Source organism: Marinitoga sp. 1138, from assembly GCF_013363265.1.
Taxonomy (GTDB): domain Bacteria; phylum Thermotogota; class Thermotogae; order Petrotogales; family Petrotogaceae; genus Marinitoga; species Marinitoga piezophila.
The window spans coordinates 1-53,173 of the sequence record NZ_LBFA01000029.1 but is presented as its reverse complement, the minus strand read 5'-3'; the positions used below and the strand labels follow the sequence as shown (position 1 = coordinate 53,173).

At 30.3% G+C, this 53,173-nt stretch carries 50 protein-coding genes, 2 tRNA genes and 1 pseudogene; 15 read left to right on the top strand and 38 right to left on the bottom strand.

Going from position 1 to position 53,173, the window contains the following annotated elements; all coding sequences use genetic code 11:
* The 8 genes from XO11_RS09725 to XO11_RS09690 all read left to right on the top strand — a co-directional run.
* On the top strand, window positions 1-352 hold a 352-nt coding region (locus tag XO11_RS09725; protein ID WP_175418545.1), incomplete at its 5' end, for a PD-(D/E)XK nuclease domain-containing protein.
* A gap of 362 nt (window positions 353-714) precedes the next feature.
* Entirely contained in the window at window positions 715-1,839 is a 1,125-nt protein-coding gene (locus XO11_RS09720) for a citrate/2-methylcitrate synthase (RefSeq protein ID WP_075780761.1), read from the top strand.
* Window positions 1,832-3,079, top strand: a complete 1,248-nt coding sequence (locus tag XO11_RS09715; protein WP_175418544.1) for a 3-isopropylmalate dehydratase large subunit — start codon at window positions 1,832-1,834, stop codon at window positions 3,077-3,079. The genes XO11_RS09720 and XO11_RS09715 overlap by 8 nt, the downstream gene beginning before the upstream one ends.
* 2 nt (window positions 3,080-3,081) lie before the next feature.
* On the top strand, window positions 3,082-3,579 hold the full coding sequence (locus tag XO11_RS09710) for a 3-isopropylmalate dehydratase small subunit (protein ID WP_075780825.1): 498 nt from the start codon (window positions 3,082-3,084) through the stop codon (window positions 3,577-3,579).
* A 6-nt stretch (window positions 3,580-3,585) separates the two neighbouring features.
* Window positions 3,586-4,365, top strand: a complete 780-nt coding sequence (gene proC, locus XO11_RS09705; protein WP_175418543.1) for a pyrroline-5-carboxylate reductase — start codon at window positions 3,586-3,588, stop codon at window positions 4,363-4,365.
* Between the two features lie 14 nt (window positions 4,366-4,379).
* Complete coding sequence (locus XO11_RS09700; RefSeq protein ID WP_175418542.1) at window positions 4,380-5,624, top strand: glutamate-5-semialdehyde dehydrogenase; 1,245 nt, start codon at window positions 4,380-4,382, stop codon at window positions 5,622-5,624.
* A 3-nt stretch (window positions 5,625-5,627) separates the two neighbouring features.
* Complete coding sequence (gene proB, locus XO11_RS09695; protein WP_014297420.1) at window positions 5,628-6,677, top strand: glutamate 5-kinase; 1,050 nt, start codon at window positions 5,628-5,630, stop codon at window positions 6,675-6,677.
* 763 nt (window positions 6,678-7,440) lie between these two features.
* Window positions 7,441-8,553: an NADP-dependent isocitrate dehydrogenase gene (locus tag XO11_RS09690; protein WP_014297419.1), complete on the top strand. Its 1,113-nt coding sequence runs from the start codon at window positions 7,441-7,443 to the stop codon at window positions 8,551-8,553.
* Window positions 8,554-8,592: 39 nt separating this feature from the next.
* On the opposite strand, the gene XO11_RS09685 is transcribed toward XO11_RS09690, so the two are convergent.
* The 10 genes and pseudogenes from XO11_RS09685 to XO11_RS09645 all read right to left on the bottom strand — a co-directional run bounded on the left by XO11_RS09685 (window position 8,593) and on the right by XO11_RS09645 (window position 20,384).
* A complete protein-coding gene (locus XO11_RS09685) occupies window positions 8,593-9,777 on the bottom strand; it encodes an ABC transporter ATP-binding protein (RefSeq protein WP_014297418.1) in 1,185 nt (394 codons plus the stop codon).
* Window positions 9,777-10,784, bottom strand: a complete 1,008-nt coding sequence (locus XO11_RS09680) for an ABC transporter ATP-binding protein (RefSeq protein ID WP_014297417.1) — start codon at window positions 10,782-10,784, stop codon at window positions 9,777-9,779. Before XO11_RS09680 ends, XO11_RS09685 begins: the two co-directional genes overlap by 1 nt.
* A gap of 17 nt (window positions 10,785-10,801) precedes the next feature.
* Window positions 10,802-11,665: an ABC transporter permease gene (locus tag XO11_RS10690; protein WP_368494265.1), complete on the bottom strand. Its 864-nt coding sequence runs from the start codon at window positions 11,663-11,665 to the stop codon at window positions 10,802-10,804.
* A 396-nt stretch (window positions 11,666-12,061) separates the two neighbouring features.
* Window positions 12,062-12,172: pseudogene (locus tag XO11_RS10685) on the bottom strand (ABC transporter permease); the annotation flags it as partial.
* A 10-nt stretch (window positions 12,173-12,182) separates the two neighbouring features.
* A complete protein-coding gene (locus XO11_RS09670) occupies window positions 12,183-13,220 on the bottom strand; it encodes an ABC transporter permease (protein WP_014297415.1) in 1,038 nt (345 codons plus the stop codon).
* 141 nt (window positions 13,221-13,361) lie between these two features.
* Window positions 13,362-15,197 (bottom strand): ABC transporter substrate-binding protein, encoded by a 1,836-nt coding sequence (locus tag XO11_RS09665; protein WP_014297414.1) that lies wholly within the window; start codon window positions 15,195-15,197, stop codon window positions 13,362-13,364.
* 235 nt (window positions 15,198-15,432) lie between these two features.
* Window positions 15,433-17,289: an ABC transporter substrate-binding protein gene (locus XO11_RS09660; protein ID WP_014297413.1), complete on the bottom strand. Its 1,857-nt coding sequence runs from the start codon at window positions 17,287-17,289 to the stop codon at window positions 15,433-15,435.
* 28 nt (window positions 17,290-17,317) lie between these two features.
* On the bottom strand, window positions 17,318-18,121 hold the full coding sequence (locus XO11_RS09655; RefSeq protein WP_014297412.1) for a L,D-transpeptidase: 804 nt from the start codon (window positions 18,119-18,121) through the stop codon (window positions 17,318-17,320).
* Window positions 18,122-18,135: 14 nt separating this feature from the next.
* Window positions 18,136-19,296: a diaminopimelate decarboxylase gene (gene lysA / locus XO11_RS09650; RefSeq protein WP_175418541.1), complete on the bottom strand. Its 1,161-nt coding sequence runs from the start codon at window positions 19,294-19,296 to the stop codon at window positions 18,136-18,138.
* 17 nt (window positions 19,297-19,313) lie between these two features.
* The gene (locus XO11_RS09645) at window positions 19,314-20,384 is read right to left on the bottom strand and encodes a D-alanyl-D-alanine carboxypeptidase/D-alanyl-D-alanine-endopeptidase (RefSeq protein ID WP_175418540.1); all 1,071 of its coding nucleotides are present in this window, start codon (window positions 20,382-20,384) and stop codon (window positions 19,314-19,316) included.
* A 269-nt stretch (window positions 20,385-20,653) separates the two neighbouring features.
* Here XO11_RS09645 and XO11_RS09640 point away from each other — a divergent pair, with 269 nt between their 5' ends.
* Window positions 20,654-21,298 carry a class II glutamine amidotransferase gene (locus tag XO11_RS09640; RefSeq protein WP_232223937.1) on the top strand — a complete coding sequence of 215 codons (645 nt, stop codon included), beginning with the start codon at window positions 20,654-20,656 and terminating at the stop codon, window positions 21,296-21,298.
* A 41-nt stretch (window positions 21,299-21,339) separates the two neighbouring features.
* On the opposite strand, the gene XO11_RS09635 is transcribed toward XO11_RS09640, so the two are convergent.
* Genes XO11_RS09635 through metG form a run of 20 tightly spaced genes read right to left on the bottom strand, consistent with a single transcriptional unit; the run spans window position 21,340 to window position 39,926 of the window.
* Window positions 21,340-23,607, bottom strand: coding sequence for an outer membrane protein assembly factor (locus tag XO11_RS09635; protein ID WP_014297408.1), 2,268 nt, complete (start codon window positions 23,605-23,607; stop codon window positions 21,340-21,342).
* Window positions 23,608-24,156 (bottom strand): ATP-binding protein, encoded by a 549-nt coding sequence (locus tag XO11_RS09630; protein WP_014297407.1) that lies wholly within the window; start codon window positions 24,154-24,156, stop codon window positions 23,608-23,610.
* Window positions 24,144-24,869 (bottom strand): PHP domain-containing protein, encoded by a 726-nt coding sequence (locus XO11_RS09625; RefSeq protein WP_014297406.1) that lies wholly within the window; start codon window positions 24,867-24,869, stop codon window positions 24,144-24,146. The genes XO11_RS09630 and XO11_RS09625 overlap by 13 nt, the downstream gene beginning before the upstream one ends.
* A gap of 4 nt (window positions 24,870-24,873) precedes the next feature.
* Complete coding sequence (locus tag XO11_RS09620; RefSeq protein WP_014297405.1) at window positions 24,874-25,206, bottom strand: hypothetical protein; 333 nt, start codon at window positions 25,204-25,206, stop codon at window positions 24,874-24,876.
* A gap of 10 nt (window positions 25,207-25,216) precedes the next feature.
* Window positions 25,217-26,152, bottom strand: a complete 936-nt coding sequence (locus XO11_RS09615) for a CBS domain-containing protein (RefSeq protein WP_014297404.1) — start codon at window positions 26,150-26,152, stop codon at window positions 25,217-25,219.
* Window positions 26,152-26,520, bottom strand: a complete 369-nt coding sequence (locus XO11_RS09610) for a DRTGG domain-containing protein (RefSeq protein ID WP_014297403.1) — start codon at window positions 26,518-26,520, stop codon at window positions 26,152-26,154. The genes XO11_RS09615 and XO11_RS09610 overlap by 1 nt, the downstream gene beginning before the upstream one ends.
* A complete protein-coding gene (gene thyX / locus XO11_RS09605; RefSeq protein ID WP_014297402.1) occupies window positions 26,517-27,200 on the bottom strand; it encodes an FAD-dependent thymidylate synthase in 684 nt (227 codons plus the stop codon). The genes XO11_RS09610 and thyX overlap by 4 nt, the downstream gene beginning before the upstream one ends.
* A complete protein-coding gene (locus tag XO11_RS09600) occupies window positions 27,187-28,389 on the bottom strand; it encodes a lipopolysaccharide assembly protein LapB (RefSeq protein ID WP_014297401.1) in 1,203 nt (400 codons plus the stop codon). Before XO11_RS09600 ends, thyX begins: the two co-directional genes overlap by 14 nt.
* A gap of 10 nt (window positions 28,390-28,399) precedes the next feature.
* A complete protein-coding gene (locus XO11_RS09595) occupies window positions 28,400-29,779 on the bottom strand; it encodes a DUF342 domain-containing protein (protein WP_014297400.1) in 1,380 nt (459 codons plus the stop codon).
* 3 nt (window positions 29,780-29,782) lie between these two features.
* Window positions 29,783-30,193, bottom strand: coding sequence for an ATP-binding protein (locus tag XO11_RS09590; RefSeq protein ID WP_014297399.1), 411 nt, complete (start codon window positions 30,191-30,193; stop codon window positions 29,783-29,785).
* 11 nt (window positions 30,194-30,204) lie between these two features.
* A complete protein-coding gene (locus tag XO11_RS09585) occupies window positions 30,205-31,005 on the bottom strand; it encodes an epoxyqueuosine reductase QueH (RefSeq protein ID WP_014297398.1) in 801 nt (266 codons plus the stop codon).
* Window positions 30,998-31,522, bottom strand: a complete 525-nt coding sequence (locus tag XO11_RS09580) for a ComEA family DNA-binding protein (RefSeq protein WP_014297397.1) — start codon at window positions 31,520-31,522, stop codon at window positions 30,998-31,000. The genes XO11_RS09585 and XO11_RS09580 overlap by 8 nt, the downstream gene beginning before the upstream one ends.
* A complete protein-coding gene (locus XO11_RS09575) occupies window positions 31,506-32,288 on the bottom strand; it encodes a hypothetical protein (RefSeq protein ID WP_014297396.1) in 783 nt (260 codons plus the stop codon). Before XO11_RS09575 ends, XO11_RS09580 begins: the two co-directional genes overlap by 17 nt.
* Entirely contained in the window at window positions 32,285-33,283 is a 999-nt protein-coding gene (locus XO11_RS09570; protein WP_014297395.1) for a 3-dehydroquinate synthase, read from the bottom strand. The genes XO11_RS09575 and XO11_RS09570 overlap by 4 nt, the downstream gene beginning before the upstream one ends.
* 7 nt (window positions 33,284-33,290) lie before the next feature.
* Window positions 33,291-34,259 carry a histone deacetylase family protein gene (locus XO11_RS09565; RefSeq protein ID WP_014297394.1) on the bottom strand — a complete coding sequence of 323 codons (969 nt, stop codon included), beginning with the start codon at window positions 34,257-34,259 and terminating at the stop codon, window positions 33,291-33,293.
* A complete protein-coding gene (gene rpiB / locus XO11_RS09560) occupies window positions 34,256-34,699 on the bottom strand; it encodes a ribose 5-phosphate isomerase B (protein WP_014297393.1) in 444 nt (147 codons plus the stop codon). The genes XO11_RS09565 and rpiB overlap by 4 nt, the downstream gene beginning before the upstream one ends.
* Window positions 34,677-35,141, bottom strand: coding sequence for a helix-turn-helix domain-containing protein (locus XO11_RS09555; RefSeq protein WP_075780755.1), 465 nt, complete (start codon window positions 35,139-35,141; stop codon window positions 34,677-34,679). Before XO11_RS09555 ends, rpiB begins: the two co-directional genes overlap by 23 nt.
* A 2-nt stretch (window positions 35,142-35,143) precedes the next feature.
* Window positions 35,144-35,518: an archease gene (locus tag XO11_RS09550; RefSeq protein WP_014297391.1), complete on the bottom strand. Its 375-nt coding sequence runs from the start codon at window positions 35,516-35,518 to the stop codon at window positions 35,144-35,146.
* The gene (gene gyrA / locus XO11_RS09545; RefSeq protein WP_014297390.1) at window positions 35,511-37,940 is read right to left on the bottom strand and encodes a DNA gyrase subunit A; all 2,430 of its coding nucleotides are present in this window, start codon (window positions 37,938-37,940) and stop codon (window positions 35,511-35,513) included. Before gyrA ends, XO11_RS09550 begins: the two co-directional genes overlap by 8 nt.
* A gap of 21 nt (window positions 37,941-37,961) precedes the next feature.
* Window positions 37,962-39,926 (bottom strand): methionine--tRNA ligase, encoded by a 1,965-nt coding sequence (gene metG / locus XO11_RS09540; protein WP_075780754.1) that lies wholly within the window; start codon window positions 39,924-39,926, stop codon window positions 37,962-37,964.
* 187 nt (window positions 39,927-40,113) lie between these two features.
* On the opposite strand from metG, the gene XO11_RS09535 reads away from it, so the two are divergent.
* The 3 genes from XO11_RS09535 to XO11_RS09525 all read left to right on the top strand — a co-directional run bounded on the left by XO11_RS09535 (window position 40,114) and on the right by XO11_RS09525 (window position 42,094).
* The gene (locus XO11_RS09535; RefSeq protein WP_175418546.1) at window positions 40,114-41,865 is read left to right on the top strand and encodes a proline--tRNA ligase; all 1,752 of its coding nucleotides are present in this window, start codon (window positions 40,114-40,116) and stop codon (window positions 41,863-41,865) included.
* 29 nt (window positions 41,866-41,894) lie between these two features.
* A tRNA-Ser gene (locus tag XO11_RS09530) sits at window positions 41,895-41,984 on the top strand.
* Window positions 41,985-42,017: 33 nt separating this feature from the next.
* A tRNA-Arg gene (locus tag XO11_RS09525) sits at window positions 42,018-42,094 on the top strand.
* A 410-nt stretch (window positions 42,095-42,504) separates the two neighbouring features.
* On the opposite strand, the gene XO11_RS09520 is transcribed toward XO11_RS09525, so the two are convergent.
* Genes XO11_RS09520 through XO11_RS09485 form a run of 8 tightly spaced genes read right to left on the bottom strand, consistent with a single transcriptional unit; the run spans window position 42,505 to window position 50,248 of the window.
* The gene (locus tag XO11_RS09520) at window positions 42,505-43,926 is read right to left on the bottom strand and encodes an HD domain-containing phosphohydrolase (protein WP_014297387.1); all 1,422 of its coding nucleotides are present in this window, start codon (window positions 43,924-43,926) and stop codon (window positions 42,505-42,507) included.
* 11 nt (window positions 43,927-43,937) lie between these two features.
* On the bottom strand, window positions 43,938-45,257 hold the full coding sequence (locus XO11_RS09515) for a sensor histidine kinase (RefSeq protein ID WP_175418539.1): 1,320 nt from the start codon (window positions 45,255-45,257) through the stop codon (window positions 43,938-43,940).
* Window positions 45,258-45,267: 10 nt separating this feature from the next.
* The gene (locus XO11_RS09510) at window positions 45,268-46,695 is read right to left on the bottom strand and encodes an ABC transporter substrate-binding protein (RefSeq protein ID WP_175418538.1); all 1,428 of its coding nucleotides are present in this window, start codon (window positions 46,693-46,695) and stop codon (window positions 45,268-45,270) included.
* A 45-nt stretch (window positions 46,696-46,740) separates the two neighbouring features.
* Complete coding sequence (prmC, locus tag XO11_RS09505) at window positions 46,741-47,565, bottom strand: peptide chain release factor N(5)-glutamine methyltransferase (RefSeq protein ID WP_014297384.1); 825 nt, start codon at window positions 47,563-47,565, stop codon at window positions 46,741-46,743.
* Window positions 47,562-47,867, bottom strand: a complete 306-nt coding sequence (locus tag XO11_RS09500) for a metal-sulfur cluster assembly factor (RefSeq protein ID WP_014297383.1) — start codon at window positions 47,865-47,867, stop codon at window positions 47,562-47,564. Before XO11_RS09500 ends, prmC begins: the two co-directional genes overlap by 4 nt.
* Entirely contained in the window at window positions 47,851-48,891 is a 1,041-nt protein-coding gene (locus tag XO11_RS09495) for a peptidyl-prolyl cis-trans isomerase (protein WP_014297382.1), read from the bottom strand. The genes XO11_RS09500 and XO11_RS09495 overlap by 17 nt, the downstream gene beginning before the upstream one ends.
* Window positions 48,888-49,586: a MazG family protein gene (locus tag XO11_RS09490; RefSeq protein ID WP_014297381.1), complete on the bottom strand. Its 699-nt coding sequence runs from the start codon at window positions 49,584-49,586 to the stop codon at window positions 48,888-48,890. The genes XO11_RS09495 and XO11_RS09490 overlap by 4 nt, the downstream gene beginning before the upstream one ends.
* Window positions 49,586-50,248 carry a ribonuclease HII gene (locus tag XO11_RS09485; RefSeq protein WP_014297380.1) on the bottom strand — a complete coding sequence of 221 codons (663 nt, stop codon included), beginning with the start codon at window positions 50,246-50,248 and terminating at the stop codon, window positions 49,586-49,588. Before XO11_RS09485 ends, XO11_RS09490 begins: the two co-directional genes overlap by 1 nt.
* A 154-nt stretch (window positions 50,249-50,402) precedes the next feature.
* Here XO11_RS09485 and XO11_RS09480 point away from each other — a divergent pair, with 154 nt between their 5' ends.
* The 3 genes from XO11_RS09480 to XO11_RS09470 form a co-directional block, all read left to right on the top strand.
* The gene (locus tag XO11_RS09480; RefSeq protein ID WP_175418537.1) at window positions 50,403-51,590 is read left to right on the top strand and encodes a pyridoxal phosphate-dependent aminotransferase; all 1,188 of its coding nucleotides are present in this window, start codon (window positions 50,403-50,405) and stop codon (window positions 51,588-51,590) included.
* An 11-nt stretch (window positions 51,591-51,601) separates the two neighbouring features.
* Window positions 51,602-52,234, top strand: a complete 633-nt coding sequence (locus XO11_RS09475) for a class II aldolase/adducin family protein (RefSeq protein WP_014297378.1) — start codon at window positions 51,602-51,604, stop codon at window positions 52,232-52,234.
* 111 nt (window positions 52,235-52,345) lie between these two features.
* On the top strand, window positions 52,346-53,173 hold an 828-nt coding region (locus XO11_RS09470; RefSeq protein ID WP_175418536.1), incomplete at its 3' end, for a cache domain-containing protein.

Sequence of the window (53,173 nt, the reverse complement as noted above, 5' to 3'; positions counted from 1 at the left end):
TAGAATGTTCATGGGATTTGATGAAAAATATATAAAAATACTGATGTATAGCTACTTAATATTAACACCATTTGCAATGGTAAAGATGGAGTATCCAGTAGAAGGCGGATATGTGGATATAGCAATGTTCAAAAGATATGAAGAAGTGCCATATGAAGCGATAATAGAAGTAAAATACATAAAACAAAATGAATATACCGAAAGTAAATTCAAAGAAAAAATCGCTCAGGCAAGGGAACAGATAGAAAGATACAAAAAATCATATGAATTAAATTCAAAAAATGAGAGAATGAAAAAATTCATAATAATCTTTGTTGGAAAAGAAGCTAAGTTTGTTGAGGAAGTGAAATAAAATCCTCCTCTTCCTGGATAATAGAAACAACTCAGGAAGAGGAGTTTTTTATAATACTTCTTTACAACATTATTGATTTTTATATACAGAAATATTATTGTAAAAAATCACTTGACAATTCATAATTTATATGTTAGAATTTATTCAAATAATAGTATGGAGGAGTTTAGTATGTTTTTAAGATTGCTATTAAATACAATAAATAACAATAAAACATTAAATAATCAGCCCGAACCCAAAGGTGTGGTCTTTACACAACACCTTAAGTTCGGTGTATAATGCTATTTGTATAACTTAAGGGATTAATGTAAAGGCCACACTATAAAAAGTGTGGCCTTTTTTCTATATCAGGAGGTGATTTGATGAAAAAAGAAGATTTAAAGCACGGTCTTGAGGGTGTTGCTGTTGCAATAAGTTCCATATCTTATATAGACGGTGAAAAAGGTAAGCTCGTGTATAGAGGATTTGAAATAGAAGATCTCGTTGAAAACTCATATTTTGAAGAGGTAGCATATTTAATCTGGTTTGGCTCTTTGCCAAATGAAAATGAAGAGGATTTTATAAAATCAATGTTATCAAAAAAGAGAAATCTTCCAGAAAACATTGTGGAAATGATGAGGTTATTCCCGGAAAACGCTCATCCCATGGCTGTTTTACGAAGTGTTGTTTCAATGCTTGGAATGTATTCAAAAGAAGATAATTCAACGCTTGAAAATGCTATTAATTTAACGGCAAAGATTCCAACAATTATTGCATATTGGTATAGGATAAAAAATAATTTACCTATTATTTATCCTGAGGAACATCTCAATCATTCTGAGAATTTCCTGTATATGATGTTTGGTGAATTACCTGAATATTCAAAATGTTTTGATAAGGCTTTAATACTGCATATGGAACAGGGAATGAACGCATCAACCTTTGCTTCAACGGTGACCTCATCAACATTGTCTGATATCTATTCTGTTATTACAACTGCAATAGGCACATTAAAAGGACCATTACACGGCGGAGCAAATGAAAAGGTGCTTGAAATGCTGGAAGAAATAGGGGATATAGAGAATGTTCCTGAATATATTGATAATCTTATTAGAAACAAGAAAAAGATAATGGGATTTGGACATAGAATTTATAAAACATATGATCCAAGGGCAAGAATTCTAAAAAAATGGGTTCAGGAAATTTCTGCTCATGAGAAGGTTGATTTTTTTGATATTGCCGTAAAGGTTGAAGATGTTGTGGTAAAAAGGTTTAAGGATAAGAATATTTATCCAAATGTGGATTTTTATTCTGGTATTCTCTATAACCACTTTGGCATTCCAAAGGAATTTTTCACAACGATTTTTGCCATGGCAAGAATTGTAGGTTGGACTGCACATGCAATGGAATACAGAAAGAATAACAGAATTTTCAGACCGCGCTCTATTTATAATGGACCAAAAGATTTGAAATATAAGGATATGAAGGGAGTTGAAATAAATGGGTAAAACACTTGCAGAGAAAATACTCAGCATGCATGCAGGCAAAGATGTAATACCCGGCGAAATTATAATTGCCAATGTTGATCTTGCTTTTGTTCAGGATGGAACCGGGCCTTTAACTGTTGATCAATTTGAAAATATGAATTTTAAAAATGTAAGCACTAAATCTCTCGTTTTTATAGATCATGCTTCACCAAGTCCAAGAAAAGAACTTTCAAATACGCAGAAAAAATTAAGAAATTTTTGTAAAAAAACAGATGCGGAAATATATGATATTGGCGAAGGAATATCACATCAAATTGTAGCTGAGGAATATGCAAAACCAGGAGATTTAATTGTCGGTGCCGATTCACATTCATGTACCGCTGGGGCATTTGCTGCTTTTGCAACAGGAATGGGTTCAACAGATATTTCTCTTGCATATGGTCTTGGAAAGGTATGGCTAAAGGTTCCTGAAACATATAAGATTGTATTAAAGAATAAATTAAACAAAGGTGTATATGCCAAGGATATAATCCTTTATCTTATAGGCATGATAGGTGCTGACGGCGCCACTTATAAGGCTTTGGAGTTCTCAGGCGATGGTATAAAAACATTATCAATGGAATCAAGACTAACCATTTCAAATATGGCAGTTGAAGCGGGTGCAAAGGTTGGATTGTTCCCTGCTGATGAAATTACAAAGGAATATATGAAAGAACAAGGAAGAGAAGATGAATTTAAGGAATTATTCCCCGATGAAGATGCAAGTTATGAAAAGGTTATTGAAATTGATCTGTCTGAAATAGAACCTCAGGTTTCATTCCCTCATACTGTAGATAATACAAGAAATATAAACGACGCAAAAGGTGTTAAAATTGATCAAATATATATTGGAACGTGTACAAATGGAAGGATGGAGGATTTGAGAATTGTTGCTTCAATATTAAAAGGAAAGAAAAAAGATAAGGATATTAGATTAATAATAGCCCCTGCCTCAAAAAAGATTTATTTACAGGCATTACAAGAAGGCTTAATTTCCACATTTATTGAAGCAGGAGCTACTATATTGCCTCCAGGTTGTGGCCCATGTGTTGGCGTTCATGCTGGCGTCCCGGCTGACGGTGAGAAAGTACTATCAACACAAAATAGAAATTTCCACGGAAGAGCAGGAAATCCTGATTCTGAAATATATCTCTGTTCTCCTGCAACAGCTGCTGCCAGCGCATTAACAGGGTATATTACAGATCCAAGGGAGGTAATATAATGATTTTTAAAGGAAGAGTATGGAAATTCGGCGATAATATTTCAACTGATCATATAGCACCGGGAAGATATTTCCATTTAAGATCAAATCTTCCGGAATTGGCAAAACATGTTTTAGAGGATGCAAGAGAAGACTTTGCAAAAAGTGTTGAAAAAGGAGACATTATTATTGGTGGAAATAATTTCGGGCTTGGTTCTTCAAGGGAACATGCACCAAGGATTATAAAGGTTGCAGGTGTTTCATGCGTTATTGCAAAATCATTTGCAAGGATTTTTTACAGAAATTCAATTAATATTGGACTGCCTGTTATTGAATTAAAGGAAGTCGATGAATTTAACGAAGGGGATATTATCAAGGTTGATACAAAGCTTGGAGTTATTGAAAATATTACTCAGGATAAAAAGTATCATTTTATTCCTTTTCCTGAATTTGTTAATAAAATACTCGAAATTGGTGGAATTGATGAATATATAAAAAAATATGGAGATTATGGAGTGTGATATGATATGAAGATTGGAATTATAGGCATTGGTAATATTGGAAGTATGCTTGTAAAAAGATTTTCAATTAATAAAGAATATGAATTGTATATCTATGATGTAAACAAAGAAAGAATTAAAAAATATGAAGGTGAAAATATACATATAGAAGATGAAATTTCAAAGGTATACGAAAAGGCGATATTTACTTTTGTTTCTGTAAAACCTGTTCATTTAAAAAATGTGTTTGATAAAATCAAGGATTTATCAGAAGAGAACAGATATATTATCAGCACCGCTGCTGGAAAGACTCTGGATGATTTATATGAATTATCAGGCAAAAAGAATATTTTCAGAATAATGCCAACTGTTATTTCAAATTCAGGATTGGGCACTACTGCAATTGCATATAATCCTGCAATACCGGAAAATATAGTTAGCGATGTAAAATCAATACTTTCAAACCTCGGAGAAGTGCTTGAAATTGAGGAAAAGAAGTTTGATGCATTTACTGTTTTAAATAGCAGCGGTCCTGCTTTTGTTGCATATATAATAGAAAGTTTTCTTGAAAGCGGTATAAATATTGGATTGTCCCACGATGATTCATTAAAGATTGTAGCAAATACTTTTATGGGAACATTGGAATATTTAAAAAATGAAGAGTTAAAACTCTCGGAGTTGAAATATATGGTTTCTTCACCAGGTGGGGTAACCATAAAAGGATTATATGAAATGGATAAAGCGACAGTAAAAGGTTCAATAATGAAGGCAATTGAAGAGGCATATTTAAAAAACAAAAAATTGTAAGCGAGGTGATTATAATGAATGAATTAATAGAAAAAGCAAAGAATTTAAAATCTGCTTCTGATTTTTTAAAGAAAACAAAGGCCAAAGAAAAAAATGAAGCTATTCAACAAATTGCTATAGCTCTTGAAAAAAATATGGATTATATATTGTCTGAAAATAAAAAAGATGTTGACATTGCAAGAAAAAATGGCGTTAAAGAAGCATTGGTTGACAGGCTTGCCTTAAATGAAAAAAGGATAAAGGGCATGATTGACTCATGTAATACGGTTATTAATCTTAAGGATCCTGTTGGTGAAATATTTGATTCATTTTTAAGAGAAGATGGAATTAGAATAAGCAAAATGAGAGTTCCACTTGGAGTAATTGGAATAATATACGAGTCAAGACCTAATGTTACTGTAGATGCCACAATTCTTGCTTTAAAATCAGGAAATACAGTTTTGTTGCGTGGGGGTTCCGATGCAATTAATTCAAACAAGGCACTTGTTAAGGTTATTAAAGAAGGGTTGAAAAATTCCGGCATTCCTGAAAATTCTGTTGAATTAATAGAAAATACAGACAGAGCATTGGTAAATGAAATGCTTAAATTAAATGAGTATCTTGACCTTGTTATTCCAAGAGGCGGAAAGGGGCTTATTAACTTTGTTGTAAAAAATTCTACAGTTCCTGTTCTGGAAACCGGCGTTGGAATATGCCATATTTTTGTTGATGAAAGCGCTGATGTTATGAAATCCATTGATATTATAGACAACGCAAAGACACAAAGACCTGGAACATGCAATACAGTTGAAACTGTGCTAATTCATAAAGATATTGCTTCAAAGATATTGCCTGATTTGAAGAAAAGGCTTGAAGAGAAGAATGTTGAAATAAGAGGATGTGAAGAGGTATTAAAACATATTGATGTAAAATCTGCAACAGAAGAAGATTGGGCTACGGAATATCTCGATTTGATTCTGTCAATTAAGGTTGTAAATGATTTAGATGAAGCTATATCGCATATCAAAACCTATTCAACTGGACATTCTGAGTCAATTCTTACAGAAGATTATTTAAATGCTATGAAATTTGTGGAAGAAATAGATTCTGCAGCTGTTTATATAAATGCTTCAACGAGATTTACAGATGGCGGTGAGTTCGGAATGGGTGCAGAAATGGGAATTAGCACTCAAAAAATGCATGCAAGAGGTCCTGTTGGATTAAAGGAACTTACAACATATAAGTTTGTTATACAGGGCAATTATGATGTGAGGGGTTAATATATGGAAAAGATTGTAATAAAGGTTGGAAGTAATTTATTAATAAAGAACAATGATATAAACAAAAAGTATATAATAAAACTCAGTTATATTATCTCAGAACTAATAGAAGAAGGCAAAAAGGTTGTGCTTGTTTCTTCAGGAGCCAATGCGGCGGGATTGCAGTATTTAAAGTTGCATCCTTTAAAAAGTCTTGCGCAAAAACAGGCTTTATGTGCTGTGGGGCAGGTACAATTAATGAAGATATATGAAAATGCTTTTGATTTTCATAATAAGAAAATCGCCCAAATTTTATTGACTGCAGATGATTTTTATAATAGAAAAAGATTTATAAACCTGAAAAATACACTCATTGGATTAAATCAATTTGGAATTATTCCTATAATAAATGAAAATGATACTATTTCAACTGATGAGATTAAATTTGGCGATAATGACAGGCTCTCTTCACAATTTGCAATTGGCTGGGGCGCAGATGGATTAATGCTTTTAACCTCTGTTGATGGTGTTTTGGACGAAAATGGAGATGTAATTAAGGTTTATGATAAAAATATTCAGATAAAAGAGTTTAAAAAAACATCTTTGGGAACAGGAGGAATTTCAACAAAAATCGATGCTGGATTATCTGCAGCAGCTTCTGGAATAAAGACATGTATTTGCAATGGAAATAAGCTGGAGAATATAAAGGAGTTTGTTTCAGGTAAAAATGTTGGTACTGTTTTTATGCCTGATAAAAAATTGAAAGGGAAAAAAGCATGGATTGCTTTTTTGTCAAAAAGCAGAGGAAAGGTGTTTATCAATAAGGGCGCAAGGGATGCGTTGATGAATAAGAAGAGTTTGTTGCCTGTTGGAATTGAAAAGATAGAAGGAAATTTTGAAAAGGGTGAGCCGGTGAATATTTATTTTAATAATAAGCTTATTGGGAAAGGGATTCCTAATTATTCTGCTGAGGATGCTGTTGTGATTTGTGGAAAAAAAAGCGGGGATATTGCTAAAATTGGAAATTTTGATTATGATGAGTTTATTCATGTTGATAATATGGTGATTTTTTGAAATTGTCCATGTTCGTTCTTTTGTGTTTTATTTAGAAAAATAAAAGCTTGTTCAGGCTACTTGAGTGCTAATCTTCGAAAATTCTCTTTGAAAGTAGAAAAATAATATTCACTCAGACGGCAAGAATTTCTGATCCTTGCTCCATTTGAAAATTCGGGCACGCTCAGACACTTCGTCCATGAAGTGCTTCGCTTTCCAAAACCTCCTGTTTTTCCAACCCGAATTTTCTGCATTCCGCTTCGGGAAATTCTTAGTCTTCGTTCATATTATTTTTCTACTTTCTTTTATACAATCAGGCACTCTGCGATCCTTCACTCGCTTTTATTTTTTCCAACTATCCTATAATCCCCGTTGCGAGAAGTTTCAAGTCTTCATTCACCTTTTTACTCGTGTTTTCTTTTATATTTTACTTATATAATAATTAATTAAGAAATAAGAAAATAGAAATAATAATATGAGCGAAAACTTGAAAATTCCCGAAAAAATTCGAAGTGGAGCCGGACAAAATCACACGGATGTGATTTTGAGTGAAGACGAACATGGATGTGAGTCTGCAACGGCCGGCGAGAACGAGAATTTTTGAGGATTAGAATTTTCTACCGTTTGAGCGATTATTATTATTTCTATTTTCGAAAAAAGTTTTTGAGGATTAGTATCGAACCACATGAGTGAATCTTTTTATGAAGTTTTCTATAATAAATATTTTCAAAGAGCATCACAACTTTTTTTGGAAAAAATTTCCAATTTTAGGGAGGGAGAAAGCATGGAGATAATTGATATTGTTTATATAGAAGGAGACGGTATTGGGCCGTTTGTTATGGAAGCGGCTATGAAGGTATGGAATGCTGCTGTTGGGTATGTTTATAATGGTTCTAAAAAGATTAACTGGATAGAGGCTTATGCCGGGAAAAAGTCTTTAGAAAAAAATGGTTCTTTGTTGCCAGATGAAACGCTTAAAAAATTAAAAGAGGTTAAGGTTGGAATAAAAGGACCGCTTGAAACACCTGTTGGAAGCGGTTATAGAAGTTTAAATGTGGCTTTAAGGCAAAAACTCGATTTATATGCATGTATTAGACCTGTGAAATATATTCCCGGTATAAAAGCTCCTGTTAAATCTCCAGAAAATGTGGATATTGTAATTTTCAGGGAGAACACAGAGGACGTTTATGCTGGAATAGAATGGGAAGAAAACAGCAAGGAGGCAATTGAGGTTATAGAATTTCTTAATGAAAAATTTAAGATTAATCTGCATAATGCCTCAATTGGAATAAAGCCAATAAGTGAGTTTAGAACAAAAAGACTTATGAAAATGGCAATTGATTATGCAGTAAAAAATAACAGAAAAAAAATAACTATTGTTCATAAAGGAAATATAATGAAATATACAGAAGGTAATTTCAGAAAATGGTGTTATGAGATTGCTGAAGAACATAAGGATTTAATAGATAAAAATTCAATTGAGATAAATGATGTAATTGCCGACAATATGTTCCAGCAATTATTGTTAAAACCCGAAAAATACGATATTTTAGTTACTCCAAACTTAAATGGTGATTATCTTTCTGATGCGGCAGCTGCTCAGGTAGGTGGAATTGGTATTGTTCCGGGAGGAAATATTGGCGATGAAATTGCCCTTTTTGAACCAACCCACGGCACTGCACCGGCAATTAAAGATCCAAAAATGGCTAATCCAACTTCATTAATATTATCAGGAGTTATGATGTTTGAATATCTTGAAATGAAAGAAGTTTCGAGTTTAATTGAAAATTCGTTGAAAAAATGTATAAAATCAGGTATTGCAACAAAGGATATTATGCCTGATAATCCTGTGTCTGCAGTTAAATTTGCTGCGAAGATTATAGAAAATTTTAATTAAAAAAATAACTCCCGATTTTTTCGGGAGTTATTTCTATTATTATCCTTTAAATTGTCCTGCGAAGTGACATGCAACCTGATGTCCATTTTCAAGTGTAACAAGTGGTGGTTCTTTTTTAGCACAGATGTCTTTTGCAATTGGACATCTTGGATGGAATCTACAACCACTTGGTGGATTAATAGGACTTGGAACGTCCCCTTTAAGTATAATTCTCTTTTTCTTGTATTCAGGATCTGGAATTGGAATTGCTGACATAAGTGAAACTGTATATGGATGCATTGGATTGTCAAATAATTCCTTTTTATCAGCAAGTTCAACGATTTTACCGAGATACATAACTGCAATTCTGTCACTGATGTGTTTAACAACTGCTAAGTCGTGAGCAATAAATACATATGTTAATTTAAATTCTTTTTGTAAATCTTCTAATAGGTTTATAACCTGTGACTGAATTGAAACGTCAAGAGCTGAAACAGCTTCGTCAGCTACAATAAGTTTCGGATTTAATGCAAGTGCCCTTGCAATACCAATTCTCTGTCTTTGACCTCCTGAGAATTCGTGTGGGAATCTGTAAAGGTATTCTGAGGATAATCCAACCTTTTCAAGAAGGTCTTTTACTATTTCTGTTGCTTCTGCATTGCTGCTTACAAGACCGTGTGTGTGCAATCCTTCAGCAATTATATTTTTAATTCTCATTCTTGGGTTTAACGATGAATATGGATCCTGGAAGATGATTTGCATATTTCTTCTGAACCATTTTCTTTTATCTCCTAAATCTGAGAGCATTTCATGTCTTAATCCATGTGCTCCTTTATCAAAGTAAATCTTTGCATATTTTCTATCAAGTTCATCATCTAATGATTTAATTACTTCATCTTCTGTTTTCTTTTCGTGTAATAATTTATTGAATCTATCTACATACCATTCTTTGATGTATTTGTTTGCCCTTGATCTTGGTAAGAATAATGGTGTGGTATCAAGGCCATCAACTATTATTCTACCTGCTGTTGGGTTTAATAATCTTAAAATTGTCATACCAGTTGTACTTTTACCACAACCTGATTCACCAACGAGACCTATTGTTTCTCCTTCATATACTTTAAATGTAATATCATCAACAGCTTGAACATGTGCAACTACTCTTTTAAAAACACCTGCTCTTACAGGGAAGTATTTTTTTAGATTATCAACCTGTAATAATACTTTTTTATTTTCCTGAGACATTAATTTTCACCTGCCCTTGCTTTTTCCACTTCTTTAACCAATTCATCGATGTAGAAACATCTTGAATAATGGCCTGGTTCTACTTCTACTAATTCAGGCATTTCATCCTTACATCTTTCTTTAGCAAGGAAACATCTGTTTGAAAATCCACATCCTTTAGGGAATCTTCTTGGATTTGGAACTGTTCCCGGAATTGAAACCAATCTATCTACTTCTTCATTGATTTTTGGTATTGATCTCATTAATCCCCATGTGTATGGATTTCTTGGCTTTTTGAATATGGATACAATATCACCATATTCAACTATTTTACCTGCATACATAACTGCTGCTTTATCTGACATTTCAGCAACAACACCAAGGTCGTGTGTGATGAAGATAATAGCCATTCCATATTCTTTCTGTAATTCCTTCATTAATTCAAGAATTTGAGCCTGAATTGTAACGTCAAGCGCTGTTGTAGGTTCATCGGCAATTAATACCTTTGGATTACATGAAAGAGCCATAGCAATCATTGCCCTTTGTCTCATACCACCAGAAAGTTCATGTGGATATTGGTCAACACGTTTTTCTGGTTCAGGAATACCAACCTTTCTTAAAAGGTCAATTGCTCTTTCCCTTGCAGCCTTTTCGTCAAGGCCTAAATGCAACATAACCATTTCTATTATCTGATCACCAATTGTAAATACAGGGTTTAAAGCTGTCATTGGTTCCTGGAAGATCATTGCAATTTCTTTACCTCTAATATGTCTCATTTCTTCGTCTGAAAGCTTTGTTAAATCTGTACCTTTATATAATATCTGACCATCTGCAATTCTTCCATTTTCATCTAATAATCTCATTATACTCAATGAAGTTACAGATTTACCGGAACCTGATTCACCAACTATAGAAATTGTTTCTCCTTCATATACTTCAAAAGAAACGCCTCTTACTGCTCTTACTTCTCCGTCTTCTGTATCGAAATATGTATGTAAATTATCGACCTTTAAAATTGGGTCTTTCATTGTTTGCCTCCTTTCAATTATCCGCGTAATTTCGGATCAAAGATATCCCTTAATGCGTCACCAACAAGGTTCCATGCCAAAACGAATAATACCATTGCTGTACCTGGATATGTAACAGTATACCAGTACTGCAATGCACTATCAGAACCACCTAATATCCAGTTTCTTGCATAGTTAAGTATTGATCCCCAGTCAGCATATCCCTGTGGAGCACCAACACCCAAGAAACTCAATACAGCAGCTGTGATAACCATAGAACCAATTCTCATTGATGCCTGAATTACAACAGGGAATATTGTATTTGGAAGAATGTGTTTTATGATTATTTTCCAGTCAGGTACACCAAGTGCTTTTGCAGCTAAAACATATTGATCATTTTTAGCCTGAAGGATATTACCCCTTATAAGCCTTGCTGAACCCATCCATCCAAATACAATCATGGCAATCATAACTTTATCAAGACCTGTTCCAAGTATTGTTGTTAAAACCATAGCTGATAGCATAAATGGAACTGACATAAAAATATCTGTAATTCTCATTAATATTTCATCAACCCATCCACCGAAATATGCGGATACTGAACCTATAAACAAACCTATTATTGTTGCAATGGTAACAACTGTCAAACCAATTTTAAATCCTGTTCTTGTACCCCAAACAACACCATAATATATGTCCCTTCCATTACTTATACCAAATGGATGTTCTTTTGATGGTGGCACTGGAGCACTTTCATATGTAATAATAGGCATAATATATGGATCGTAATTAAGACTTTTTATATAGTCCTTTTTGAGTTTTTTAAAGTATGACTTAACTGCTGGAAGGAATTTATCAACTGATGATTTTTTTGTTTTTAATTCATCTAATTCTTCACTCATTTTTATTGCAATATCATATTTTTTCTCAAATGAAGTTATAGCTTTTTCAAGATCCTTTATTGCTGCATTTAATTCTTTTGGTTTATCAACATTTTTTTCAATATTTTCAATATATGATGTATCGAGAATATAATCTTCTGTTAAAGGTGTGAGTTGTTCTATAAGTTTATTATAATTCTTTTCGCTTTTTGTACTTTGATATGCTTTTAATGTTGATTTTAAGTTTTTAATATCATCTATATAATCTCTATAAAATCCATATGTAAATTCATAATAATCATCAAATGATGCAATTAAATCATCTATAATTGCAGGATCCTTTTTCTCTTCAAGCTGAGAAATCATGCTTTCCATATTTTCTATTTCAGGATCTATTGGTATTTGTGGTGGAGCCAATAATGGTGCAAATGCTGCAACAAGAATAAAGAATATTAATAATATTAATCCCAACATCGCTGAAGGGTTTCTATAGAACTTTCTTAACGATCTCTTGATTTCTTCATTCACTTCAATCACCTCACTCGTATCTAATTCTTGGATCGATTAATGCGTATGATATGTCGATTATCAAATTACCAAGAATCAAAATCAATGATGAGAATAACAACATACCCATTATAGATGCATAGTCAAGCTGTCCTGCTGCTTTTGCAGCAAAACTTCCTATACCAGGTCTTACAAAAATTGTTTCAACGATAATAACCCCCATTATAAGACCGATAATCATTGAACCTGCAACGGTTGCAACAGGAATTAATGCATTTCTTTTAGCATGTTTGTGAATAACAACCTTTTCTGGTAATCCTTTTGCCCTTGCAGTTCTTACATAATCTTTTCTTAATACTTCCATCATTGATGAACGAGTGATTCTAATAAGATATGCCCACCATAAATATGATAATGTGAGGATTGGGCCTATTAAATGTCTTAAGCCATCCCAGAATATATCAAATCTTCCATTTAATAATGCATCAATAGTTACAAGCTTTGTATATTGATGAAAGTCCGGGGAGTTAATAACTCTTTCTGCCCACAGACTAATTTTTCCAGGGGGGAACCATCCAAGAACACTATAAAATACGAGAATTATAAGCAAACCAAATACAAAGTCTGGAAATGACCACCCTACAATTGAAAAAATTCTTATAACGTGATCCTGCCATTTATTATGATGCAGTGCCGCCTGAACACCAAGCCATATACCAACTCCAATTATTGGGAATATTGCGTATAATGCTAATTCAACTGTAGATGGTAATCTGTGTAAAATAGCGTCTTTAACTGGTTCTTTACCAACTATTGACCAGCCAAGATCACCTTTTGCTACACTTTCCATCCATTTTAAATATCTTGTTACTGGATCCTGATCAAGCCCATATTTGTGTTTGATCAATTCCATTTCTTCAACAGACATTTTATCCAATGTATTTGGATCAACATATGCAGCAAGTAATTGGTCTTCACCAAGAAGCTGCATCATTCCGAAAACTATTAATGTTACCCCAAATACTATAAGAGGCAACAATAATAATCTCCTTATAATATACGCCGTCATAACTACACCTCCATCTTAATAAATTAAAAACCATTTTATTATATCATATAAACATAACATTAAAAATTCAAAAAAATAAGGAGAGGGTTCAACCCCTCCCCTTTATACGAATTTAATTATAAATAATGAAATATTTTTCAATTATTCGTCTGATTTGTAATATCTGTAATAATCGTCACCTGGTCTAATTGCGTTTGGATACCAACCTTTTAACCATTTTCTGTGTACCCTTACACCAATTGGCTGATAAAGAGGTACGCCTAATCCTTCTCTAATTACAAATTCCTGAATCTTAATGTATTTTTCTTCCCTAACTTTTGGATCTGTTGCAGATGCAGCATCGATAATCATCTGGTTCAATGATTTACCGCCAAAGAATGCCTGTGGTTTGTTTGCAAATTCTGCATATTTATCTCCAAAGTAGTAACCATAGTCACCATCACTGTGGTAGAATGTGTAAATAAAGTTGTTTGGATCTGGATAGTCAGCTAACCAACCAAGGATGTATAATGGCATTTTACCGTTCTTTCTTGCATCTAAGAATGTTGGCCACTGAACACCTCTTGCTTCAACCTGGAATTTAGGATTGATTTTCTTTAATGAGTCTGCTAATAATTCTGCTGATTTCTGTCTTGCTTCGTTACCTGTATTGTAAAGAATTGTCATTTTGAATCCTTTTCTCCAGAGTTGTCCTCTGAATGCTCTCTTGAAGTATCTTGTTGCTGCTGTTAAGTCATATTTTGGTTTTGGTAAGTTATCATCGTAACCCAAGAATCCTTTTGGTAATGCTGTAGGTACTAATTCACCAAATCCGTTTAATACTTCATCAATCATCTTCTGGTAATCAAATGAAGCAATGAAACCTAATCTTACGTTTTTGTCTGCAAAGAAGTCTACAGGAATACCCTGTCCGTCTAATTTTCCGCTTCCGATATATGGTGAATCTGGTTTTACCTGCCAGTTGAAGTTAAGTGTTGTAACTGATACGCTTGGTAATCCTTCAATAACTTCTAAATCAGGATTTCCTCTTACCTGATCTAAGTATTGTGTTGGAACTGCTGCGATATCTGCTTCACCTTTTTCTAACATAGCTTTTCTTGTTGACCATTCGTCAACACCCCAGATAACTACATTCTTTATCTTAGCTGGACCTCTCCAGTATTCATCGAATGCTTTTAAGATAACTTTCTGTTCTGCTCTGTTCCATTCAACTAATTCATATGGACCTGAACCGATTTCTTTTGCGTATAATGGTGAAGATTCTTTTTTCCAGTCGTGGAATTTCCACCATCCATCTGCTTTACCGTCCCATAATCCTAAGTCCTTAGCAGCTTTGCTGTCTAAAATTGCTCCCCATGATGAACCCTGAGCAATAACGTTTAAGAAGTAAGCTTTTGGTGCTGCTAAATGGAAAATTACATAATCTCCCTGAACTTCAACTTTTGAATCGATGTATTTTTTGTAGAAGTCTAATAAGATCTGTTTTGCTTCATCGTTAACAGGTTCTTTTGTTTCTGGATTTACTAATTCATTCCATGAGTGACCTGTTAAACCTTTAACTGCTGATTTTAAACTGAAGTAATCTCCGAAGAATACTTCGTAGAACATCCAGATAGGTCCTCCACCAGGATTTCCTATTAATGCTCTTTCGAATGTGTATTCAACATCGTATGGTGTTAATTCGTTTCCGCTGTGGAATTTAACACCTTTTCTAATTTTAAATTTAACTGTGTTTCCGTTTACTTCCCATGATTCAGCTATTCTTGGAGCAAATTCGCTCAAGCTTGAACCAACATATTCAATAAGGTTGTCATAAACGTTAAAAATAACTTCTCCACTAGCTGTATCATAAGCCTGATGTGGATCTAATGTACTTGGTTCCCCGATTGTTAAGTCAACGATTGTATCGGGGTTCATAACTGTAGCAAATGCAAACACTGAAACTACCACTAAAAGTGCCACTAAAAGTTTCTTCATACAGTCCCCTCCTTGTATAAAATTTATTCCGGATATATTTTACCACAAAAATTCAAAAATTACAAATACTTTATCAAAGTTTCTTATAGATTAAGAAGGGACAACATTATTTTCGTTCGTATTTCATTATAATAAATCTAAATAAATTAAAAAAACTTATTATAATGAAATTTCTTTCATATTCTCCTTATTTTATAAAAAGAGGCGGATTTTCCCGCCTCTTTTGCGTTAAAAATTATTTATCTGATTTCCACATTTTGTAATAATCGTCACCTGGTCTTATAGGATTTGGCACCCAACCTTTAACCCAAGATCTCTGAACTCTTACTCCTATTGTCTGGAATAATGGTGCTCCTATACCTTCTCTTATAACAAATTGCTGAATTTTTACATACATTTCCTGTCTTTTAGCCGGATTTGTTTCTGCAACTGCATCTTCTATCATTTGATTTAATGATTTTCCGCCAAAGAATGCCTGTGGTTTATTTGCAAATACCTTATATTTTTCTCCAAAGAAACTTCCATATGTTCCATTGCTGTGATAGAATGTGTAAATAAAGTTGTTTGGATCTGGATAGTCTGCAACCCAACCACCTATATAAATAGGTATTTTACTGTTCTTTCTTGCATCAAGATATGTTGGCCATTGAACTCCTCTTGTCTCTATCTGGAATTTTGGATTTATCTGTTTTAATGTATCTGCTAATAATTCTGCTGTTTTCTGTCTTGTTTCGTTTCCTGTGTTATACAATACTATCATTTTAAATCCTTTTCTCCATAACTGACCTCTAAATGCTCTCTTGAAGTATTTTGTTGCTTCTTCAATGCTAAATCTTGGTTTTGGTAATGAATCATCATATCCCAAGAATCCTTTAGGCAATATTGCAGGTACAATCATACCATATCCATCCATAACATCATCTATTATCTTCTGATAATTTATTGACCTTAAGAATGCCAATCTTACATTTTTATCTGAGAAGAAATCAAGTGGTATACCTTTACCGTCAAGTTTTCCACTTCCTGCATATGGTGAACCTGCTTTTACCTGCCAGATAAAACTTATTGTATTCACTGTTGCTCTTGGTAAGTTATCTATTATTTCTATATCCGGATTATCCCTTAATTGTGACAAATACTGGGTTGGAGCTATAACAACATCTGCATCACCTTTTTCAAGCATTGCTTTTCTTGTTGACCATTCAGATACAACCCATATTACTATATTCTTTAATTTTGCTGGTCCTCTCCAGTAGTCTTCAAATGCTTTTAATATAACTTTACCTTCTGTTCTATCCCATCTGTCAAGAATATATGGTCCTGAACCTATTTCTGTTAAATGTAACGGTGAATCTTCTTTTTTCCAGTCATGATATTTCCACCATCCGTCTACCTTTCCATCCCATAATCCAATTTCTTTAGCCTTTTTACTATCTAAAATTGCACCCCAGGAAGAACCTGTAATAATGTTTAAAAAGTATGCTTTTGGTTCTGCTAAATGAAATACTACATAATCTCCATCAACTTCTACTACAGGATCGATATATTTTTTGTAGAAATCTTCAAGAATCTTTTTTGCTTCAGGACTTGTTGGTTCTCCGGTATCAATATTAACTAATTCTGACCAAGCATGACCTGTTAATCCCTTTACAGCATCTTTTAATCCAAAGTATTTACCAAAGAATACTTCATAGAACATCCAGATAGGTCCTCCCCCTGGATCACCTATTAATGCTCTTTCAAAGGTGTATTCAACATCATATGGTGTTAATTCGTTTCCACTGTGGAATTTAACACCTTTTCTAATTTTGAATTTGTATGTTTTTCCATCTGGTGAAATTAATCCATTTTCAACTGTTGGCACTTCTTCTGCTAATCTTGGCAAAAATTTGCTTAAACTGGATCCATCATATTCAAGAAGCATATCATAAACATTGTATATAACCTCTCCACTTGCAAGGTCATATGCCCTATGTGGGTCCAATGTACTTGGATCACCAATGGCTAAGCTTACTAATGTTTCTGGATCCTTTACTGCAGCAAAAGACAAAATAGCAATAATCAAAACCCCTACCAATAAAAACTTTCTCACTTTTACCCCTCCCTTTTTAATATGGCACTCAAGGTATCCTTCTTTTTATGAATACAATACCTGTATAAAACTCCACATATTTTGTTGGCATTATATATGGATGTTTTATTTTTTCTATCATTATTTTTTGCACTTTTAGTACATTATCGTTATGCATTACAACGCAACCATGAGATCTTCTTAAATCCTCATTTGTAGTTCCAGAATGTATTAATATCCCATCTCTATTTACTTTATAAATATCATAAGCATAGCCATATAATGGATACCATAATCTAAAAAGCCCTCCTGGACCATAATCTTTCACATTATTTTTTAATATCCCTGATTCATATGAAGCGATATATATACCTATTGGAGTGTCTCCATCTTCCATAGCCTGACTTTTCTGTGTTTCAACGTCATGTTGTCCATGCCCCCTAACCTTACATGAAAACAACATATTGCCTGTATTATCATATAATTTAAATATTCCTGGATTTTCTCTGTTATCAGGAAGTTCAACTTCAACGAAGAAATAAAATTCTTCGTTAACATTATCAAGGAGTTTTTTTATTGCCTCTCTGTTTATAATTTCTGAATTTATATTATTTTCTTTCATAAAATTTTTAAAACTACTAAAGAAATTTTCATCAAGCTCATTGTTTATAATGTAATCTGTCCCTTTTCCTTTATAGAATAGATATCGTGAATATAAATATTTTAACCTCCATACATCTGATCCTTTATCTTTTAAGTTTAGCTCACGATAGAAAGGTTCATATATATTAAATCCCGCTATTTCCTTTTTAAAACCAAATGTTTCTTTTTTATCATAAAAATATTCATTCATTGTAATCCCCTCTTTTAAAGTATTATATTTTTGTATAAATCTTCATAGCTTTCTCTTTTTCTTATTAATTTTATTTCTTCATTTTCGGTAATAAGAACTTCTGCAGGTTTTAAGGTTGAATTGTAGTTATTAGACATTGAAAAGCCATATGCACCTGCGTTTTTAAAGTAAACAAGAGAATTTTCTTCTGGTATTGGCAGCTCTTTATCCCATAATAACTTATCTCCACTTTCGCATAATGGTCCAACTATGTCTATTTTAGCTTTTTTGCCTGTTGGATTTAAGAATACCGGTTCATGATATGCATTGTATAACACCGGTCTTATTAATAGATTCATTCCACCGTTAGTTACAACAAATACCTTATCAATTCCCTGTTTCACGCGTGTAATATTGAGCAATAATATTCCTGATGGCCCCATTATATATCTTCCCAATTCCAGTATTACTTCATCATAATATTTTAAGATCGGAATAACTTTTTCTTTGTATTCATTTAAATTAATTTCTTTTCCATCATAATTTATTCCCCAGCCTCCGCCTATGTTTATTTTTTTGAAATTATATTTTTTTGAAATTTCCAATCCGATTTTAAACGCATCTATAAATGGTGAAATTTCAGTAATTTGAGATCCTATATGAAAATGTATTCCTTTTATTCTATTATCGTTATATTTGTTCATAAATTCTTCCAGTTTAACAGCTGGAATACCAAATTTATTTTTCTTTAAACCTGTGGAAATATGCGGATGTGTTTTGGCGTCAACATCTGGATTAACTCTTAAAAAGAATTCAATATTTTCTGTTTTAATGTTTTTCCATAATTCCATTTCTTCAAAGGAATCTATATTTACATACTTTATCTTATCTTTTAGAAATTTCATATCTTCTTTGCTTTTGCCATTTCCATTCCATACTATTTTTTCTTTTGGAACTCCTGCTATTTCTGCTCCTTTATATTCACCAACTGTAACTATATCTGCCCCAAAACCAGATTCGTACATAATTTTAATTAAAGCAGGATTATTGTTTGCTTTTAATGCAAATGTTGGTATAAGGTTTATTCCTTCAAAGACTTCCATAACATTTTTAATGCGATTTTTTATTTCCTTTTCAAAATATACATAAACAGGCGTTCCATATTCACTTTCAATCTTTTTTAATATTTCTTCCATGTTAGCCCTCCCGAAATTTAAAAAGTATTATATAAATAGTTAATTATGTCATTCTCAAAAGTTTTTCCATAAGTTTTTTCATAAACATAATTATTTTCAAATAATGAAAAAATAAATTTTCTCCCTTTTTTGGTAATCAGTAATCCAGTTAATCCTGAAACACCTGTTAAGGTCCCGGTTTTTCCCCATACATCAAAATTAAATCTATTTTCCAGTGTTCCATAACTTTTGGTATATGCAAGAATGTTTAAAAATCTATCCCCGTATTTTTCCAGCATATATTCAAATACTTTTACTGCTGTTAATGGTGAAATCAGATTGTATCTTGATAATCCTGCTCCATCTGTAATTACATAATCTTCTTCATATTCGAGACCAAGATTCTTATATAATTCTTCTTTTAAAACTTCTATACTTTTTTCAATTTCGCCCTTGCCATATTTTTTTACAGATAACATTCTAAAGAACATTTCTGCAATATAATTATCACTGTTTTTCATCATAATTTCTGTGATTTTATCTATTTCAGCAGATTTATGAATATAAAAAGGAGTTTCTTTTTCTTCTACATTACCACTGTTAATACACTCAATTGGAAATCTATGTTTTATAAACAACGGTTTTAATAATTCCAGTAATTCTGCATAATAGTTATTTTCCGGAACAAAGTCTTTTATATTAAATGGCTTTATATAAGGATTTTCTTCATCGTTATACATCCATCCATATCCAAAAAATTCATTGTTATTAAATAGTGAATCATCTATTACTAAGGTGTCAAAAAAAACCTTTCCTGATCTTTCTTTTATTTTGTTTAAAATCATATCAAATGTCTTTAAATCAATAGTTGGATCTCCACACCCCTTTACTATAAGATCGCCATTTGTGAAATAAAATTTTGTGCTAAATATATATTCTTTTTTAAAAATTTCAAATACCGCAAATGTGGTAAATAACTTTGTCACAGAAGCAGGTGTAAAGAATTTATTCTCATTATAAGAATAAATTATTTCATTCTTTTTTAAATCTTTTACTAAAATACCACAAAATCCCTTGAATTCTTTTATCTTCTTTTCAATATAAGTCATTTGAAACCCCCAAATAATATTAATAGTTATATGATAATTTTAATTTTTATTTAAAAGAAGGTTAATTAAATCTCCCTAAGATGATAATATCCTTATTTTATTTTTAATTCAACCTCAAAAATCTCTGAAATTTATCCAATATTTCCAATAAAAATTAAAATACTCTTACTTTCTTAAATTTTCGTATAATTTATTATTTTTTTACATTTTGTAAAGAGAAGATAAAGTTGTATAATTCAAAACTAAAAGGGGGGATTTTTTTGTGTAGAATGATTGGTTATTCATTTAAAAAAAATGAAAATATAAATTTTTTGTTTAATCATTTGAAGACTATGGCGAAGGATGGAATTAAAGCTCCTCATGATGATGGCTGGGGGATTGCAGCTTTTGTTTCTGATAAGGAAGTGGTTTTTCATAAATCCATGCAACCGGTTTTTAATGAAGATGATTTAAATATAGAATCATACCTTGGTATGATTCATGCAAGGAAAGCTTCTGATAATCTTGAAAAAACTTTTTTACAGTTGCATCCATATTTTATAAAAGATACCTTTTTTTCACATAACGGGACAATATATCTCGATAAGATAGATAATGTTTTTGGTACAGATAGCTTTGAATATTTTAAGGCTTTGTATGATTTTAACAATTTCAATGATTTAAAGGAAAAGATTAAGGAGTTTATTTCTAAAAATTCTTATTCGGGTATAAATTTCTTAATGATTAGAAATAATGAATTATATGTATTTTGTAATTATACACGCACAGAAGATTATTTTACTCTGTGGTATACAGAAAATGATACAGGGTTTATTGTTGCTTCTGAAAAAATGGATAATTCATTTATCCCTTTTGAAAATGGTATGCTGGCAAAAATAGTTAATGGAAAAATGGAAAATATTCTTTATATTTAATTAAAAAGGGTTGTTCTTTCGAACAACCCTTTTTCTTTTTATTAAAATACAGGACCAAATCCAAATGCCCATTTAAATTTATTCTCTTTATCAAATACACCTTCAAATCTAACTGGACCTATCATTGGTAAAGTAATTTTTATACCAGCGCCATATGCCCATAGAGGATCATAATTTAGATTGTCCCCAGCATTTCCTATATCAAAGAATATATATGCATCTACTGGAACTGCCTCTTTCTGTATTTGATATTGAATTTCAGCATTGTTTAAATACATGATATTTCCTTTTCTTTCTGAGAAATTATATCCTCTTACTGTATACATTCCGCCTATATAAAAATCGTATAGGTTAAAGTCATCTTTTACATATCCTGCTTTTAATCTGTCAGCAAATGTAAATTTGTATAATGTATAGAATTCTTTAAATTCTGTATATCCACCATAATAATATTCTTCTGTGTTTGATATATTTAAACCACCAAATGATTGTAATGTATAATATGTTCCATTATATGGTCTAAATGGATAGTCGAGACGTGAATATGTGTATCCCAGACCACCTGAAATCTCTTCTTTTTTGTCTATTATTAGTGAATTGTATTCTGTTTTACTATAACTTAAATTCATATTTAAATTATTAAAGCTATTAAAGCTATATGATGGAGAAAAGCCTATTGAAAATTTATTTGTTACTGTAGCTAATCCGCTTATATTCTCTTCGGGAATACCTGCATTTTCATCATATAAACCATAATTGAAGTTAACTTTCATGGATAAAGGTGTATTATTTATTTTGGTAATACCATAACCCAAATTGAATAAATATGTTTTTGAAAGAGGATTTATATTTGTTGTTATATTGTAAGATTGTCCATATCCAAGAGGATTTTTCCATTGTAATTCTAATTGACCAAAGAATCCCATATACCATGGTGCATTTTCAGGCATGGTATATGTAATACCACCTACAAATTTTCCAGGTTTGTTTTTTTCTGTAATATCAATTTTAAAGTCTATTTTGTCTTCGTGTTGAGCATACGGATATACATTTACTTTATCAAAAAACCCTGTTCCTGATAAAGCATAATATGTATCCTGAATTGCTTTTGTAGTAATAACTTTACCTGTTTTGAGTTTTATTCCTGAATTTATTAAATAGTCTTTTGTTTTCTTTTCTGGAGATACATTTATATCGATATTTCCAACTTTGTATTCCAATATTTTAATAATAAGCTCTCCATTTTCAAATGATGTATTTATATTAACAAATGGATATCCAGAATTTGTATAATATTCTTTTAATCTTTTTATTCCATTTAAAACTGTTATATTATCTACTGTTGCATTATTACTAATTCCAACTTTATTCAATTGTTCTAATAATTCAAATGTTTTTAAACTTTCATTATTTATAATTTTTATTTGTTTTATCTTTTCCGGTTTTTCTATGATTTTTTTTAATTCACCACCAATTACCAGTACAAGATCTCCTCCTGGAGTTTTTGAAATATTTGTGGCATTCATGGTTATTTGTGTTTTTTCAGAAAAGTATGGTAATTCTCTTAATTTCTGGAATATTTTTTGCATATCTTCCATTGAAGGATATGTTTCTTTTGAATCTTCCCTGAATAAGAAAAACTTATTTTCCCAATCTTTTCTAAATTCAAAACCAAATTCTTTTTTTAATTCTTTTTTATCAAGTTGAGAAATTTCATCCTTTAATTCTATATCCCAGAGATCATATTCTTTTATTACATATACCAATGTATTTTTATCTGTTTCTTTTTTGTCTATCATCGTTGATTCCAATGTCAACGAATCTGAGGAGATTTTTATATTACTTGATATCTCAATGTATGGATATCCCTGTTCATTATAATATTTCTGTATTTCTCCAAGCCCTTTTTTATATTCATTTAAATTTAAAGGTAATTCTTTTTCAGTATAAACTTTTGTGGCAATTTTGCTTAAATCCAATAATTTATCTCCAAGAACCTTAAATTCCACTTTTTTTACAACAGGATTTGTTTTGAAAGTAAAGGTTAATTCACCACTTTCTTCATCATATTTATAATTTATATATGAAAAATATGGATATTTTTTTTGAATACTTTCAATGGCCAATTTTAAGTCTATATCTCCCACTATAGAACCATCTTTAATATCATAATCACTTAATACTTTTTCAATATCTTTTTTGAGGAAATCAACATTTCCATCATATACAACTTTCTTTACATTCATAAGAGCAAAAACGTTTAAAGCTCCTATAAGAAACACAAGAATCAACAATAAGCTTTTCTTCATCTAAATACCTCCCTTTATTTCTTTTTCCAGTTCAATTATATATTTTTTTAATGTCATTATTTCTTGCGGTTTTGTTAAATCAAAGTTATCATTTATTATTTGAGAATTTAAATAATATCCTTTTTTTTCATAATATCTATAAATCTCCCAATTAAATTCATATGACATGGTTAATACATTAATCAGCATTGATGGGATATCACCTATTGGCTGGCAATCTATATTTTCGAGATTAAAATCCGCTATTACAGTTGTCCCAACGTCTTTTTTTGAGTTTATTATAAAAGTTCCATCTGTTTGTTCCAATGATTGTTTTAAAAATGCAAGTCCTAATCCAAATTTTTTCTTTCTCTGTTTTTTAGTAGTATAAAATGGATCAAGAGCCTTTTTTAATGTCTCCTGATCCATCCCTCTTCCATTATCTGAAATTGTAAATCGAAAATGATTTTTTGTTTCAATGATTATTAAATATCCTTTATTTCCTCCAGATTTAACTGCATTTTCACCAATATCCATAATATGATCTGCTATTGTTCTTAAGGTTGCCAAAGTGGTTCCACCTTTCCATTTAATAATGCTTTTTTAAATTCTTCATATGTTCTTCTTTCCGATTCTATTATACACGAAGGTATAAGCTGTTCTGGAAAATGTGCATCGGTGTTATGTATAAATCTATTAAATCCCAATTGTTTTGCCATCTGTTTTTCTTTTTCAGATTTTACTTCTACGATTTTTATATTTATATTCTCAGGAGGTAACCCAAGATTTGTTATCAAACCTGCATATCTAAATATATGCGCAGGAATAAACATACTTTCATATTTTTTAGATAGATTATAAACCTCTTCTATTGTTAAATCTGTTGAACTGCCTAAATACGGCGTCTTAATTATTTCTATTAACTCACCTTTTTCATTTGCCAATACCTGATACCCAAGTTTTTCAGGGTCATATTCTTTTATAATAAGTTTAGATTCTATTATTTTACCAAATTCTTCTGCATCATCAATTTTTTTAAAATAAACAAGTATGTGTATTTCTTCCCTGGTTGTAACTTCAATCCCGGGAATAACCTTAACATCTATTTTAGATAAAACGTTTTTATATGTTTTTATGTGTTTTGTTGTATTATGATCAGTAATTGCTATCCAGTTTAAGGTTGTTTCAGAAATTTTTTCAAGAAAAATGTCTGGAGTCATTGTAATATCAGCACATGGTGATAAAACTGTATGTATATGAAAGTTCCCATAAAATTTTGCCACTTTATCACCTGTTAATTAAGTTATATATTTCACCAGTTGTTTCGAAAATATTCTTTTTGCTTTTTAAAAGGGTTATTTGATTTTCTTTTGCCTTTTCAATTGTTTCTTCAGCAAAGTTAAATCCTTCTGGAATTATAATAACTTTCGCTCCAACAATAGAAGCAACAGCTATTATATTAGGATGTGTTTGATGGGTAAGCCATATGCTTTCTTCTGGCGCATTTCTCATTATTTCGCTTAATAAGTCACCTATATATCCATTCTTCACTTCTGTTTCTTCATCATGAACATATATTTTTTCTATATATTCTCTTTTTAATATATCTTTTATTTTCATAAAATCACCCCTATTTAAAGAATAACATTTCTATTATTACCCCTTTTCCACTTTCTGATATTATTGTCATTTTATCAGAAAATCTTTTCATGTTTGGAAGACCCATTCCTGCACCAAATCCCTGCGCTCTTACTTCTTCTGTTGCTGTTGAATATCCTTCTTGCATTGCCAGTTCAACATTTTCTATTCCTTTTCCATAATCTTTTATAAGCAATCTTATACTATCTTCAAGCTCCCAACAATATATTTCACCATATGATTCAGAATGTATTACAACATTTGCCTCTGCTTCATATGTAGCTATGGAAATTTTTCTCACTAATTTTTCATCTATTCCTTTTTTCTTTAAAAATGATTTAAGTCTTGTTGCTCCTATTCCTATTTTTGTGATATCATTATAATCTATTTTAAATTCAAAAGACGCCGTTTTATTCTGTAATATATCTCCTGTAAGTTTGGATATATATTCTTCCCTGTTAAGAACCTTTTCACGTCTCTGATCATGTACGTATATACTTCCTAACTTACCAAATAACCATGTTATTACATCATATTTGGTAATTATCCCAACAACCTTCCCTTCATTGTTTAAAACAGGATATCGACCATATTTATGGCTTTGTGATAATTCAACAAATTTTGATAATGTATCCTCTTCATTTATTGTTACTACACTTTTTGTCATCCATTTTAATACAAAATCTGATAAGTTTCCTTTTTCAAGAACTTTTATTATATCTTCAATGCTAATTATCCCAACAAGTTTTAACCCTTTTTTTACAACAGGTAATCCGGATATTTTCTTTATTTTCATAATATCCTTTACCTGTCTTATTGATGTTTCAGGAGTTACTACTATAGCCGGTGATGTCATTATTTCACCTATTTTGGTGTTTGAAAATATTTGCAATAATTTTTCAACTAATTCCGTTGGTTCACCGGGCATTATAAACTCTCCTCATCTGTTTTCATTGCATCTTTTATTCCCAATTTGTATAATTTTACACAAGCATAAAACATTGAATAATCTGTTGTTAAGAGAGGTATTTCACAATCTTCTATATTTTCTAAAAATGTTTTAGGTATTGTTTTACCTCTTACAAATAATATAGCTCCTGCCTCTATTACAGAGGCAGTGGTTAATGTTTGTGGTGTTGTTAAACCAGTAACAAGCAGCATTCCCGGTGTTGAGAATGCTAAAAAGTCACTCATTAAATCTGATGCTCCTGCAAATTTTATATCTATATCTTTATAATTTTCAGGTATATGTATAAACTTTGCTTTTAGTTCTTTTGCAAGTTCTTTTAGTTTCATTTTAACAAATCCCCTCTATATTCAAATTTCATAAATGCCTCATATGTCCATGGAAGTTTTTCTTTAAAGATTTTAGCTACAGCTATTGCGTATTGTTGTATTTCCCATTGTGCATGAGAGTCTGCCCTTAAATTTAAGAAATTCATTAAACTTCTTGTATTTACTGTCCAGTAAAACTGCGTGTATTGTCCAACAGGCAAAACCATTCTTGCCATTTCCCTTGCAACACCTAATTCCATTAATTTATTATATGCATTATATGTTTCTTCATATATTTTTTGTATTATATCCAGAGCTTCTCTGGTTAAATTTTCATCTTCAATTTTATTTGAACCCTGTTTATTTTTTGTATCCTGAACTCTGATATGGTCAGGAATATAAAATTCTTCTGCATATTTTGTGGTATATCTTCTTGAGATTTCATTATAACTGCCTATTCTATGTCTCATCCATTGTCTTGCAATAAATATTGGTGTTTTTATATGAAATGTAAATACCTGATGTTCAAATGGACTGTGATGTTTGTGTTCCATTAAATAGAAAATAAGCTTTTTATCTCTTTCATCTGTAGATAACTCTTTTCCGTATGAAACACGTGCTGCTCTTACTGCAGCTCTATCGCTACCAAGCATATCAACAAGTTTTACCAATCCTTTATCTAAAATCTTAATTTCTTCCATCTTCGTTTTCCCCTTCTATTTCATTTTGAAGTTTTTCCATTTCTTTTTTTTCTTTCCATTTTTCATAGAATATTATTATCCCCAATGCCACTACAACAAAAAGAACAAGTGGCAGAACATAATTTAACATAACATGTATTTTAATTTCATTTCTCAAATCTTCTAACGCTTTTTCTGCTTCATCTGATAGTTTTCCATCTATTGTTAATGCTTTATTTAACGATATTCTTGCAAGTGTTTTGTATTTTTCTCTATCAACTTTTAACATTGCAAGAGCCCATTTTGACAATACCCTTCCATTATCAGGTATTATTTGAAGGGCTTTTTTATAATAATTCATTTTTTGTGTATATGTTTCTGATATATCACCCAGTAATTCATAACTTAAAGCAAGTATTTTGGAATTACGTGTATTTGGAATAATTATTTCTTTTAAGGTTTTTTCAGCTTTTTGTGTATCATTAAGGTAAATATAGTAATTAACTATTATAAGCATTAAATCCATTGAAGGTTCTGGCATGTCTATATATGTATGAGCTATTTCTCCAAATAATTCTTTATCTTCTTTATATTTTTCAAGATATCCAGCTATTTTTATATAAGTTTCTATTATTTTTCTATTATCCGGATATGTTTTTACACCGTTTTTTATAAGATTATATGCATCTTCTTTGTTTCCATATATTCTGGATTTAAATAAAAAATTCGATTTATAATAAATCGAAAATGGTGTGTTACCATATTTTTTTTCAATATATTCTATTTTATTTAATATTTCTTTTGCTAATTTTGGATCCCCTGTTATTTTCCATTGTTTATATTCAAATTCTAATAATAATATGTTTATAAGTGGATCATCTGGATATTTTTTTAATAATTCTTTAAATCGTTCTATTGGCTTTAATGTTGTTATTGGATTTACACCGGACATTATATCGAATATTTCTTTTTCTCTGTAGGTTAGAAGATTGTTGTATTTTGCTCTTAATTCATTTGCAGCTTTTAAATACCCGCTATAATTTTTTTCGTAATAGAGTTCAAAATATGCAAATGTTTTTACCGCTACATTTTCAGAATCCATTAATTTTGTTATATCAAATGTTTTTAAATATGTTTCAGCAATGTTTTCAGCATTTATCCCTATAACCACATACACCGTTATTAATAATAATAAGAACGCTTTTTTCATACCATCCCCCTTAACTCTCGCTGTATCCATACATTTGAATTTTATTGTCTATATTCATAAGTTTAACCTTACTAATAGGTTTTTCTGTTGTAAATTTCTTATTATTAATAGTAACTTCTACCCCAGGATATAACATCTTCCTTGCAATTACAACACCTGCATTTTTTGATTCCTCTATCGCCTTTTTTAATTCAAGAATTCTCTTTTTATTTCCTTCTATTTTTGCTTTTAATAATGTTGCTCTATCTATCATTTTTTTAGCATACATTATATTTTCATTTTTTACTTTCATCTTTTTTATTTTTGACATTATGCTGTTTAGTTGTGGAGTTATTGCTTTAAGTTCTTCAGCGTTTTTCTTTGTAATCTCAATAAGTTGTTTATATTCATTATATAATTTAGGATCAATCCCAACTTCTATTACTGTTCCAACACCCATAGGACTTCCTAGATAATATGCATCAACCATATTTAAAGCTTTTATTTCACCACCAACTATTTTGCTGTTGTATCCATCGAGTATAACCTCTTTTGCAGAAGTTACCTGACAATTTATAAGTGATTTATCTATTTCTATTTTTTCTTCAGCTTCTAAAATAGCATTTTCCGCAAATTTCGCTGTAATATTTTTTGCTTTTATAAAACCTTTATTTCCACCTTTTATTCCATTTATTTTTACATTTTTCTTAGATACAACTTTTGCAGCTTCTACTTCTCCATATATTTCTATATCTCCTTCAGCTTCAACAATAAACCCCGGTTTTACTGAGCCTCTGATTACAACTTTACCCGGGAAATTGATATTTCCTGTACTAAAATCAACATCACCATTAACTTCATATACTTCTTCTATTTCAATATGAACTGTTCCATCCATATCTTTGCTTATTCTTAATTCTCCTGATGCCATTGCTATAATATTTCCATCTTCATCTTTATCCACATTTTTTTCAAGAACGACTTTTGCTTTAGGTCCTGGTAATCCCGGTATTTCTTCGCCGGTTACATCTTTCCCGGGTTCTCCCAGCGTAGGTGGATGAATTACCCCTATCTTATCCCCTAATTTTACTGTAATTATATTTTTTGCAAATTCCCTAAAGTCTATTTTTTTATTATGGGTTAAATCCTGTTTTTCCTCTGAGAGATCAAAGATTTCAACATATCCAGGTTTACCTTTTTTTGGGGGTATTGCTTCAGCAACAACTATGCTCTCGTTATAGGTTGGTTTGAGAGCCAGTTCTCTTAGAACATCATATTTAATACCATGCTTTATGCCTGCCTGTTGTAAAGCACGCAATAATTCGCCGTCTGATGAAATTCTTCCATCGTATATTAGAGTAAGATATGCTTTTAATCTGTCATCTGATATTTTTATTTTAGTTATAGCCATTTGTTAATCCCCCAGACTTTTTTCTAAAATTAGCAAATTCCCTTCCTCATTTATATCTTTCCACATCATATGGTCAAAAACCTGAGAAATTATGTGTACTCCCAATCCATGTTCCTTAATATCGTCTAAATCCCTTGATTTAACCTCTTCCAGATTTATTTTTTCTCCATAATCTCTAATATATACTTTAAAATTCTTATTTTCAATTTCAAATATTATATCGACTGTTTTTGTATTATCATAATTATAAGTATGTTCTATTACATTGGCTACAGCTTCATTTAAAGCCAATTCCATAAAGAATATCTGTTCTTCATCTTCATAATCATTAAACTTTAAAAAATACTTCATGGCTTCTCTTAAAATTTTTATATACTTCACATCGCTGTTTATAGTTATTTTCAATCTTTCCATACCTATCACCTTTAAATTACTATAAATTTTGATTTCCAATTTCCTATTTTATTTCTACCATTTTTGATCTTTAAATCTCTCGCTATATCCTTTTTTATAATGATTATTCTTGGTTTTAAATCCTTTATTATTTCAAGACCGTTTTCATATAAATATTTAGGATATAGTTCTTCAGGGATTTTCAGAAGTTCTTTGTTCATTAGATGCTCAAAATCAAAATCAAGCACTTTTTTGAGTCTTTCCTTTCTTTGTTCGTAAGACTTTTTTCTTAATTGTTCTGCTTCAATTAATGAAAATTCACATCCACAATATTGTTGCCTGTATATATTATTAGCCTTACAAAATTTTGCTCCCTCTGAAATAGCATTGTTTGATCTGAAATTATTGTAATAGAACATTATATTATACTTGTTGGCCAGTTCATTACCTATTCTTTTTATTTCATCATGGCTTTTTCGGGGACTTGACAGCAATGTTGTGGAAAATATTTTATATCCTTTTTCTTTTGCAAGTTGAGCTGTTTTTTCCATCCTTTGATACATGCATTTATAGCATCTTTCTTTTTCATTTTTTACATCAACATTTTTCATTAATTCTAAAAATTCTTCATGATTATATTCGCTTTTTAATTCTTTAAATTTCCACATTTTTTTTAATTGTTTAAATGCTTCATATCTTTTTATGTATTCTTTTTCAGGATATATATTGGGATTATAAAAAAAAGTATCGTATTCGATATTTTCTTCTTTTAATCTTTTATGCGCAAGAACAAGATCCGGGGCACAACATACATGTAATAGAATTTTATTCAAACTCTACAACCCCCTTTAATTTGTTTATCTGGCTATTTGTAAGTCCTATATTTTTTAAGTCTTCTTCATTTCTTATTTTTGTGTATTTTCTGTATTCTATAATTTTTCCGGCACTTACCGGTCCTATTCCCGGTATTTCAATTAATTCTTCATATGTAATATTATTTATATTTTTTTTCTCTTTTTTCTTTAAAATGATTTTGCTTTTTGAAAGATATACGTATTTCCTTATTTTTTCATATGTTTTTTCACCTATTCCTTTTATTTTCATTAAATCTTTTACTGATGAAAAACCATATTTTTCTCTGTATTGAATTATTTTTTTTGCTGTTTTAGGACCTATTCCTGGAATTTTTGTTAATTGTGTTTCACTCGCTGTATATAAATCTATTTTTATTTCACCGTTTAATTCTTCTGTTCTTTTATTCCCAGTTTGAATATAAAATATTCCCCCAAATATTGTTAAAAAGAATATAAGACTTATGATAAAAATTGTTTTGCTATTCCTGAACACCATTCTCACCTATTAATGTAAAACTCTTTAAAAATCTATCTTTTACACTTATACCTGTTAATTGTTTTATTTTTTCATCATCTATGCTTTCAAGATAATTTTTGGCAAGGGTTATATCAGGAAATAATCCTGCACAAATTGCAAAATAACTTTTCCCACTGTTTTTAAAATGCCCTTTGTAAACAAAAACAGGAATTCCAGCATTCCTTAATGTTAATGTCGTGAAAAATGCATCTTCTTCTTTTAAATATAATCTCATTTGAACTGTAAATACTTTTTGAATATTATCGTTATTTTTGTTTTTTATGCTAAAATCTTCCGAATATACTGAATATAGGTTTGTTGCTATATTGGTGATAAAATATTCTTTATTGAATTCAAGGTTAGATACACTTTTTCTGAAAGCTTCTTCATAATTCATTAATTTTAATCCACCAAATGTATTATCTTCGAAACTACTTTTTGCTTTTTTTACAAGATAAAAATAATCTATTTTCTGATTTTCATAGATTCCTTTTGGTTTTATATTTAAAAATTTTTCTATTTCTTCTATATTTAATTCGTAGTTCATATTATTTTCTATTTTTTTATTTCTTCCATTACTGGAAATTATATCTTTATCTTTTAATTCATAAATTTTTAATTCGAGATTCTTTATTTTGTATTTTAGATATATTGTATACGAAGTAAGCAATGCGACAAATGTTGGTAATAATATAACCATTATTGTTATAAATATAAGAGCATAATTTTTTTGTTTTTTTATCACAAAAATCCACCTCTAAAATGGTTCTTGATTTCTTTTAAAACTATATTAAGTTCATCATATGTGGTTTTATAATTTATTATTCTTCCTGAGGATGTAAATAAAACAAACTCATTGTTGAAATTTGCTTCGTCAAAATTAAGATATTCTATATTTTTGTATTGTATATCAAAATTCTCTATTAATTCCTTTTTTATTTCTTCAAATAATTCATATTCTAAAAATCCAAAATACCATGACATGTATAACTCTATTAAAAAGCTCAATCCAAAAATATCAAGAAAATTTCTATTAATACCTGTTTTTTTATTATAAAATAATTTAATTATATTTTCCCCCGGAAAAACTTTTGACTCATTTTCTATATAATATACCCATTGTTTCAGAGAATAATATATAAACTCCTCCAGATCTATATCGGAAAAGTTTAATTTTGAATAATTTAGAGCTATTTTAGATATTCTGGAATTTAAAACCCTTCCCAATAGATAAGGAATAACAAATCCTTTTTTTAGTTCCTGCGGAGATAAGCTTTCAAAAAAGGTTGTATCTATTATTATTGCATCAGGATATCCTTTCTGCACTAAAAAATCCTTTTTCCAGTTAAAATTTAAATAATATTTTCCTCTTAACGGTGGCATTATTGCTGATTGTAATGTTGAAGGAAAATATATATATTCATTTCTTCTTTCAAAGCTTTCCATGGTATATCCAAGTAAATCTATTACGCTATATCCTCCTACTATCACAACATTTTTTATATTTTTATCAGATAATTTCATTATTAAAGACAGATATTTATCAAAACTCTTCAAATTTTCATTACCTATTACAGAAATGCTGTTAGAAAGATTTAATTCATCTATGAGTTTTATTTTTTTATCATATATAATGATATTACTTTTCTTGACGTTTATATATTCTTTGTATTTCCCCTTTTTTATTATTATTGGAATACTTTTTCCTGTGCCAGGGTTATAATAAATACTTTTCAACATTTCCACCTCATGTTTTTAATCCGTCCATAAATCTGGTTATAACTTTTTCATTTATATTTATATTAAAACCACCTTCGTGTACAATTAATTTTGGTACATTTAAATACGAGAGCATATTTCCCATTTCTTTATAATCCTCTTCTTTTAAGTTAAATGTGGTATCTGGATCTTCATAATGTGTATTTGTTCCAAAAGAGATTATAAGAAAATCTGGATCAAAATCATCTATTTCCAGCAATGCTTTTTCAAGCACTCTTAAATATACTCTTCCATTTATTTCATCTTTTAATGGAAAATTTATATTATATCCTTTTCCTTCACCTTCACCAATTTCCCATTCATAACCCGAAGTATACGGATAATGGTTTGAAGGATTTCCATGTATACTTATTGTTAATACAGTATTGTCTTCATAAAAGATTTCCTGAGTTCCATTGCCATGATAGAAATCCAGATCAAGTATTGCCACGTATATATCTCCGTTTTTTTGAAGATATCTTGCTGCCAATGCTGCATTATTGAAGTATGAATATCTTCCACAATGGGCAATACCTGCATGATGCCCCATTGGCCTTGAAAGTGTATATACAAGTTCTTCGTCTTCTAAAAGATAAGATGCGCCTGTTAGTGCACATTTTGCACTAATCCAGGCCATCTCAAATGTATTTTTGCTTATTGGTGTAATTGAATCCATACACATGTCATATCCAACTACTGTTGAAAAATATTCCTGATTTTCATTTAAAGTATATTGTTTTTCTTTAAGCCAGCTTACATAATCCGAAGAATGCACAAAGTATAAATAGGATCTTGAAAAATCCCTTGTACTTTTAATGATGTTGCCATATTTTAATTGAATTACTTCTTTTATTACTTCAACTCTTCCTGGTTTATCTTTATTATCTACTATTTCAAATCCATTAAATTCATTTTTGGGAGAATAAAATACATGACGGGGATCATAGATTACTTTCATAAGTTTTCCTCCATTTCGGATATAAGGTTTATCCTTCTTTCGTGTCTCCCTCCTTCAAAATCTGTTGATAAGAATGTATCTACTGTCCATTCTGCCAGTTCAAAACCCATTGTTCTTCCACCAAGAACCAATACGTTTGCATTATTATGTTGTCTTGCTAGTTCTGCCATTTTTGGATAGTATGCAAGTGTAGCTCTAATCCCTTTTACTTTGTTAGCTGCTATAGACATTCCTAAACCTGTTCCACACATTAGTATACCATAATCAACTTCATTATTTACAACCTTATCACAAACTTTTTTTGCATATACAGGATAATCCACTCTTTCTTCTGTTTCCGGTCCCATATCAATTACTTCAATACCTTTTTTTGATAAATATTCTTTTAAATGTTCTTTCATTTTAAATGCTGCATGATCAGAACCTATAGCTATTTTCATCTAAAATCACCTCACTAATTTTTATTGTTCCTATTATTTCAAGATTTTCATTTACAATTAGAATAAAATCGCTACTAAAATCTTTATATTTTTCAACTACAAAAACATTATAAAAATTATTGATTTTTCTTATTGTTAAACTACTTATAGTTTTAAGGTAAAATGGTGTGGAATAAAGTTTTAATTTATTTTCAGCAATTTCTCCATGAACTTCTATAAATCCACTTTTTTCGTTCTTTAATATATTTATTCCTCTTGATTTTCCTGATAATTCTATATATCCTTTTTTTTCAAGGGATTTTAATTGAGAATATACCGTCGATACGCTTTTTAAATTTAAATATTCCGCTATTTCCCTCATCGACGGTGGATATCCCTTTACATTAATATAAAAATTGATATATTCATATATTCTCTTCTGTTTCTCCGTTAATCCTTTCATAATCACACGTCAAATATTACCCTGATTTTTTTGCTTTCTTCATCAATTATTTTTGGATATGCTACAGCTTTAATTTCAATGTCAGAATTTATTTTATATATTTTTGAATATGAAATTTTTATAATTTCATTATCAGTTTCTATTTTTGAAGGAAATTCCCCTTCCATTATCGCTCTTAAAAATTCATTCCCAAGGTCAAATAATATATCATCTATTTCTTTTTCGCTGATAGTATATTCATTTTCTCTATTTATTCCTTCGACAACTGGACTATAGATTTTATTTAATACTTCAACGAAATCTTCTAATATTTCTTTTATATCTTCACCAGAAATTTCATACATAATATCTGCTGGATGTTCTAATTCTTTATTCATCTTCTATCACCACTGCTGCATCTGCTACTATATCTTCTTTGTCAAGCCTTATTGCTCTTACACCTATGGCATATCTACTTAATGAGGAAATTGTTGACACCTCTTCTCTTATAGCCTTTCCAAGCTTGGTAAATACTATTACATGACTTTCATCTGTAACTGCAAGTGCTTTTACTATATCACCTATTCTACTTGTTTCTTTCACACATTTTAATCCTACACCACCACGATTTTGAAGCCTGAAATCTTTAAAATCTACTCGTTTGGCAAATCCATATTTTGTAATTAGAAGAAGACTTTTTTCATTATCAACCATTACTGCATTTACCACTTCATCATTTTCCCTTAATTTTATGGATCTTACACCTGCAGCACTTCTTCCCATAGGTCTTACATCACTAACCCTGAATCTTAAACTCATCCCTTTTGCACTTATTACAAGAACTTCATCCTTTTCTTCTACAATAAGCGCATCTACCACTGTATCATCTTCTTTTATTGTAATTGCTTTTAATCCATTTCTTCTTATATTAGAAAATTCTTCAAGCGCTGTTCTTTTTACCGTTCCTTTTTTTGTAAAGAGCATTATATATTTATTTTCTATATCTTTTTTGTTTTCAATTGGAATTATTGTTTTTATCTTTTCATCATTTTCAAGATATAGATATGTGCTTATATGCTTTCCTTTTGTATCTTTGCTGCTTTTTTCTATTTTATATGCATTTAACTCAAAAGCCTTTCCTTTTGAGGTGATAAATAACAATTTTGAGAGACTATTTGTCTGTAATACCTGAATAATAAAATCATTATCTGATTTTTTTATAGCCTTAGCACCTTTTCCGCCACGATTTTGAACTTTATATTCACTGCTTTTCATTGCTTTTATGTATCCCCATTGGGTTAAGACAATTACAAGATCTTCTTCTTCAATGTTGTCTGATTCTTCTATTTTGGCCCCAGAATTTGTTATTACCGTTCTTCTTTCATCACCAAATTTTAGTTTTATTTCCTCTGTTTCTTCTTTTATTATTTCCATTAATTTTTCTCTGTTGTTTAATATTTCAAGTGCGATTTTTATTTTTTCTGTTAATTCAGCATATTCTTTTTCCAATTTCTGTCCTTCTAACTTAGAAAGGCTTATTAATCGCATATCAACAATAGCATTTGCCTGTTCTTTTGTTACATTAATTATTTCCATTAAGCTATTTATTGCTTCTTCTCTTCCTTCGGACTGTCTGATTATTTCAATTACCGCTTCAATTCCTTCTGAAGCTTTCATTAAACCTTCTACAATGTGTGATCTTTTTCTTGCTTTATCAAGTTCAAATTGAGTTCTTCTTGTAATTACATCTACCCTGTGATTAATAAATGCCTGAAGTATTTCCTTTAAATTCATTACCCTTGGTTTTCTGTTATCTATAACAGTCATCTGAACAGGGAATGAAATCTGCATTTGTGTATGCTTTAATAATTGATTTACAACTCTCTGTGGATTTACATTTTTCTTTAACTCTATTACAACTCTTATTCCTTCTTTATCTGATTCATCTCTAATATTTCTTATTCCTACATCTTTTTTATTTTCCTTTTGCTTTGTAACATAATTTGCTATTTGAGTTATAAGATCGGCTTTTGAAACACCATATGGTATTTCTTTTATAACTATGCTCATTCCATTTTTGTTTTCTTCAAATTCGTACTTTGATCTTATATGGAATGTTCCTCTTCCTGTTTCATATATATCTTTTAATTTATCTCCATCAACAATAATACCACCAGTAGGAAGATCAGGTCCTTTAATAAATTTCATAAGTTCTTCAACTGATGCATCTGGATTATCTATAAGATATTTAATTCCTTCTGCAAGCTCTGTAAGGTTATGTGAAGGGATATTAGTTGCCATTCCAACAGCAATACCGTTTACACCATTCATTAGCAAGTTTGGTAATCTTGTTGGCAATACCCATGGTTCCTTTAATGAACCATCAAAGTTGTCCATCATTTCAACGGTATTTTTATCTATATCCATTAACATATATTCTGCAAGTTCATGCATTTTAGCTTCGGTATACCTCATTGCTGCAGCAGGGTCTTTATCTATTGACCCAAAGTTTCCCTGCCCTATTACAAGCGGATATCTAAGGCTAAATGGCTGCGCCATTCTTACAAGAGCATCATATATTGCAGCATCACCATGTGGATGATATTTACCCATAACTTCTCCAACAATACGGGCACATTTTTTATATGCTGCATTATGTTTTAAATTCAATTCATCCATAGAATATAATATTCTTCTTTGAACAGGTTTAAGGCCATCCCTGACATCCGGGATAGCCCTGCTTGTAATAACACTGAGAGAGTATAACAAATATGACTCTTTTAACTCTTCTTCAAAGGATTTATTTAAAATTTCGCTCATTTATTGCTTACCTCCTGGTTTTTACGATATTTTTGCTCCCGGTTCTATATCTTCATCTGTTGTTAAGAGGGTTAATTTATCCCCTATTTTTGCTGCCAATAACATTCCATTTGATTCAATTCCCATTAATTTTGCTGGTTTTAAATTAGCAACAACTATTATTTTCTTTCCTACAAGATTTTCAGGTTCATAATAATTTGCAATACCTGCTACAATCTGCCTTTTACCTAATTCTCCAAGATCAAGCTGTAATTTTACAAGCTTTCTTGATTTTTTTACTTTTTCTGCTTCTAAAATTTTAGCTACCCTTAAATCAACCTGCGCAAAATGATTTATATCAATTAAAACATTTTCTGTTTTTTCTTCTTCTTTCTTTACTTCTTTTACTTCTGTTTTCTTTTCTTCCATTTTCTTCTCCTCCTTCATTTTTATAACTTTTTCCCATTTTTTTACATCTATTCTTTTGAATACTGGTTCTCCAATATTTACCTTTACACCGCTTTTTAATAATCCAATTTTTATATTTTCATCTTTTATGTATTCTTCTACATTTTCAATACCTAATTTACCAAGTATTTTCAATGCTGTATCTGGCATTACAGGTGAAATTAATAATGCAATTATTCTAATTGAATCCATGAGGTTATACATTACAGTACCAAGCCTTGATTTTTTGCTTTCGTCTTTTCCAAGTAACCATGGTTCTGTAAGATCTATGTATTTATTTGTAAATCTTACCAATTCCCATAAACTTTCAAGCGCATTGGTGAATAAGTATTTATCCATGTAATTTTCGTATTTTTCCACTGTTGAGTTAATGAGATCTTTAAGTTGATTGTCAACTTCCTCCGTTTCACCGATTTCCGGTATAACTCCATCAAAGTATTTATTAACCATGGATAATGTTCTATGAACAAGATTACTTAAATCATTTACAAGATCAGAATTGTATCTTGTAATTAAATTATCTTCTGAAAAATCTCCATCTTTTCCAAATACAATGTCTCTTAATAAATAGTATCTTATTACATCATTTCCATATGCTTCAACAAGAATTCTTGGATCAATTGCATTTCCAAGAGATTTTGATATCTTCTGTCCATTTACAGTAAGCCAGCCATGAGCAAATATTTTTTTAGGTAGAGGCAATCCTACTGACATTAACATTGCCGGCCAGATTAATGAATGGAATCTATTGATTTCTTTTCCAATTAAATGTAAATCAGCAGGCCAATATTTTTCAAATTTTTCCATATTTTCCGGATAGCCCAATGCACTTACATAATTAATTAATGCATCTACCCATACATAAATTACATGTTTTGGATCATCTGGCATTGGAACGCCCCAATCAAATGTGGTTCTTGTGATACTTAAATCTTTAAGACCGCTTTCAAGTATTTTAAGCATTTCATTTTTTCTAAATTCAGGTTCAAGAAAATCTGGATTCTCTTCAAAATGCTTTTTTAACGGTTCATTGTATTTTGATAATTTAAAGAAATAATTTTCTTCTTCAACCCAATTTACTTCTCTTCCACATGAAGGACATACTTTTTTGCCGTCTTTTTCTTCAATTTCATCTTCTGTCCAGTATGTTTCACATGGAACACAATACCAACCTTCGTATTTTCCTTTGTATATGTCACCATTTTCAAGCATTTTTTTCACAAAAAATTGAACTGTTTTCATATGTTGCTCGTCTGTTGTTCTTACAAAGTAATCATTGGTGATTTTTAAATCTTTCCATAATGTTTTAAATTTTCCCGATAATTCATCACATAATTCCTGTGGTGAAATCCCTTTAGCTCTTGCTGCCTGAAGGATTTTTTGACCGTGTTCATCTGTTCCTGTTAAATAAAATACATCGAATCCTCTCATTCTTTTATATCTTGAAATTATATCTCCTACTATTGTGGTATAACTTGATCCTATATGCGGTTCTGCATTTACATAATATATAGGCGTTGTTACATAGAATTTTTTCAATTTAATCCCTCCTAAAAAAGTTTTTTGTCAGTTATACGTATTATATCACTTTATAATTAAGAAGATTTTAAATTTTTCAGCAAATTATTTTTCGAATTTTCGTAATATAAACGTTATCTTTTTATTCAAGATTATATGTTAAAATTAAGGAAAATCAAAAATAATCGATTTAAGGAGGTTATACATGATGCGAATGTCAAAATATTACGCACCAACATTAAAAGAAGTTCCAAATGACGTTGAAATAAAAAGTCATGAATTGTTAATTAGAGGAGGTTTTATAAGAAAAACAGCTTCTGGGGTATATACATACTTACCTTTAGGAACAAAGGTATTGAAAAAGATAGAAAATATTGTAAGGGAAGAAATGGAAAAAATCGGCTCTCAGGAAATATTAATGCCTATAATACAACCTGCTGAAATATGGCAGCAAAGCGGAAGATGGGATGACTATGGACCAGAAATGATGAAGTTAAAAGATAGACATAATAGGGATTTTACATTAGGTCCTACACATGAAGAGATGATAACTACAATAGTAAAAAATGAATTGAGATCATATAAACAATTGCCAATTTCATTATTCCAGATTGCTAACAAATACAGAGATGAAATAAGACCACGTTTTGGAGTTTTAAGAGCAAGGGAATTTATAATGAAAGATGCATATTCTTTCCATAATTCAGAAGAATCACTCGATAAAACATACGAAGATTTTTACAGGGCCTATGAAAATATTTTAAAAAGACTTGGTGTGGATTATAGAGTAGTTGAAGCAGATACAGGTGCAATTGGTGGAAATAAATCCCACGAATTCCAGGTATTGGCAGAATACGGAGAAAGCACTATATATTATTGTGATTGCGGATATTACGCAACAGATGAAAAAGCAGAATCAAAACTTACATTTGAAGTAGAAAATGAAGAAGAAAAAGAAATTAAAAAGGTTTCAACACCTGATGTAAAAACAATTGATGATGTTGCAAACTTCCTTAACTCTTCAAAAGAAAAGATTATAAAATCCCTTTTATTTAAAGGAAGAGATGGTTGGGTACTCGCTTTGATTCGCGGCGATTATGATCTTAACATTGCAAAATTAAGAGGATTATTAAAGGATCAAACACTTGAAATGGGAGCACCTGAAGAAATAAAAGCGGAATTTGGTGTGGAAACTGGATTTATTGGTCCTGTTGGAATTAAAAAAGATAATTTGAAAATTGTTGGCGATTTAAGCATTAAAGGTATAAAAAATGGTATCACAGGTGGCATGGAAAAGGATACACATTATGTTAATGTGAATCTCAATAGAGATTTTAATGTGGACATTTTTGCTGATATTAGAATGGTTAAAAAAGGAGAACCTTGTCCAAAGTGCGGAAAACCTTTAAAAGAAGCAAAGGGAATTGAAGTTGGACAGGTATTTAAATTGGGAACAAAATATTCTGAAAAACTTAACGCCTATTATACAGATGAAGACGGTAGATCAAAACCATTTATTATGGGTTGTTACGGTTGGGGTGTTTCAAGAACTTTAGGTGCTATTGTTGAACAATTACACGACGATTATGGCATGTTATGGCCAAGAAGTATTGCTCCATTTGAAATTGTTATTATACCTGTTTCAATGAAAAAACCAGAGCTTGTAGAGAAAGCGGAAGAAATTTATAATCTTTTAAAGGATAAATACGATGTATTATACGACGATAGAGATGCATCACCAGGATTTAAATTTAAAGATGCAGACTTAATAGGTATTCCAATGAAGGTTGTATTGGGTAAAAAGATGAAAGACGGTAAGGTTGAAGTGAAGTTAAGATATGAAAAGAATGCTGAAGAGGTTGAAATTACAGAATCTTTCGATAAATTATTAGAAATCATTGATAAAAAATTAAAGGAATACGACCCAAAAATTTACCTTAACAGTATTGACAAAGAATAATCTTCATGTTATAATAATGATTGTGCGTCGGAGAGGTGGCCGAGCGGCCGAAGGCGCTTGCCTGCTAAGCAAGTGTGGGGGTAACTCCACCGTGGGTTCGAATCCCACCCTCTCCGCCATTTTTTTTACCAATTTTTATAGTTTTTACAAATGTGCCCGTAGCTCAATTGGATAGAGCATTGGACTGCGGATCCAAAGGTTGCTGGTTCAAATCCAGTCGGGCACGCCAAAACTCCCTCATTTTTGAGGGAGTTTTTATCTTTTATGATGAAAAAAAGTTTTCTCGAATACTTCGAACGTTTCTCTACAAAAGTCTTTTCGAAAAATAGAAATAATAACATTTGCTCAGGAAAGTGAAATTTTTTATAATTGAGAAAAATAATGTGAATGAAAACTAAGAATTTCCCGCAGCGGGGATTACAGGATAGTTGGAAAAAATAAAAGCGAGTGAAGGCTCGCAGAGTGCCTGAGAAAATTGTGAGTGGAAGGGGTCAAAATCACACGGATGTGATTTTGAGTGAAGACGAACATGGACGTGAGTCTGCAACGACCCCTGAGAACGAACAATTTTCGAAGATTAGCACTCAAGTCGTATGAATGAACTTTCTATAAAAAAAGACTCACCTAAGTGTGAGTCTTTTAAAATTTATCAACAATTTTACTTAAGAAAATATCCAGCAATTCGGGATCAAATTTTTTACCTTTCATATCCTTCATATACTTTATAACCTTTTCTTTTGGCCAGCCAGGTCTATATACCCTATCAGATACAAGCGCATCATAAACATCTGCTATAGCTGTAATTCTTGCTTCTATTGGTATTTCTTTTCCTTTTAATCCTTCAGGATAACCACTTCCGTCCCAATTTTCATGATGATATTTTGCAATTGATGCAGCTATTTTAAATATATCTTTATTTGAAGATGCAAGTATTCTATAACCTATAACTGTGTGTTCTTTCATTATTTCAAATTCAGAGTCTGTAAGCTTCCCTGGTTTATTTAGTATATAATCAGGTATTCCAATCTTTCCAATATCGTGTAACATAGAAGCTATTTTAAATTCAAATGCCTTATGTTCTTCTATTCCTGCAGCCTGTGCAATATCATATACAATATTTGAAACTCTTAAAACATGTTCTCCTGTTTCTTCAGAACGTGATTCAAGTAATTCACCAAGGGTAAATATTATTTCATATAGCGTTTCATTTAATTCATTCGAAATTCTCATTTTTTCAACAGTAGTAATTATATGCAACAAGAAAAGGTTTAGCAGGTTTTTTAAATTTTCAGGAATTGGTTTTTCCGAACTTACACAAAATACTTTTTGCCTTTCTGTATCAGAATTAAATATAACAAAGAACTCCTTCTCATTTTCCCAGTGTATAAAATTCTTTTTATTACTATGAAACTCCGGATAATCTTCACATATTTTTGTATTTAATATAATATCATAGTTTTCTGCCATATTTCTTACCACTTTACATGAACTCTCTAAAAATATATCTTCATTGGTTTCACTGGTTGATTCTGTAGCAAATCCAAATATTGTTTTCAAAGATTCGGCTTCTTTTTCCAGATTTACTATATCTCTATATGACCTTAATCCGGAAAGGATTACTGTAATTAGTCGTTCTGATGTTAATTCTGTTTTTTCTCTATAATCGTTTATATCATAATTTAAAACAACTTCTTTGTTAGGGGCATATCCCGGCTGTCCTGTCCTGATTACAAGACGTGTTTTATGATTTTTTAAATTTTCACGAATATATTTTACAAGATCAAGACCTGCATGTTTATCTTCCATTACTACATCAATTATTGCAAGTGCAATATCTTTATCTTTCCTTAAAATTTCAAGCGCTTCTTCTTTAGAATATGCACTGATTAACTTTATAGGTCTTCCTTCAAAGGTTAGTCCTTTTAATACTATTCTTGTTACTCTATGAACATCTTTTTCATCATCAACAATAAGTATTTTCCATGGTTTTGATTCTATGACATTTTCAGCAGTTTCAGCATCATTATCTACAAATTTTATAAACTCTTCATTGAAGTCCATTGTATCACCCCCTATTTCGACTCAGAGACAACCTTTGGAAGAATAACTGTAAATTTCACACCTTTTCCCGGAGCGCTTTCTACATATATTTGGCCCTGCAACACAGTGTTTACAAGGTTATATACGACATTCATACCTATACCACTGCTTTCACCGGAATTGTCAGTGGTAAAGAATGGTTCAAATATGGCACTTTTAGTTTTTTCATCCATACCCTTACCATTATCCGAATATACAATTTTCACACTATCTTTTTCATTAAATACCTCTATATTTATTCTACCATTTTCTTTATAATTTTTAAAACCATGCTTTAAAGAATTATCAATAAAATTGGTTATTATTTGAGCAATAGCTCCAGGATATGTAACCATTTCTATATCATCAGGACATTTTAAACTTATTTTATGTGATGTTTTTCTGATAACAGGGTTTAATGATTTTAATATTGCTTCTAATTCCTCTTTTAGATTTACTTTTAATTTTATGTTGGAAACTTCCTGCGCTGATACTTTTTTAAGACTTTTTATTAAATCAGACATTCTCATTAAATTGGCAAGTATAATATCCAATAATTCGTTTCCTGAATTTAAATAATCTTCAAACAGTTTTTTAGATACCTGCCCGGATATATATCCTTCTTCAAGTTTTTTGAAATCTTTTATTAATTGTGTAACCGATGTATATGCAATTCCAAGAGGTGTATTTAAATCATGAGAAATATTCGCCACAAGTCTACCCAATGACGCCATTTTTTCTGAGTTTATAAGCAATTCCTGCGTTCTATTTAGATTTTCTATGGTATTTTCCAGTTCTTCAAGCGTATCTTCAAGCTCTCTATTGGATTTTTCAAGCTTTCTTTTTGTTTCATTTATAACAACCATCTGATTATATAAAAAGGCTAATAATACATAAATTAAAAACCCCAACAATTTTACATAAAAACTTCTATTGACCATTTTTACATACATTTCACCTATATATATTCCATTGTTGTCCAGTGATTTAGATAATGAAACTTCATGAATAAAATTCATTTTTTCAAAAAAAAGATCTATTTTATTTAATTTTTTGGGATTTTCCATTTTAAAGAATAAATTTCCTGACTCATCATAAACAGCTATTTCTCTATATTCAACATTCTTAAAAATTATATTAGATATATCTTCCATAGCCTTATCATTATATTCCCATAGATAATTTTTAAATAACAGGCTTATGTAATTATAAAAATCATTTATATAACTTTCTGTTCTCTGGGTATAATAAAGCATAAATATAATATATAGTAAAAATATCAGAAGATTTATAAATATTGTTTTTAACTTCATTAAATCACCTCTATTGCCATAAATCTTCATATGTAATGTTGTATTTTTTCAATATTTCCCTGTATTCTTCTGTTTTCTTAAATCTTTTTAATTCTTCATTAAACATTTTTATTATTTCTTCAGAGAATTCATTCTTTCTGGAAAGCCCTATATAATACATATTTTTTTTGCTAATTGGATAAAAATAAACCTGACCTTTATAATTAAATTTTTTCAAATAATATAAAGCCACATTTTTATCTATTACATATATATCAAATCGATCATTAATAAACCCCTTTATTCCAATTATATCATCTGATACAGCATAATATTGTAGATTAAAATCTTTTAATCTGTTATTATAATTAAATCCCTTTACATATCCACATTTATAATTGCTTATATCATCTTCAAAGTTTATATTTTTATTTTTATATATAAATACATCTGCACCTGTACTTAATGGTTCTTCTGAAAATAACATATACTTTCTTCTCTCATCTGTAACAGAAAGAGAAAAAGTTCCATCTATAATACCTTTTTTTATATAATCCAATACTCGCAACCAGTTTAAATAAATAATATCCACCTTAAATCCCATGTTTTCAAAAACTCTTTTTAAAACCTCGGTGTCTATTCCTTTCCATTCACCATTTTCATACCATTCATATGGCGGCCAATCAACATTGGCTAATTTAAGATAATTCCCGGGTTTTGCAAATTCCTTTAAACCATATTTTTCCAGTATTTTTTCAACAGTTCCATTAATTACTATTTCTTTTATTTCCTTATCTACAATATTTTTTATATCTTCGGAAACTTTCCTGGAAAATCCTATATAATGATAATATTTAGGCATCGGCATATTAACAATTTTCGAGATTTTTTTTAAAGATTTATTGTAATAATATCCAAGCGTAAGAGAGTTATAAAATACACCCTCTATTTTATTTTTCAAATACGGATTAATTGCTTCTTCTATATTTTCAAATTCAATAGCTTTATTTTTGTTTTTGGTTACCTCAAAAAACAGCTGTTCTGTCTTAGTTCCTTTAATTACACCAAGTTTTAATTCGTTTAGCGATTTATTAAAATCCTTATTTGTAAGAATCATATAGGTTACAGAATATAATGGAAAATCTGAAAAATTCATTATATTTTCCCTATAATCATTTTTTGCTATTCCAATAAAAATATCAATAAATCCTTTTGATAATTCTTCTGTGATATATGTCATGTTTTTAAATTTTCCATCCCATTGAATCTCTATATTATATTTTTCAAGTCTTTTATTAAGCTCTTCATATATTTCATAGCATATACCTTTTACTTCATTATCTTCAATATAATATTTTGGCGGGGCAATTTGAAAGGTGGTCTTTAAAATTATTTTATCTGAAAAAGCCATTATTACAGCTAAAAAAAATACAATTAATACATACACCTTTTTTTTCATATTGCCACCCCCAATATTTATATTGATAACATTATTTAAATTATATCACTTTTTTAATTTTTCAACAAATCTATTAATTTCAAATGAATCTCTGTAAATTTTTATAATTCCAAATTCAGACAAAATCTCTTTTGTTTTTTCTATATTAAATTCAGTTGTTTCAAATAAATAATGCTTTTCAAACAATAAATCTGGAAACTCATTTGATAATCGCAGAAAGAAATCCTGACCATCTTTACCTGCAACCAATGCATTTTCAGGTTCATACTTTAATGAATTTGAGTTTATATAAAATTTTTCCTCTACATACGGGGGATTGGAAACTATAAAATCTACTTTTTTTAAAACTTCTTCTGGAATGTTATAAAAAATATCACTTTCAAAAAATTCTATTTTCACATTAATTTTATCAGCATTTTTTTTAGCAACTTTTAAAGCCTTTTCAGAAATATCAGATGCATAAATATTAATTTCCGGAAAGCTTTTTTTTAATGCTATTGCAATTGCTCCACTACCGGTTCCAAGATCAAGTATATTTTTATATTTATTTTTTTCTATTATTTTCATTGCAATTTTAACAAGATCTTCTGTTTCTATCCTCGGAATTAATACATTTTCATCAACATATAATTCAAAATCCATAAATTCTGCAGATTTGGTGATATATTCCACAGGATAATCTTCAATAATTATCTTATTCAGGAGTAATAGCAATTTATCATCTATTTCAAAATCACGATCAAGGATAATCTTTGAAAATTCTATTTTTTTTATTTTTGAAATTAATTTTGCAACAAAAGAAAGGGGATTAAATATCCCCTTTTTTAACATTATTTCCCTATTATTTTTTATATATTCATTTAATCTCATATTCCAAGTATTGTTCTTACTTCATCTGAAGCTTTTGAAGGATCCCATGGAGGATCAAAGGTTAATTCTACTTTTACGCTTTTTACACCTTCAATTGACCCAACTTTATTTTTCGCATCTTCTGTAATCATCCCTGCGAGAGGACACATTGGTGTTGTTAATGTCATTAATACATGAACGTTATTTTCCTCATCAACATTTACGTCATATATAAGCCCTAATGAGACTACATCAAAACCTATTTCCATATCATATACATTTTTTAAAGCATTCATTACATCTTCTTTAGTTATTTTTGCCATTGCTTTCATCTCCTTTGAAATATTTTGAATTAATTATTACCGTTGAATTTGATTTAAATTTTTCAAATTCTTCAGCGACCAATTTATCAAATAATTTCTTTGCTTTTTCATCTTTTAATTTGTTTATTATTCTTTCCTTTGCCTCATCAATAGTTAAAGATCTTTTAGGATATTTCTTTTCAATCTTTATAAGAGAATAAATAGAGCCACTGTATTTCATTGGTTTTAATATTGCGCCTGGAAAGGAAGATTTTATTTGATTAACCAGATCATTTGTATTATCTTCAAGAGAAATAGTCAAAGACGTTGCTTCTGAACTTTCCAATTTTGTTTTATATACATCATCATATGTATAATACCCATCTATTATTTTCTGATATACAAGAGAAGCCTCTTCGCTTGTTTTAAAAAGAATCAAATCCAATGTTGCTCGTTGAGGACTATAATATGAATCTTTATTAGCTTCATACTCCGCTTTTATTTCCTCATCTGATACTTCTACATTTTCAAGAAGATATTGATAAATCGCTGATATTGCTTTTTTATATAACTTTTCATGATATATACTATAAATATATTGCTCTTTATTTTCGAAACCCTTTGATAATAAATAAAGCTTTATTTTATCTTCTGACAATCCTGAACTTTTAAATACATTATTTATATCATTTGAAATGCTATTAAAAAGTTCTTCTTTTTCAAGATTTATCCCTTTTTCTTTTTCTGTAAATTGAATAAATAATATTTCACCACTTAATTTATCCAATTTCATTTTTTCATATTTTTGAATTGTTTGGTTTCCTTCTTTGCTTCCAACGAGCACTTTGTAAAATTCACCATTTAAATTGTTTATTCCTCTTAATAATTCAAGCGTCTTTGCCTGTGATTGGAAATAATCGTAATTTACAGCTTCACCATTGATTTTCACAATGGTTTTATCCTCTAATTCCTGATAACTAACTACACCAAAAACAGATACAATAGCAAATACAATCATCATCAAAATCAACAAACCTTTTTTCATTCCTTATCCTCCCCGTTTTCAAATTTCTTATATTTTTCAAAATATTCCTTTGCAGCCTTTGATAACAGTGAATCTATATTTCTTTCTTTTTTTACAAAATAATAGATTAAATGCGTTAATAATTCTATTTCATTATTTTCGTTACCTTCATTTTCAAGACTTTCCAAATCTCTCTTTAATAATTCAAATATATTTTTTTCTTTATATGGGTCATAATCCACTGCAAATGAATTTTCTATTAATCTTCTTAAATTCATTAATGGTGGAAGTCCTTTATTTATCTCACCTATTTTTGAATATTGCTTTTTCCCTTTTTCTTTAGCCTTTATTTTTTCCCATTGTTCATATGAATATTCCCCTTCATTTTTAAAAACATGTGGATGACGACGTATCATTTTTGAATTAATTCTTTCAAGCACATCAACAATTGTAAATTCATTATTTTCTCTTGCAATTTGTGAATGAAATACAACCTGCAACATTACATCTCCTAATTCTTCAATTAATTCATCCATATTATTTTCGTCTATTGCATGCACCACTTCATATGCTTCTTCAATCATATATGGTTTTAAGCTTTCATGAGTCTGTTTTCTATCCCACGGACAACCATGTTCAGAACGTAACTCTTCCATTATTTCAAGCAATTGTTCAAACTTTTCTCTGGCTTTATCCCTCATATTATCCCCTTTCATTAAAGTACTCCTATTCTCATTAAACGCATGGTGGAAAATTCTTTTTTATTAATTGAAACGTTTTTTTCAATAATCATCCTTTTTATTGGATTAAAGGTTATTCTATGAAATTCTTTTATTCCATTTTCTTCTATTAGTTTTATATGTTCTTTTGTTGGATATCCTTTATGTTTTTTCATGTTATACTCCGGATATTGTTTATCAAGTTCTACCATTAATCTATCCCTATAAACCTTGGCAAGTATTGAAGCAGCTCCTATTGTTTTAGACTTTGCATCTCCTTTAACAATACATTCATAATTTTCAATACTTAATTTGAAATTCTTGCCATCTATTATAACATAAGCATTTGAAAGATTATATTTTTTTAAATTCCTTTCAATTGCCAGTGTCGTTGCTGAAAATATGTTATAAATATCTATTTCTTCAGGTGTAGCAATTTCTATTGAATAATTAAAGTTTTTTATTAATATTTCATAAATCTCTTCTCTTTTCTTTTCTGATAATTTTTTTGAATCATTTGAAATCTCTTCAAGTATTTTAAGTTGATTCTCATTTTCCACTTCAATTGCAGCAGCAACAACAGGTCCTGCCAGCGGCCCTCGCCCGGCTTCATCAACCCCTATTATTTTACCATATTTTTTTAAATACTCAATATCCATTGCTCTCACTCTTTCATTCTTATATTATTATGTTTTAAGATTTAATAAATGCTACACTTAATTATTACAAATTTATATGAAAAAAAGCTTAACATTTATGGTAAAATTAGTTATGAAAAAAATATCAAAATTTTTAATACCGGGAGGGAAAAAAATGAATTTCTCACAAAGGGTTTTAAACATGCAGGCATCACCTATTAGAAAGCTTGTTCCATATGCAGAAGAAGCAAAAAAAGCTGGAAAAACTGTTTTGCATTTAAATATAGGACAACCAGATCTTGAAACTCCAAAAGCATTTTTTGATTACATTGAAAATTATAAACCTGAAGTTATTGCCTATACTCATTCAGCAGGATTAATGGAATTAAGGGAAGCATTTTCAAAATATTATAATAAGCATGACATTCCATTTACACCAGAAGAAATTATCGTTACTAATGGCGGAAGTGAAGCTATTGTATTTGCATTGGCTGCTATTGCTGATCCAGGAGATGAAGTAATTGTAATTGAACCATTTTATGCAAATTACAGAGGATTTGCCGAAATGATTAACGTAAAACTCGTTCCTGTAAGAGCTTTACCTGAAACAGGATATGCAGTTCCTTCAACAGAAGAATTTGAAAAAGCTTTATCTTCAAAAACAAGAGGCATTATTTTCTCAAATCCTTCAAACCCAACAGGAGCTGTATACTCAGAAGAAGAATTAAAAAGAATTGTAGATTTTGCTAAAAAACACGATTTGTTTATTATTTCTGATGAAGTTTATAGGGAATTTACATTTGACGGAACAAAACATATTTCTACAATGACCTTTGAAGAATACGATAGAACAATTGTTGTAGACAGTATTTCAAAAAGATATAGCGCATGTGGTGCAAGAGTAGGTGTTTTTGCTACCAAAAACAAAGAATTATACAACCAGGTAATGAAAATGGCTCAATCAAGGCTCTGTCCTCCAATGACAGCTCAATTAGGAACTATAGGACTTCTTGAAATGGATGATTTATACATAAAAGAAGTTTACGAAGAATATGATAAAAGGAGATTAGCTGTTTATGAAGAGTTGTCAAAAATAGAAGGTGCTGTATTTAAAAAACCAAAAGGTGCATTTTATGTTTCTGTAAAGTTACCTATTGACGATAGCGAAGAATTTGTAAAATGGATGCTTACAGATTTTGCTATTGACAATACTACTGTAATGGTTGCACCACTTACAGGTTTTTATGCTACAGAAGGTTCTGGAAAACAGGAAATAAGAATTGCTTATGTTCTTGAAAGTGAAAAATTGAAAAAGGCAACATATATACTCGCTGAAGCTGTTAAGGCTTACAATAATAGGTAGGTGAAAATATATTGAAAAAAGAAATTATTTATGCAATTGAGTATCTGGAAAAAAAAGGGTTAATTAAAGGAACATGGGGAAATGTTAGTATTAGAGACGGAAACAGGATATATATTACTCCATCAGGTGTTCCATATGATGTTTTAAATGTGGATGATATATCTGTTCTTGATTTTGAAACAGAAAAACATATAGACGGTTTAAAACCATCAAGCGAAAAAGCTTTACATCTTGAAATCTATAAGAATTTTCCTGAAATAACAGCAGTAGTTCATACACACAGTCTTTATGCTTCAATTTTTTCAGCTTTGAGAAAACCTGTTCCATGTTATATTGAAGACCAGGCACAAATTATTGGCGGGGAAATACCAGTGGCTGAATATAAGCTTCCCGGAACAAAGGATCTTGCTATAGAAGCAGTTAAAAAGTTTAAGTTAGGAGTTTATGGAATTTTATTAGCAAATCACGGAATTGTGGCAATAGGAAGAACTTTAAAAGAAGCTTTAATAGCAGCTGAAATAACAGAAAAAAGCGCTAATATAGCTTTTAATGTTGAATTAATGGGCGGAGGACATAAATTATCAGAAGAAGATATTAAATGGATGAGAAATTTATACATTGCTTCTTATAGTAAGAACTTGTAAGGATAATTTTTATTATTTATCTTAGATATCCCAAAAAGCTTTTGCTTTTTGGGTAATTTTTTGGGATTAACTTAATTAAAAAAATAACAATCTAACAAAAGGAGGTTAAATATGAAATCATTAAAAGCTCAAATGATAGGTATTATTATCTTAATCTCTATTCTTCCAATGGCTATATTTACCGGAATTAGCACATATAACAACTATAACAAGAGCTTTGAAAATTATAAAAAACATCTTCGTTCAGTTACCGATACCAATGCAAAGTTATTAGAAACATATTTTGACCCAATTATAAACCTTTTAAATACATTATCCAATGACATTAATGTAAAGTCGGCATACAGCAATCAACATGATGAAAGAACCAATATACTTAAAATATTTAAAAATATTGTTGATAATTACCACTATGCAGCAGTATATATGGGATTAAAGGACAAAACTATGTTATCCATCCCAAGTGATGATTTGCCTGCTGATTATGATCCAACATCAAGGCCATGGTATAAGGCTTCAATGAAAACGCCGGGAAAAATCATAATTTCTGAACCATATGTTGATGCAGGAAATAATGACGTATTAATTACTGTATCAAAAACAGTTACAGATCCACAAACAAATGAGATTATTGGAGTAATTGCAATTGATTTATCAATAAAAGAACTGGTTGATACATTCTTTGGTGACGATAAAGTATTTAAGGAAGAATATTCTTACCTTGTAAACAGCGAAGGTATTACTTTAATGCACACAGATCCTGAAAAATGGGGAGTTAATGTTAAAGATTCGGAATTTTTCAGAAAATCCACAAACAATAGCGGTTTAATTGAGTATACTCAAAACGGAAAAAGAATATATACATTTTATTCGAAGGTTAAAGGTATAAACTGGATAATCTACACAGCAATACCTAAAAAAGCAATTACAGACGCAGTA

Bases quoted from the DNA above. Each gene is read 5' to 3' on its own strand.
- XO11_RS09720 (WP_075780761.1), top strand. From the start codon at position 715: ATGAAAAAAGAAGATTTAAAGCACGGTCTTGAGGGTGTTGCTGTTGCA.
- XO11_RS09715 (WP_175418544.1), top strand. From the start codon at position 1,832: ATGGGTAAAACACTTGCAGAGAAAATACTCAGCATGCATGCAGGCAAA.
- proC (WP_175418543.1), top strand. From the start codon at position 3,586: ATGAAGATTGGAATTATAGGCATTGGTAATATTGGAAGTATGCTTGTA.
- XO11_RS09700 (WP_175418542.1), top strand. From the start codon at position 4,380: ATGAATGAATTAATAGAAAAAGCAAAGAATTTAAAATCTGCTTCTGAT.
- proB (WP_014297420.1), top strand. From the start codon at position 5,628: ATGGAAAAGATTGTAATAAAGGTTGGAAGTAATTTATTAATAAAGAAC.
- XO11_RS09690 (WP_014297419.1), top strand. From the start codon at position 7,441: ATGGAGATAATTGATATTGTTTATATAGAAGGAGACGGTATTGGGCCG.
- XO11_RS09685 (WP_014297418.1), bottom strand. From the start codon at position 9,777: ATGTCTCAGGAAAATAAAAAAGTATTATTACAGGTTGATAATCTAAAA.
- XO11_RS09680 (WP_014297417.1), bottom strand. From the start codon at position 10,784: ATGAAAGACCCAATTTTAAAGGTCGATAATTTACATACATATTTCGAT.
- XO11_RS10690 (WP_368494265.1), bottom strand. From the start codon at position 11,665: ATGAGTGAAGAATTAGATGAATTAAAAACAAAAAAATCATCAGTTGAT.
- XO11_RS09670 (WP_014297415.1), bottom strand. From the start codon at position 13,220: ATGACGGCGTATATTATAAGGAGATTATTATTGTTGCCTCTTATAGTA.
- XO11_RS09665 (WP_014297414.1), bottom strand. From the start codon at position 15,197: ATGAAGAAACTTTTAGTGGCACTTTTAGTGGTAGTTTCAGTGTTTGCA.
- XO11_RS09655 (WP_014297412.1), bottom strand. From the start codon at position 18,121: ATGAATGAATATTTTTATGATAAAAAAGAAACATTTGGTTTTAAAAAG.
- lysA (WP_175418541.1), bottom strand. From the start codon at position 19,296: ATGGAAGAAATATTAAAAAAGATTGAAAGTGAATATGGAACGCCTGTT.
- XO11_RS09645 (WP_175418540.1), bottom strand. From the start codon at position 20,384: ATGACTTATATTGAAAAGAAGATAAAAGAATTCAAGGGATTTTGTGGT.
- XO11_RS09640 (WP_232223937.1), top strand. From the start codon at position 20,654: ATGATTGGTTATTCATTTAAAAAAAATGAAAATATAAATTTTTTGTTT.
- XO11_RS09635 (WP_014297408.1), bottom strand. From the start codon at position 23,607: ATGAAGAAAAGCTTATTGTTGATTCTTGTGTTTCTTATAGGAGCTTTA.
- XO11_RS09620 (WP_014297405.1), bottom strand. From the start codon at position 25,206: ATGAAAATAAAAGATATATTAAAAAGAGAATATATAGAAAAAATATAT.
- XO11_RS09615 (WP_014297404.1), bottom strand. From the start codon at position 26,152: ATGCCCGGTGAACCAACGGAATTAGTTGAAAAATTATTGCAAATATTT.
- XO11_RS09610 (WP_014297403.1), bottom strand. From the start codon at position 26,520: ATGAAACTAAAAGAACTTGCAAAAGAACTAAAAGCAAAGTTTATACAT.
- thyX (WP_014297402.1), bottom strand. From the start codon at position 27,200: ATGGAAGAAATTAAGATTTTAGATAAAGGATTGGTAAAACTTGTTGAT.
- XO11_RS09600 (WP_014297401.1), bottom strand. From the start codon at position 28,389: ATGAAAAAAGCGTTCTTATTATTATTAATAACGGTGTATGTGGTTATA.
- XO11_RS09595 (WP_014297400.1), bottom strand. From the start codon at position 29,779: ATGGCTATAACTAAAATAAAAATATCAGATGACAGATTAAAAGCATAT.
- XO11_RS09590 (WP_014297399.1), bottom strand. From the start codon at position 30,193: ATGGAAAGATTGAAAATAACTATAAACAGCGATGTGAAGTATATAAAA.
- XO11_RS09580 (WP_014297397.1), bottom strand. From the start codon at position 31,522: ATGGTGTTCAGGAATAGCAAAACAATTTTTATCATAAGTCTTATATTC.
- XO11_RS09570 (WP_014297395.1), bottom strand. From the start codon at position 33,283: ATGTTGAAAAGTATTTATTATAACCCTGGCACAGGAAAAAGTATTCCA.
- XO11_RS09565 (WP_014297394.1), bottom strand. From the start codon at position 34,259: ATGAAAGTAATCTATGATCCCCGTCATGTATTTTATTCTCCCAAAAAT.
- rpiB (WP_014297393.1), bottom strand. From the start codon at position 34,699: ATGAAAATAGCTATAGGTTCTGATCATGCAGCATTTAAAATGAAAGAA.
- XO11_RS09555 (WP_075780755.1), bottom strand. From the start codon at position 35,141: ATGAAAGGATTAACGGAGAAACAGAAGAGAATATATGAATATATCAAT.
- XO11_RS09550 (WP_014297391.1), bottom strand. From the start codon at position 35,518: ATGAATAAAGAATTAGAACATCCAGCAGATATTATGTATGAAATTTCT.
- gyrA (WP_014297390.1), bottom strand. From the start codon at position 37,940: ATGAGCGAAATTTTAAATAAATCCTTTGAAGAAGAGTTAAAAGAGTCA.
- XO11_RS09535 (WP_175418546.1), top strand. From the start codon at position 40,114: ATGCGAATGTCAAAATATTACGCACCAACATTAAAAGAAGTTCCAAAT.
- XO11_RS09520 (WP_014297387.1), bottom strand. From the start codon at position 43,926: ATGGACTTCAATGAAGAGTTTATAAAATTTGTAGATAATGATGCTGAA.
- XO11_RS09515 (WP_175418539.1), bottom strand. From the start codon at position 45,257: ATGAAGTTAAAAACAATATTTATAAATCTTCTGATATTTTTACTATAT.
- XO11_RS09510 (WP_175418538.1), bottom strand. From the start codon at position 46,695: ATGAAAAAAAAGGTGTATGTATTAATTGTATTTTTTTTAGCTGTAATA.
- prmC (WP_014297384.1), bottom strand. From the start codon at position 47,565: ATGAGATTAAATGAATATATAAAAAATAATAGGGAAATAATGTTAAAA.
- XO11_RS09500 (WP_014297383.1), bottom strand. From the start codon at position 47,867: ATGGCAAAAATAACTAAAGAAGATGTAATGAATGCTTTAAAAAATGTA.
- XO11_RS09495 (WP_014297382.1), bottom strand. From the start codon at position 48,891: ATGAAAAAAGGTTTGTTGATTTTGATGATGATTGTATTTGCTATTGTA.
- XO11_RS09490 (WP_014297381.1), bottom strand. From the start codon at position 49,586: ATGAAAGGGGATAATATGAGGGATAAAGCCAGAGAAAAGTTTGAACAA.
- XO11_RS09485 (WP_014297380.1), bottom strand. From the start codon at position 50,248: ATGGATATTGAGTATTTAAAAAAATATGGTAAAATAATAGGGGTTGAT.
- XO11_RS09480 (WP_175418537.1), top strand. From the start codon at position 50,403: ATGAATTTCTCACAAAGGGTTTTAAACATGCAGGCATCACCTATTAGA.